This is a genomic window from Tabrizicola sp. (assembly GCF_051645465.1).
Classification (GTDB): Bacteria; Pseudomonadota; Alphaproteobacteria; order Rhodobacterales; family Rhodobacteraceae; genus Tabrizicola.
On the sequence record NZ_JBOFBI010000365.1, the window covers coordinates 1 to 41,665 of the forward strand.

The 41,665-nt window shown below is 64.3% G+C and carries 42 protein-coding genes and 2 tRNA genes; 22 read left to right on the forward strand and 22 right to left on the reverse strand.

Going from position 1 to position 41,665, the window contains the following annotated elements; all coding sequences use genetic code 11:
* Positions 1-72 precede the first annotated feature (72 nt).
* The 5 genes from lon to ACRCSW_RS22455 all read left to right on the forward strand — a co-directional run bounded on the left by lon (position 73) and on the right by ACRCSW_RS22455 (position 3,963).
* Positions 73-2,478 carry an endopeptidase La gene (lon, locus tag ACRCSW_RS22435; RefSeq protein ID WP_438707872.1) on the forward strand — a complete coding sequence of 802 codons (2,406 nt, stop codon included), beginning with the start codon at positions 73-75 and terminating at the stop codon, positions 2,476-2,478.
* Between the two features lie 148 nt (positions 2,479-2,626).
* Entirely contained in the window at positions 2,627-3,037 is a 411-nt protein-coding gene (locus tag ACRCSW_RS22440; protein ID WP_438707873.1) for an HU family DNA-binding protein, read from the forward strand.
* Positions 3,038-3,063: 26 nt separating this feature from the next.
* Positions 3,064-3,138: transfer RNA gene (locus tag ACRCSW_RS22445), tRNA-Val, on the forward strand.
* Positions 3,139-3,311: 173 nt separating this feature from the next.
* Positions 3,312-3,800, forward strand: a complete 489-nt coding sequence (locus ACRCSW_RS22450; RefSeq protein ID WP_438707874.1) for a hypothetical protein — start codon at positions 3,312-3,314, stop codon at positions 3,798-3,800.
* An 87-nt stretch (positions 3,801-3,887) separates the two neighbouring features.
* Positions 3,888-3,963 (forward strand) — tRNA-Val (locus tag ACRCSW_RS22455).
* Here ACRCSW_RS22455 and ACRCSW_RS22460 read toward each other — a convergent pair.
* On the reverse strand, positions 3,951-4,568 hold the full coding sequence (locus ACRCSW_RS22460) for a TetR/AcrR family transcriptional regulator (protein ID WP_438707875.1): 618 nt from the start codon (positions 4,566-4,568) through the stop codon (positions 3,951-3,953). The genes ACRCSW_RS22455 and ACRCSW_RS22460 overlap by 13 nt on opposite strands.
* A 100-nt stretch (positions 4,569-4,668) precedes the next feature.
* On the opposite strand from ACRCSW_RS22460, the gene ACRCSW_RS22465 reads away from it, so the two are divergent.
* Positions 4,669-5,346 carry a PspA/IM30 family protein gene (locus ACRCSW_RS22465; protein WP_438707876.1) on the forward strand — a complete coding sequence of 226 codons (678 nt, stop codon included), beginning with the start codon at positions 4,669-4,671 and terminating at the stop codon, positions 5,344-5,346.
* 38 nt (positions 5,347-5,384) lie between these two features.
* A complete protein-coding gene (locus ACRCSW_RS22470; protein ID WP_438707877.1) occupies positions 5,385-5,669 on the forward strand; it encodes a YiaA/YiaB family inner membrane protein in 285 nt (94 codons plus the stop codon).
* Positions 5,670-5,724: 55 nt separating this feature from the next.
* Here the strand turns inward: ACRCSW_RS22470 and ACRCSW_RS22475 are convergent, their stop codons facing one another.
* The 4 genes from ACRCSW_RS22475 to ACRCSW_RS22490 form a co-directional block, all read right to left on the reverse strand.
* On the reverse strand, positions 5,725-6,861 hold the full coding sequence (locus ACRCSW_RS22475; protein ID WP_438707878.1) for a serine/threonine-protein kinase: 1,137 nt from the start codon (positions 6,859-6,861) through the stop codon (positions 5,725-5,727).
* A gap of 486 nt (positions 6,862-7,347) precedes the next feature.
* Positions 7,348-8,907 (reverse strand): CRTAC1 family protein, encoded by a 1,560-nt coding sequence (locus ACRCSW_RS22480; RefSeq protein ID WP_438707879.1) that lies wholly within the window; start codon positions 8,905-8,907, stop codon positions 7,348-7,350.
* On the reverse strand, positions 8,904-10,223 hold the full coding sequence (locus ACRCSW_RS22485) for a vanadium-dependent haloperoxidase (protein ID WP_438707880.1): 1,320 nt from the start codon (positions 10,221-10,223) through the stop codon (positions 8,904-8,906). Before ACRCSW_RS22485 ends, ACRCSW_RS22480 begins: the two co-directional genes overlap by 4 nt.
* Before the next feature lie 69 nt (positions 10,224-10,292).
* Entirely contained in the window at positions 10,293-11,666 is a 1,374-nt protein-coding gene (locus ACRCSW_RS22490; protein WP_438707881.1) for an NAD(P)/FAD-dependent oxidoreductase, read from the reverse strand.
* 387 nt (positions 11,667-12,053) lie between these two features.
* Here ACRCSW_RS22490 and ACRCSW_RS22495 point away from each other — a divergent pair, with 387 nt between their 5' ends.
* The 7 genes from ACRCSW_RS22495 to ACRCSW_RS22525 all read left to right on the forward strand — a co-directional run bounded on the left by ACRCSW_RS22495 (position 12,054) and on the right by ACRCSW_RS22525 (position 17,614).
* Positions 12,054-13,631 carry a N,N-dimethylformamidase beta subunit family domain-containing protein gene (locus ACRCSW_RS22495; protein WP_438707882.1) on the forward strand — a complete coding sequence of 526 codons (1,578 nt, stop codon included), beginning with the start codon at positions 12,054-12,056 and terminating at the stop codon, positions 13,629-13,631.
* A 119-nt stretch (positions 13,632-13,750) separates the two neighbouring features.
* Positions 13,751-14,713 (forward strand): lysophospholipid acyltransferase family protein, encoded by a 963-nt coding sequence (locus tag ACRCSW_RS22500; RefSeq protein WP_438707883.1) that lies wholly within the window; start codon positions 13,751-13,753, stop codon positions 14,711-14,713.
* A gap of 77 nt (positions 14,714-14,790) precedes the next feature.
* Positions 14,791-15,408, forward strand: coding sequence for a heme ABC exporter ATP-binding protein CcmA (gene ccmA / locus ACRCSW_RS22505; RefSeq protein ID WP_438707884.1), 618 nt, complete (start codon positions 14,791-14,793; stop codon positions 15,406-15,408).
* A gap of 76 nt (positions 15,409-15,484) precedes the next feature.
* Positions 15,485-16,141, forward strand: coding sequence for a heme exporter protein CcmB (gene ccmB, locus ACRCSW_RS22510; protein WP_438707885.1), 657 nt, complete (start codon positions 15,485-15,487; stop codon positions 16,139-16,141).
* A gap of 54 nt (positions 16,142-16,195) precedes the next feature.
* A complete protein-coding gene (locus tag ACRCSW_RS22515; RefSeq protein ID WP_438707886.1) occupies positions 16,196-16,924 on the forward strand; it encodes a heme ABC transporter permease in 729 nt (242 codons plus the stop codon).
* Positions 16,924-17,082, forward strand: a complete 159-nt coding sequence (gene ccmD / locus ACRCSW_RS22520) for a heme exporter protein CcmD (RefSeq protein ID WP_438707887.1) — start codon at positions 16,924-16,926, stop codon at positions 17,080-17,082. The genes ACRCSW_RS22515 and ccmD overlap by 1 nt, the downstream gene beginning before the upstream one ends.
* Positions 17,075-17,614, forward strand: coding sequence for a DsbE family thiol:disulfide interchange protein (locus tag ACRCSW_RS22525; protein WP_438707888.1), 540 nt, complete (start codon positions 17,075-17,077; stop codon positions 17,612-17,614). Before ccmD ends, ACRCSW_RS22525 begins: the two co-directional genes overlap by 8 nt.
* Before the next feature lie 117 nt (positions 17,615-17,731).
* Here the strand turns inward: ACRCSW_RS22525 and ACRCSW_RS22530 are convergent, their stop codons facing one another.
* Both ACRCSW_RS22530 and acnA read right to left on the reverse strand, forming a co-directional pair.
* Positions 17,732-17,887 carry a hypothetical protein gene (locus tag ACRCSW_RS22530; protein ID WP_438707889.1) on the reverse strand — a complete coding sequence of 52 codons (156 nt, stop codon included), beginning with the start codon at positions 17,885-17,887 and terminating at the stop codon, positions 17,732-17,734.
* Between the two features lie 111 nt (positions 17,888-17,998).
* Complete coding sequence (gene acnA / locus ACRCSW_RS22535) at positions 17,999-20,746, reverse strand: aconitate hydratase AcnA (RefSeq protein WP_438707890.1); 2,748 nt, start codon at positions 20,744-20,746, stop codon at positions 17,999-18,001.
* A gap of 178 nt (positions 20,747-20,924) precedes the next feature.
* Between acnA and ACRCSW_RS22540 the strand changes: the two genes are divergently transcribed.
* The gene (locus ACRCSW_RS22540; RefSeq protein WP_438707891.1) at positions 20,925-21,620 is read left to right on the forward strand and encodes a DUF1223 domain-containing protein; all 696 of its coding nucleotides are present in this window, start codon (positions 20,925-20,927) and stop codon (positions 21,618-21,620) included.
* Between the two features lie 7 nt (positions 21,621-21,627).
* Here ACRCSW_RS22540 and ACRCSW_RS22545 read toward each other — a convergent pair whose 3' ends face one another.
* Complete coding sequence (locus ACRCSW_RS22545; RefSeq protein WP_438707892.1) at positions 21,628-22,509, reverse strand: lysophospholipid acyltransferase family protein; 882 nt, start codon at positions 22,507-22,509, stop codon at positions 21,628-21,630.
* Between the two features lie 21 nt (positions 22,510-22,530).
* Positions 22,531-23,406: a DMT family transporter gene (locus ACRCSW_RS22550; protein WP_438707893.1), complete on the reverse strand. Its 876-nt coding sequence runs from the start codon at positions 23,404-23,406 to the stop codon at positions 22,531-22,533.
* A 162-nt stretch (positions 23,407-23,568) separates the two neighbouring features.
* Between ACRCSW_RS22550 and ACRCSW_RS22555 the strand changes: the two genes are divergently transcribed.
* Entirely contained in the window at positions 23,569-24,144 is a 576-nt protein-coding gene (locus ACRCSW_RS22555; RefSeq protein ID WP_438707894.1) for an outer membrane protein, read from the forward strand.
* A 52-nt stretch (positions 24,145-24,196) separates the two neighbouring features.
* Here the strand turns inward: ACRCSW_RS22555 and ACRCSW_RS22560 are convergent, their stop codons facing one another.
* The 6 genes from ACRCSW_RS22560 to ACRCSW_RS22585 all read right to left on the reverse strand — a co-directional run bounded on the left by ACRCSW_RS22560 (position 24,197) and on the right by ACRCSW_RS22585 (position 28,502).
* Positions 24,197-25,279, reverse strand: a complete 1,083-nt coding sequence (locus ACRCSW_RS22560; RefSeq protein WP_438707895.1) for a FliG C-terminal domain-containing protein — start codon at positions 25,277-25,279, stop codon at positions 24,197-24,199.
* Between the two features lie 70 nt (positions 25,280-25,349).
* The gene (locus ACRCSW_RS22565) at positions 25,350-25,514 is read right to left on the reverse strand and encodes a hypothetical protein (protein ID WP_438707896.1); all 165 of its coding nucleotides are present in this window, start codon (positions 25,512-25,514) and stop codon (positions 25,350-25,352) included.
* A gap of 18 nt (positions 25,515-25,532) precedes the next feature.
* Positions 25,533-26,066: a tetratricopeptide repeat protein gene (locus ACRCSW_RS22570; protein WP_438707897.1), complete on the reverse strand. Its 534-nt coding sequence runs from the start codon at positions 26,064-26,066 to the stop codon at positions 25,533-25,535.
* Between the two features lie 235 nt (positions 26,067-26,301).
* Positions 26,302-26,592 (reverse strand): amphi-Trp domain-containing protein, encoded by a 291-nt coding sequence (locus tag ACRCSW_RS22575; protein WP_438707898.1) that lies wholly within the window; start codon positions 26,590-26,592, stop codon positions 26,302-26,304.
* A gap of 151 nt (positions 26,593-26,743) precedes the next feature.
* Positions 26,744-28,048, reverse strand: a complete 1,305-nt coding sequence (gene purB / locus ACRCSW_RS22580; RefSeq protein WP_438707899.1) for an adenylosuccinate lyase — start codon at positions 28,046-28,048, stop codon at positions 26,744-26,746.
* An 82-nt stretch (positions 28,049-28,130) separates the two neighbouring features.
* Positions 28,131-28,502 (reverse strand): hypothetical protein, encoded by a 372-nt coding sequence (locus ACRCSW_RS22585; RefSeq protein WP_438707900.1) that lies wholly within the window; start codon positions 28,500-28,502, stop codon positions 28,131-28,133.
* Between the two features lie 79 nt (positions 28,503-28,581).
* Between ACRCSW_RS22585 and ACRCSW_RS22590 the strand changes: the two genes are divergently transcribed.
* The 3 genes from ACRCSW_RS22590 (at position 28,582) to ACRCSW_RS22600 (ending at position 30,497) form a co-directional block, all read left to right on the forward strand.
* Positions 28,582-29,157 carry a TetR/AcrR family transcriptional regulator gene (locus ACRCSW_RS22590; RefSeq protein ID WP_438707901.1) on the forward strand — a complete coding sequence of 192 codons (576 nt, stop codon included), beginning with the start codon at positions 28,582-28,584 and terminating at the stop codon, positions 29,155-29,157.
* A gap of 39 nt (positions 29,158-29,196) precedes the next feature.
* Complete coding sequence (locus ACRCSW_RS22595) at positions 29,197-30,081, forward strand: endonuclease/exonuclease/phosphatase family protein (RefSeq protein WP_438707902.1); 885 nt, start codon at positions 29,197-29,199, stop codon at positions 30,079-30,081.
* 74 nt (positions 30,082-30,155) lie between these two features.
* Positions 30,156-30,497 carry a hypothetical protein gene (locus ACRCSW_RS22600; RefSeq protein WP_438707903.1) on the forward strand — a complete coding sequence of 114 codons (342 nt, stop codon included), beginning with the start codon at positions 30,156-30,158 and terminating at the stop codon, positions 30,495-30,497.
* 2 nt (positions 30,498-30,499) lie between these two features.
* Here the strand turns inward: ACRCSW_RS22600 and dddP are convergent, their stop codons facing one another.
* The 3 genes from dddP to ACRCSW_RS22615 form a co-directional block, all read right to left on the reverse strand.
* The gene (gene dddP, locus ACRCSW_RS22605; protein WP_438707904.1) at positions 30,500-31,843 is read right to left on the reverse strand and encodes a dimethylsulfonioproprionate lyase DddP; all 1,344 of its coding nucleotides are present in this window, start codon (positions 31,841-31,843) and stop codon (positions 30,500-30,502) included.
* 128 nt (positions 31,844-31,971) lie between these two features.
* The gene (locus tag ACRCSW_RS22610; protein WP_438707905.1) at positions 31,972-32,568 is read right to left on the reverse strand and encodes a GNAT family N-acetyltransferase; all 597 of its coding nucleotides are present in this window, start codon (positions 32,566-32,568) and stop codon (positions 31,972-31,974) included.
* A 101-nt stretch (positions 32,569-32,669) separates the two neighbouring features.
* On the reverse strand, positions 32,670-34,697 hold the full coding sequence (locus ACRCSW_RS22615) for an elongation factor G (RefSeq protein WP_438707906.1): 2,028 nt from the start codon (positions 34,695-34,697) through the stop codon (positions 32,670-32,672).
* A 221-nt stretch (positions 34,698-34,918) separates the two neighbouring features.
* Between ACRCSW_RS22615 and ACRCSW_RS22620 the strand changes: the two genes are divergently transcribed.
* Entirely contained in the window at positions 34,919-35,704 is a 786-nt protein-coding gene (locus tag ACRCSW_RS22620) for a heme-dependent oxidative N-demethylase family protein (RefSeq protein WP_438707907.1), read from the forward strand.
* A 167-nt stretch (positions 35,705-35,871) separates the two neighbouring features.
* Positions 35,872-36,747, forward strand: coding sequence for an alpha/beta fold hydrolase (locus tag ACRCSW_RS22625; RefSeq protein ID WP_438707908.1), 876 nt, complete (start codon positions 35,872-35,874; stop codon positions 36,745-36,747).
* A gap of 42 nt (positions 36,748-36,789) precedes the next feature.
* On the opposite strand, the gene ACRCSW_RS22630 is transcribed toward ACRCSW_RS22625, so the two are convergent.
* The 4 genes from ACRCSW_RS22630 to ACRCSW_RS22645 all read right to left on the reverse strand — a co-directional run bounded on the left by ACRCSW_RS22630 (position 36,790) and on the right by ACRCSW_RS22645 (position 40,235).
* Positions 36,790-37,302 carry an AAA family ATPase gene (locus ACRCSW_RS22630; RefSeq protein WP_438707909.1) on the reverse strand — a complete coding sequence of 171 codons (513 nt, stop codon included), beginning with the start codon at positions 37,300-37,302 and terminating at the stop codon, positions 36,790-36,792.
* An 86-nt stretch (positions 37,303-37,388) separates the two neighbouring features.
* Complete coding sequence (locus ACRCSW_RS22635) at positions 37,389-38,141, reverse strand: hypothetical protein (protein WP_438707910.1); 753 nt, start codon at positions 38,139-38,141, stop codon at positions 37,389-37,391.
* Positions 38,142-38,414: 273 nt separating this feature from the next.
* A complete protein-coding gene (gene glnA / locus ACRCSW_RS22640; protein WP_438707913.1) occupies positions 38,415-39,824 on the reverse strand; it encodes a type I glutamate--ammonia ligase in 1,410 nt (469 codons plus the stop codon).
* Between the two features lie 72 nt (positions 39,825-39,896).
* Complete coding sequence (locus tag ACRCSW_RS22645; RefSeq protein WP_438707911.1) at positions 39,897-40,235, reverse strand: P-II family nitrogen regulator; 339 nt, start codon at positions 40,233-40,235, stop codon at positions 39,897-39,899.
* A gap of 169 nt (positions 40,236-40,404) precedes the next feature.
* Here ACRCSW_RS22645 and ACRCSW_RS22650 point away from each other — a divergent pair.
* The coding region (locus tag ACRCSW_RS22650; protein WP_438707912.1) for an NAD(P)H-hydrate epimerase at positions 40,405-41,665 on the forward strand (1,261 nt) is incomplete at its 3' end.

Below are 41,665 nucleotides of genomic sequence, written 5' to 3' on the forward strand. Positions count from 1 at the left end.
ATCCAAAGGCGGAGCAGGCCGGGTTGCCGATGGTCGGGACCTTGTCGCGCTGCCGCGAGCGAAGGTACACATATGACAAATCTCAAGTCCCAAAGTTACGCTGTCCTGCCGTTGCGCGACATCGTGGTTTTTCCTCACATGATTGTGCCCCTCTTCGTCGGACGCGAAAAGTCGGTCCGCGCACTGGAAGAGGTGATGCAGGACGACAAGCAGATCCTTCTCTCCTCGCAGAAGGACCCAACCGCCGATGATCCCTCAGCCGATGGCATCTTCCGCACGGGTGTGCTGGCCAATGTGCTGCAGCTTCTGAAACTGCCCGATGGCACGGTGAAAGTGCTGGTCGAAGGCAAGGCCCGCGTGAAGATCACCGGTTTTGTCGAGAACCCGGCCTTCTTCGAGGCCACTGCCGATCTGTTGCCTGAAACAGAAGGCGATCCGGCCTCGGTCGAGGCGCTGGTCCGGGCCGTGGCCGAAGAGTTCGAGCGTTACTCCAAGGTCAAGAAGAACATCCCCGAGGAAGCGCTGGCGGCGGTCTCCGACACCCGCGAGCCCGCGCGTCTGGCAGACCTTGTCGCCGGGCATCTTGGCGTGGACGTCGGCCAGAAGCAGGCGATCCTTGAAACGCTGGACGTCGCGGAACGGCTGGAGAAGGTCTACGGCCACATGCAGGGCGAGCTTTCGGTCCTGCAGGTCGAGAAAAAGATCAAGTCCCGCGTCAAGACGCAGATGGAGAAGACGCAGCGCGAGTACTATCTGAATGAGCAGATGAAGGCCATTCAGAAGGAACTGGGCGACGGCGAGGACGGCCAGAACGAAGTGGCCGAACTGGAAGAGCGTATCCGCAAGACCGAGCTTTCAAAGGAAGCCCGCGAAAAGGCCGAGGCCGAGCTGAAGAAGCTGAAGTCGATGTCGCCGATGTCGGCCGAAGCCACGGTCGTGCGCAACTATCTCGACTGGCTTCTGGGCGTCCCGTGGGGCGTGAAGTCCCGCGTCAAGAAGGACCTCGCGGCCGCGCAGAAGGTGCTGGACGCGGATCACTATGGCCTCGAGAAGGTCAAAGAGCGGATCGTTGAATATCTGGCGGTGCAGGCGCGGTCGACCAAGCTGAAGGGCCCGATCCTCTGCCTCGTCGGCCCTCCGGGCGTCGGCAAGACCTCGCTTGGCCGCTCGGTCGCCAAGGCCACGGGGCGCGAGTTCATCCGCATCAGTCTTGGCGGCGTGCGGGACGAAAGCGAAATCCGCGGTCACCGGCGGACCTATATCGGCTCGATGCCGGGCAAGATCATCCAGAACCTGAAGAAGGCCAAGACGACCAACCCGCTGATCCTGCTCGATGAAATCGACAAGATGGGCCAGGACTTCCGCGGCGACCCGGCCTCGGCGCTCCTGGAGGTGCTTGACCCGGAACAGAACAACACCTTCGTCGACCACTACCTCGAGGTCGAATATGACCTCTCGAACGTGATGTTCATCACCACGGCGAACTCGTACAACATGCCGGGCCCGCTGATGGACCGGATGGAGATCATTCCGCTGGCCGGCTACACCGAGGACGAAAAGCGCGAAATCGCCAAGGGCCACCTGATCGAGAAGCAGATCAAGGGCCACGGGCTGAAGAAGGGTGAGCTGACGATCACCGATGAAGCGCTGCAGGAAATGATCCGCACCTATACCCGCGAAGCGGGCGTGCGGAACCTGGAACGCGAGATCGCCAAACTGGCCCGCAAGGCAGTAACCCAGATCGTCGGCCGGAAGGTCAAGACGGTCGAGGTCACGCCCGAAAACCTTGAGGGCTTCCTCGGGGTCAAGCGCCACCGCTATGGCCTGGCCGAACAGGAGGACCAGGTCGGCGTCGTGACGGGCCTCGCCTGGACCAGCGTTGGCGGCGATCTTCTGCAGATCGAGGCGCTGAAGCTGCCCGGCAAGGGCCGGATGAAGACCACCGGCAAGCTCGGCGATGTGATGAAGGAATCGATCGATGCGGCCGCCAGCTACGTCCGCTCGATCAGCCCGCAGATCGGGGTGAAGCCGCCAAAGTTCGAGACGATGGACATCCACGTCCACGTGCCGGACGGTGCGACGCCGAAAGACGGGCCCTCCGCGGGTCTGGCGATGGTCACCTCGATCGTGTCGGTCCTGACCGGGATTCCGGTCCGCAAGGATATCGCCATGACGGGCGAGGTCAGCTTGCGTGGCAATGCCATGCCGATCGGCGGCCTGAAAGAGAAGCTTCTGGCCGCGCTCAGGGGCGGGATCAAGACCGTGTTCATCCCCGAGGAAAACGCCAAGGACCTGGCGGAGATCCCCGACAACGTGAAGACCGGCCTGACGATCATCCCGGTGACCCACGTCCGTGACGTCCTGGCCCAGGCGCTGGTGCGCCAGCCCGAACCGGTGGTCTGGGACGAAGCCGCCGAAGAAGCCGCCGCCGCGGCGCGGGCGGCTGAATCCAAGGCGCCAGCGCCGACCGCGCATTAGGCCTGACCAAGTCTGAAGGAAGGGGCGCGTCCGGCAGGGCGCGCCCTTTCGCTTTTTTGGTTTGCATCTTGCGGAAATCGGCTGGTCCTGACCAGAAAGCCGCTCTATCGTCCACTGCGCAGAAATCCCAAGAAGCAAAGAAGGCAGTATGGCCCCCCGCACGCCCAAGGACCCCGCCGACAAACCCGCAAAAGTCGTGAAAGCCGAGAGGCCTGCGAAACCAGCGGCCAAGGCGAAACCCGCAGCTGAAAAGCCCGCGCTGAAAGTGGTCGAGGCCGCGGCACCCGAAGGGACGGGCGGGGTGATGAAGCTGAGGGATCTGATCGACAGCGTGGCCGAGGCCACAGGGGTGAAGAAGCCCGAGGCAAAGAAGGCGGTCGAGGCAACGCTCTCGGCGCTCGGCGAAGCGCTGGCAACCGGCCGGGCCCTGGCCATTCCCCCCTTGGGCAAGCTTCGCGTGGTCAAGAACAAAGGCCCGGCGCTGACGCTGAAACTCCGCCTCGCCGACGGGGCAAAGGCCGCCGGATTGGCCCTTGCGGACGACGGCGAGGATAGCTAAAAGCCGCGCCACCGAATTCAAGTTTCGGGCGATTAGCTCAGCGGTAGAGCGCTTCGTTCACATCGAAGATGTCAGCGGTTCAAATCCGTTATCGCCCACCATTTGTCAAAACGCCTCCCGGAACTCGGGAGGCGTTTTCGTTTGCTCGGTCATGTTGGATTTTCTTGAAAAACAATAGGATGCGCCACAGCGTTTCTCGGAATTGCCATGATGTCGCCTCAACTCCCCCTCTCCCTGCTGAAACTTGGATGAGTTGCAACTGATGGGGTCGAAGATGAAACAGTTCAGGCGTTTGATGCTGGCAATAATGATTGGGACGGGGCTGTCTGCATGCGTGAACGAGCCCCAACAGTACTCGGACGTCCACACCGGTGTGACTGCGGGCGTATCCAAACGTTACTCGGTATACGAAAACCTGCTCGTTTCTGTATTCGGTCAGGCCTTCGTCGCGACGAAGGGTGGTGAGGTTCGCCAGGGAATCTATGTTAATCAAATCGCTACGGGTATGGGCTGGTCATTCTTCCACTCTGCCTACTCGTTTGGAGTTCAGCTCCCGTATGAGCGCGGAAGCAGCAACGTGATGGGTTGCGGCGGAGGCTGCACTTTGCAAGAAGAGGGAGCAATTCTTCTTTCGGGCGAACAGTTTAGGTCGGCGGCCAAGACCGGAATGGAGATCAAGCTTGTTGGTTCGGGCAATAGCGTCATAATTCGCATTCCCCCCGCAGCTTTCCAGGAAGCGCTTGCTATGCGGCCAGGACAGTAGGGTTTTCTTGCCGTTAACTCTGGTCGATTTCGGCTTGGCATTGCGCTTGCAAAGGTGCCCCCGTTCAACTAATGCGAACCTGCCGTGGGGCGGTTAGCTCAGTTGGTAGAGCGTCTCGTTTACACCGAGAATGTCGGGGGTTCGAGTCCCTCACCGCCCACCAGGCCCCACCTGCCGCGCGCCGACGACAAGGGCGGTCACCAGGGCCGCCACCTCCTGCCGTAACGCCGCTTCCGGCAAGCCGACAAGCCGCCCTTGCAGCGCCAGATGCACGACGCCATGCACCGCGCCGAACAGCGTGCGGACCCGAAGGCGCAGGACATCGACCGGCAGATCAGGCCGAAGCGCTACCAGCGGAGCGCCTATCCGGGCGATCAGCACCTCATGCTCTTGCCGTTGCCAGTCGGGCATCTCGACACCTTCGGGCAGGCGATGTTCGAAAAGGGCCGACCAGAGCCGACGGTTCTCCAATGCGAAAACCGCATAGGCATCGGCCAGCGCCAGCGTCACCGCCTCCGGCGTTGCGGCCCCCGAAGTCGGCGCCAGGGCCGCGCCCAGCCGGGCAAGCGTGCGGGAATTGACGCGCAGGACCAGCTCGTCCAGATCGGCCACCGCATTGTAGAGCGCCCCCAGCGCGCAGCCCGCCCGCTGCGTCACATCCCGCGCCTTCAGCCCGGCCAGGCCTTTCTCGGCGATCTCGGCCTCGGCCGCGTCGATCAGCCGGGTCCGCAAGTCGGCTCTCCGGTCGGTTTGCACCTTGTCGTCCATCTGTGACCTCACGTCATTTGAACAGCGTTCAAAAAAGTACTTGAACAACGTTCACTGGGCTGGCATCGTGTGAACACTGTTCATAACGCAGGAGCACCCGATGTTCAACACCATCGTCACTTTGATCCGGGGCCGCAGTCACGAAGCTGCCCAGAAGCTGGAGGACGCCAATGCGCTGTCGATCCTCCGCCAGCAGCTCCGCGATGCGGCTTCAGGCGTCGAGGCCGCGCGCCGTGCAGTCGCGGTGGTCATGGCCTATGCCGACCGGGAACGGAAAGCTCTGCCACGGAGCAACACCCAGCTAAGCGACCTGGAGGGCAGGGCGCTTGCCGCCCTTGGCCAGGGGCGCGAGGATCTGGCCATCGAAGCCGCCGCGGCGATTGCCCACCTCGAGGCAGAGCGCAACACCACCGAAACCGCCCTTGCGACCTACGAGATCGAGACAGCGCGCCTTCGCGAGGAACTTGCTCAGGCCGAAGGCCGCCTGCGTGAGCTGAAGCGTGGCCTGCAGCTTGCCGACGCCGCCCAGAAATCCCAATCCGTTCGCGGGGTGGTCAGCCGCCCCGTCACCGCCTCGCTGGCCGAAGCCGAAGCCACTCTCAGCCGTCTCCAGTCCCGCCAGGCCCATGCCGAAGCCACGGCCGCCGCTGTGGTCGAGCTTTCGGCCGGACTGTCGGCCGACACCGTCGCGGCCCGCCTTGCCGCCGCCGGCTGCGGACCCGCGCTGAAGCCTGACGCTGCGGCAATCCTGGCCCGGCTGAAGGAAAAAGCCGTCTGACCTTTCACCAAACCCCAAACCACACCCCGGAGAACGACATGACCGACACGACCCAAGCCCCGATCCGCACGTCCTACGCCTTCACGATGTTCAGCTACGCGAACTTCGTCGTGGCAGCCGTGATGATGGCGGGTGGCATCTACTTTCTCGAAGCCAGTTTTTCGGCCAAGGGCTTCTATTCGATGGCCGCGCTGATGCTTGTCAGCTCGACCGTCGGCATCACCAAGGCCCTGCGCGACAAAGAGGAATCCGACCGCCTGCACAACAAGCTCGAGGAAGCCCGCACCGAGCGCCTTCTGGCCGAGGTTTCCCGCGAGCGTTGAGACAACATGACCAGGGCCGGGAACCAGACGACCCCGGCCTTTGGTCCACCGCCGTTCAGTTCATGTACGACCAGAGGCCCCCAAGGCCAGCCAGCGCCAGGACCACGCCCGCAACGATCAGATAGACCGAGCCGGTTGACAGAAGGTCCGCCGACGGAGGCGCCGCTGCCGTGACCGGCCTCGTGTGTACCTTCTGGGTTATCGGACGTTTCGTCTCATAGGGCAGCGCGCCCCCTGTCTCTCCCAGCCGGATCCATTCCAGCCAGTCGGACGCGGACTGGATCCGGTTCTTCGGCAGAACCTGCATCGCCGTGTCGACCGATTCCAGAAATCCGCGCGGGTATCCCTTGTAGCGCCCGGCCAGCGGTTCATAGGGATCGGCGTTGCCCTCGGCGACCCGGGCAAGGCGGCGCTGGCTTTCCGGCGGCGCTTTGCCGGTGATGACATGGAAGAAGGTCGCCCCCAGCGAATAAAGGTCGCTCGACGGGCTTTGCTGGGCCCCGGCCATGTAGAATTCCTGGGGCGAGTAGCCTTCCTTGATCACGCGCCGCCCGGTCAGCACACGCGCCGACCGCGCCTCTTCTTCGCTCGCAGCGCCGAAATCGATCAGGATCGGGTTGCCGCTTTTGTCGATCAGGATGTTGTCGGGCGAGATGTCGCGGTGAAGGATGCCGACCTGGTGAATGAACTCCACCGCGCCGAGCATCTTTTTCAGCAGAACAACCGTTTCAGCTGGGGTGAAGGGCTGGTCGGTTGATGCCAGAACGTCATGCAGGTCGCGCCCGTCGATGTAGTCAATGGCCATGTAGGCGGTGTCGTTATCCTCGAACACCTGATGGACGCCGACGATGTTGGGATGCACCAGCCGCGCCAGGCTTTTGGCTTCGTTGACGAAATTCTCGACAAAACTGCGGTACTCGGTCTGGTGCTTCCGAGAGCGGGCGCGCACGACGGCCTGGCTGCGACGGCAGAGCGCATTCGGGAAGCATTCCTTGATGACGACCGTACGGTCGACTGAATCCTTCGCAAGGTAGGTGATCCCGAAGCCGCCGCTGTTGAGAAACCCCAGGATCCTGTATTGCCCGCCAAGCAGTGTGGTGCCCGGCTTCAGGTCGTCGGCAAAATCATCCGGATCCGCACGGCGCGCTTCTGCGTCGAGCTGATTGCTGATCTGCGTTGGACCCTGTGTCACTTCGTCTTCCTACCGTCTCGCCCGCTCAACAAACTTTCCGCGACGACCGGGCCGGTGTCGCGGCAGTGCAGTCGAACTTGTTTTCGTCCGGATGAATCCCATCCGGCCTCAACTCCGGAAGGTTGCATTCGTCGGGAGGCATTCTACGCGCCGACTGTCTTCTGGCGCAAACCTCGATCGCCCGGTTGCGAAACGCTGCAAAGGTCACTGGCCGCCGATTGCCAGAAGATTCTTCGTCGAGGGCGGCGGAAATCCCGGTAAACAATTGATTAAAATGATGTTCTCGTCTGACGGCTTGGCGGGACAGGCGTTTTCAGCAAAATCGAACCTGTGACAAAATCGTCAACAATCCCAGTGGGATGCGCCACGATATTTCCACAGTTCCTGGCGCGAGCCGACCTTTCGGCCCGGTACCGGCCCCCGGAAACGCTCACCGGCTGCGACTCGGCCCCGATGTAGTGGCCAATTGCAAGCGATTCGCCCCTGTCAGCCCGGCGTCCAGCTTTCCGCCGGCGAACCTGGCCGCAAGACCTGGAAGGTTCCTGCGGGCAACGACATCCATGCGCCCTCGGTCCCATCCGGCCAGACCACCCGCATCTCGGCCTCGGTCGCCTCGCCAAGCCCGAAATGCAGCCACCCGACCGAGCCCGAGACCTGGCCGCCCCCCGCCGCGATCTCGTGCCGCTCGACCGCCTCGCCGCGCCTGATCTCGACGACCGCGCCGATGGCATCGCGGTTGGCGCCCTCCTGCTGCAGCCGCACCTGCACCCAGTTCCCCTCAAGCGCTCCGGTCGACCGCCAGATTTCCGCCGGGGTCCAGCGGTTCACCACCACAAGGTCAAGCTGGCCGTCCAGGTTGAAGTCCACCACTTGCGCGCCCCGCGCAACGCCCATGCTGGCCACACCCGCCCGGTCCCCCGCCTCGAGAAAGGTGCCATCCCCTTGCCCCAGCAACAGATTGTTCGGGTCGAGCTCAGCAAAATCCGGCATCTTGGCGACGTTGCCCTTGGCCACGAAAAGATCCAGCCAGCCGTCGTTGTTCACATCGGCGAACTGCGGGTGCCAGGCCGTCGACGGCTTGAAGTCCCCCCCGGTATAGGGCTTGTGCGCCGTGATCCCCGACTTCAGTGCGACATCGGCATAGTCAGGCTTGCCCGAAGCCGGGTCCTTCAGGACCTGCAGCTTGTTGTCGGCCATCGAGGTCAGATAGTAGTCCGGATAGCCGTCCAGGTTAACATCCGCGCTGGCGATCCCCATCCCCCAGATGCGGAGCCGCTTCCAGCCTTCCTTCTCGGTGTAAAGCGTCGGCGGCTGCCCCGGCTCCAGATGCCAAAGCTGCTCCTGCCCGCCCTTGTAGTACTCCCGGTCGTTGGACACCCGCAGGCTTGGGTGGCCCGAGCGGTTCCAGTCCGTAAAGATCATCGACAGCGCGCAGAACGACGGCGTCAGCGGGATCGGCGCGCCGAACCGGTCGCCCTCCGGCCGGTGCAGCCAGTTGTCCGTGCAAGACCCCCAGGGAAACGCCTCTTCCTTCCGGTCGATGTAGTTGCCGACGGCCAGCGTCGGCCAGCTCTGCCCCTTCTCCCAGATCGCCGCAAAAGCCGTCGACCAGGCATCGCCGCCGTCAAAGCCCCAGGAAGCACCCGCGTCCTCGAACCGGCAGTCGCCAAGCCCGCGGAGGAGCTTGTTCTCCCCCAGCCTCAGGACCACCAGGTCGATCACCCCATCGCTGTCGATGTCCAGGGGATAGGCCCCGAGCACCGCATCCAGCGCCACCGCATCGGTCTTCTCGAACGCCAACGCCCCGCCCAGGGTGCTCCGGTTCAGGTACAGCGCCGAAGGCCCAGCACCGCCGGACAGGAAAAGCTCCGGAAACCCGTCGCCCGAGCAGTCGAAGGTCGCGGCACCGCCACCGACCGTGTATTCCCACTCGCCTTCGAACACCGTGTCGATGCCCGAGCTTGCCGTTTCATCGGTGAAGGCAGGCACCACCGGTTCCGCCAGGGCAGGGGAGGCGGCAAGGGCCAGCAAAAGGAAACGGCTCATGCAAAGGTCCTCAGCTTGGCGGCGTATGCGCCAACACAGCGGCCCTGTTCAACACCGGCTTCGACGCCGAAGCGATAGTGGATGCCGCCATAAAGTCTTGAAATCGCAGCTTCTTCGGCAGCGGCCCAGAACGACGCGAAGCTCCGGCCCTTGATGCCGTCATCAGCATGCGTCGCATCCTCGAACGCGAAATCCTCGCCAAAGATCGCGGTCAGCACTTCCGCCGCCGCACCCGACTGGGTCGAATGCCCCGAGGGGTACTCCGGGAAGGGCGGGGTATTCAGCAACGACTCCCACTTCGGGTCGATCAGCCGCTTGATATACGTCACCGGCCGCAAGAGGTTGAACTCGTACTTCGAGGCCCAGCAGGCAATAAACCCATCCGCCACCGCCACGCCCAGCAGCGCCAGCGTCGAGGCAAGCTTCTCCACCGGCATCCCGTCCCGTTTCGCGATCTGCAGCACGATGGAAATCCAGTGCCCCGGCGGGGTTGGCGACAGCATCGGATCGTCCGACCAGAACCGCGCGACCGCCTTCTGCTCGTCGGTCAGGCCCTTGACCGTGTCGTAAACCTCTTTCGCCGCAAGGAAAAAGGCCGAGGCCGGGTCCTCGCTGTACTCGGGCGGCGCGGGGATGCCGCAAGCGGTGCCGGAGGGCATCGCGAGGGGCCGAACCGAGCCCCAGTAAGGCAGAAGCGGCGCCTGCTGCTGGCGGACCAGGCTCGTCGGCACCCAATCCTGCGGGTCGGTTCCGGCCGTGTACTCGCGCGGGAACCCCATGTTGTCGATCACCGCCCCGCCATCGACCTCGGCCCAGGCCAGGATATGCGCCGCAACCGCCTCACCCTGGGCCATGCTGCGCGCAACGACCTCATCCGCGATCCCTTCGGCGGCCTTTGCCCCCAGCTTGTCGGTCATCGCCCCCATCGCCCGCTGCCCGGTCGGGCCGGTGTTGGAGAAGAGCGCCTGCACAGTCTTCGCCAACGCCCCATGCAGCACGCAAGCCTCGTCATGCTCGCCGGTCGCGCGGGCAGGCGGCGGCGTCAGATCGGTCAGCTGCCCCGCCAGCGACACCAGCGCCGGGTTGCCCGAGGCCAGCGCCTCATGCGCCGCAACGCCGATATAGGCGAAGGCGCGGCTTGCCACCGGCGGCGTGTAGGTCGCGGTATGTCGGACCAGCTCCAGGATCAGACGATGCCAGTCGACCACCACATCGCGCGCAAGCTCGGCGCGGTCGGCGGCAAGGGCGGGTGAAACGGAAAGCGCAAAGGGTGCTGAAAGTGACAGGGCAATGAAATCGCGGCGGCGCAAATGCATGGGTCCTCCTCCCGAACTCGGCGCCGGTTATGTCAGGCGCCAACTGGGCTGGCAAGTACGGGAAGGCCTTCAGCCCCGCCCCGTCAGCCAGTTCCCAAGCTTCCCCAGTCGCGACGGTCCCGCCCCCTCCCGCGCCTCGCGCCGGTCCGCAGCGTTCAGTAGCGCATACATCCCGGTCACGCCCAACCAGCGCAGCGGCTCCGGCTCCCAGGCGCGAACGCGGCGGTTGACCCAGGGCAGGTGAACAAGGTCCGTATCATGGCCAAGGGCAAGGTCCGCCAGCGTCCGGCCCGCAAGGTTCGAGGTCGAAACCCCCACCCCCACATAACCCCCCGCCCAGCCAAGGCCGGTCGCCGGATCAAGCCCCACTGTCGCACACCAGTCGCGCGGCACGCCCAGCACCCCGCACCAGGCATGGTCGATCTTCGCCTGCGCCGCGGCCGGGAAATGCTGATGCAGGATCGCCGTCAGCCGCCGGATCGTTTCCGCGTCCGGCGCGCCGTTGGTATCAAGGCTCGAGCCAAAGCGGTACGGCACCCCGCGCGCGCCCACCGTGATCCGCCCCTCGCGCGTGCGCTGGCAGTAGCAATAGGCATTGGCGAAATCGCCGATCACCTCATGCCCCTCCCAGCCGATTTCGGCCCACACCTCCGCAGGCAGCGGCTCCGTCACGATCTGGGCCGAGTTCAGCGGCAGCCATTCCCGCTTCCGCCCCGGGAGACCCGCGGTGAACCCTTCAGTGCAGCGCAGGATCTTCGGCGCCAGAACCTGACCATGATCGGTGGTCACTGCCCCTTGCGCATAGCTTGTGACCGCCGTCCCCTCGACGATGCGAACCCCCATCCGCTCGACCACTGCCGCAAGGCCGCGCACCAGCTTCGCCGGCTGCACGCGCGCCACATTGGTCACCACCATCGCGCCAAGCGCCCCCGGAATGCGCACCCGCGCCGCCAGATCTTCGACATTCATCTCGAAGACCCGGTCCTCCTCGCCCCAGTGACGCCGGTGCTCGACTTCCGCCTGCATCCGCGTCATCTGCGCGGGCCTCGTCGCCACCATCAGCTCTTCCGTCCGGTGGATGTCCGCCTCGATCCCCTCGGCTTCCGCCACGCGGATCACCTCGTCCACCGTCCCACTCATCGCCTGGACCATGCTGCGCACGGCCTCTTCCGACGAGTCCTCAAGATACCGCCGATGGGTCCAGGCAAAACCGCCCGTCAGCCAGCCGCCGTTTCGCCCGGAGGCACCGAAGCCCGCAAAATCCTTCTCGATGACCAGCACATCCAACGCCGGGTTGGCCTGCTTCAGATAGTAAGCCGTCCAAAGCCCCGTATAGCCCGCCCCGATGATCACCACATCGGCAGTGCCATCCCCGGCCAGGGGCGCACGACGGTAGGGCAGCCCCATGTCGGCATACCAGAACGAAACATCGCCGATCCGCATAAGGCCCCCGAATGTCTTGCCAATGGGAAGGGAGGCACAGCCCCGACCGCTTTTCAAGGCAAAGATGGCCATCCGATCAAGGGGATCGCCCGAACTGTGGCCCAATTTCATCTGATTCGGTCAGGGTAGTTAACGGCACTTTCGTCTCCTGCGCGTGTAGACGGAAAGAAGATGAAAGGAAGATGGAAAGAAGACCATCAACCTGTTCGAAAGATGCAAGTTTAACGCAGCGTTCTCAAAAGTTTACGGGCCAGACTAACCTCGTCGCAATCCCCCCTCGTTTTTCGCGTTCACACTCCCTTAACCCCACCGCACGGCACCCCTCGACCCCGTTGCCTTTGCACCCTCCTCCGCCGATGCTCGGCGCAATGAACAGGAGGGCGACCCGTGCAAGGCTTCTTCGTCACCGGCCCCTATGACGACGGCGATCCGGTCACCGGCCACCACTACGAGATGGCCTCCGACGACCCCAACCGCCCCCAGGTCTGGGGCTACACCGGCGCCCTAAGCTACAAACCCGGCGACACCCTCCGCCTCCATGCGATGTCCAGCGCTGCAAAGGCGCAGATCACCATCGCCCGCGACGGGTTGACCCCGAAAATTGTCTTTGAAACCAAGGCCAAAACCCGCTTCGCCCCCACGCCCTCCGACTGCTCGGTGAAAGGTTGCGGCTGGCCCGTTGCGCTTGAAACCCGGATTCCGGACGACTGGCCGACCGGCGTCTACACCGTCACCCTCACGGTTCCCGGCCACCAATCGCAGGCGCTGTTCGTCCTTAGGCCCGCCAAACCATTGGCAAAGCTCGCCTTTGTCCTCGCGACCGGCACCTGGGCCGCCTACAACGACTGGGGCGGATCGAACCACTACCAGGGCCTTTGCGGCCCCACTGGAGGGGACTTCGCGGCGGAAGTCAGCCTCCTCCGCCCCTGGGCCACGGGCTTCGTCCGCTGGCCCGCCGACGCCCCCCGCATCCCCCCCGCCACCCCCCTCCTGACCCGCCCCCGCTACCCCCACATGGACTACGCTCGCGCGAACGGCATCTCGAAGAAATACGCCTCCTCCGGCTGGGCCGCCTTCGAACGCCCCTTCGCCCTTTGGTGCGAAACACAAGGCATTTCAATAGACTACCTCACCCAGCACGACCTCCACGCCGACCCCCACCTCCTCGACGCCTACCCCCGCGCCGTCATCGTCGGCCATGACGAATACTGGACCTGGGAGATGCGCGACCACCTCGACTCCTGGCTCGACAACGGCGGCCAGCTTGCCCGCTTCGGCGGGAATTTCTTCTGGCAAACAAGGCTTTCCGACGATCTCCTCACCCAGATCTGCCACAAGTACCGCGCCGCGGAAGAGGACCCGTTGGCCCAGACCGACCGCATCACCAGCTACTGGGACCACCCCCAGATCAAGCGCCCTGCGGTGGCCACCATGGGCCTGACCGGGTCAATGGGCGTCTACGCCGGTTGGAGCCGCTGCGTTTCGCACGGGGCAGGTGGCTTCACCCTGTACCGCCCCGACCACTGGGCGATGCTGGGCACCGGGCTTGGCTACGGCGATGTCCTTGGCGCCGCTTCGAAAATCTTCGGGTATGAGGTCGACGGCATCGACTACGAAATCCGCAAAGGCCTCCCTTTCGCGGCCCACGACACCGGCCTTGAGGGCGAACTCACCATCATCGGCCTCTCGCTCGCCACGACGCTGGCCCACCACACCGGCCGCCACGACGAAGACCACTTCATCGGCCACCTCGATGCCGAAGGCCTGGCACTCAGCCTCCATGGTGAGGTCACACCGGAAACCGTTGGCCTCGTCAGCCGCGGCAACGGTTGCCTGGCCGAGTACCGGCGGGGCAAGGGCGCGGTCCTGAACGCGGGGTCATGCGAGTGGGTTGCCGGCCTCATCGCCCGCGAACGCCCGGTCGAGGTGGTGACCCGCAACGTGCTCCTTGGCACCTGGGGTTGAACATAACGCATGGACACATCCCGCCCGTAGCACTTGTTGCACGCCTGTGCCGCAACCGTCATCTGGCTGTTGCTCCTCCTTGATAATGGCGGGGAAGTTACTCAGCCCCGGACCGCTCGATGACCCACCAGCCCCCCGCGCGCTTCTTCGCTTTCACAGCGGCGAACGATGTGTGCTCTTCTGAAATCCTGACGTTCGACCATGCCCCGATCTCCCCCGGGGTGAGCTTCACGTATTCCCATCCGGGTCAGTCGATCTTCCGCCGCGGTCTGATCCGCGCGGTTGAAACCATGACCGGCCAGCCGAAGCTGCGGCGTCTCTACGTTGACTGGGTGATCTGCGACAAGCGCCCTGGCGAGCCGGTCTTCGATGCAGCACTCCGCAAGCTTGCCATCACGCCAGTCATCCGGGCGGGCGCCGAGAACCTGGCCAAGGTACCTGAAACCGGCGGGCTTCTGATCGTCGCGAACCACCCGTTCGGGGTGGTGGACGGTCTGACGATCGGTCATCTGGGCATGCGCCTTCGGGGCAACGTGCGGGTCATGACCAACAGCCTCCTTTGCCGCGTGCCCGAGATCGATCCCCATCTCTTGCCCGTCGACTTCTCAGGCACGCCCGAGGCACGGCGGATCACGGGCGAAACGCGCCGCAAGGCGACCGAGCTTCTGGCGCAAGGCCAGGTCGTAGCGATCTTCCCGGCAGGCGGCGTCGCCACCGCGAACCGGCCGTTCCGCGGCCGCGCGGTTGACGCGCCCTGGCATCCGTTCGTGGGGCGTCTGGCAACGATCCCTGGAGTGACGACCCTGCCGATCCACTTTTCCGGCCAGAACTCGCGCCTTTTCCAGGTCGCAAGCCACACGTCCTACCCCTTGCGCATCGCGCTCATCTTCCACGAAACCCGTCGCCGGATGAACGACCGGGTCGAGGTGTCGGTCAGCGAACCCATCACCGCCGAAACCCTGCGGCGCCTCCCGCGCGACCGTGTTGCAGCCGAGCTTCGCCGCCGCACCATGGCCCTTGCCGCGCCCGCGCTGCCCGATCCCGACGAAGAGTACATCTGGCCGGCACACATCCGCTGGTAACCCCCGGCATCCGCTCGGCCCCGACCCCTGCCGTATGACCCTTTCCGCGGGCATCGGCATCGGTTAGGCCTTGCGGCATGCATCTGATGCTCAGCAAGCTTGCGGTCGCGCGGGGTGGGGTCACGGTCCTGCAGGACCTGAGCTTTGCTCTCCAGCCCGGTCAGGCGCTGATCCTGCGGGGGCCGAACGGCTCGGGCAAGACCACGCTTCTGCGCACGCTCGCGGGCCTGCAGCCGCCCGCCGGAGGCAGTTTCGATCTTCCACCCGACAGCGTCGCCTACTCCGCCCATGCCGACGGGTTGAAGTCCACCTTGACGGTGGCCGAGAACCTTGGCTTCTGGGCCGAGATCTACGGCGGTCCCGCCATTGACAATGCGCTGGAAGCGCTGGACATGACCGCGCTTACCCGCCGCCGCGCGGGCGAGCTTTCAGCCGGTCAGAAGCGCCGCCTGGGCCTCGCGCGGCTTCTGGTGACCGGCCGCCCGGTCTGGCTTCTGGACGAACCCACCGTCAGTCTTGATGTGGCATCGGTTGCGCTTTTCACAGGCGTCCTCCGCCAGCACCTTCAGGGTGGCGGCCTGGCGGTCATTGCGAGCCACGTCGACCTTGGCCTCCCCGAAGCCGAGGTGCTGGACCTGGAACCCCACCGCGCTCGGGTGATCGCCCGCGACGGTTTCGACGAGGCTTTTGCATGAAGCGCCGTGCCAGTCTGATCCGTCGGTGCCTCCGGCGGGAGTATTTTGGAAAAGAGCAACTGCTGGGGGGTGCAGCATGAAGGCGCTTCTCCTCCGCGATCTTCGGCTGGCCATCCGCACGGGCGGCGGCTTCGGGCTGGGGCTCGCCTTCTTCCTGCTGCTGGCGGTGCTCGTACCGCTTGGCGTCGGTCCCGAAGGCGGAACGCTTGGCCGCATCGCCCCCGGCATCCTCTGGGTCGGCGCGCTTCTCGCGTGCCTCCTGTCGCTCGACCGGATTTTCGCGCTCGACTTCGAGGATGGCTCGCTTGACCTTCTGGCCACCGCCCCGATCCCCTTGGAGGCCGTCGTCGCGGTCAAGGCCGTCGCGCATTGGCTCGTCACCGGGCTTCCCCTGACCCTGATCGCGCCGGGCCTCGCGGTCCTTTTGAACCTGCCGCCTGCCGGGTATCCGTGGCTGGTCATCAGCCTTCTTCTTGGCACGCCCGCCCTGTCGGTGATCGGTGCTTTCGGGGCCGCGATCACGGTGGGCCTGCGTCGGGGCGGGCTTCTCCTCAGCCTTCTGGTGCTGCCGCTCTATGTGCCCACCCTGATCTTCGGGGCCGAGGTGATCCGACGCGGGGCCGAGGGAATGGCGCTTGGCACTCCGCTCGCACTTCTTGCCGCGATCTCTCTTGGGGCCACGGCACTCCTCCCCTTCGCGGCCGCAAGCGCGATCCGCGTCAATTTGCGCTGAAGAGTCGCGCGACGGTGAGTTGAGCGGGCGACCGGGAAAGGATAGACGAACGCCATGTCGATCTGGGAATACGCGAACCCGAAGAAGTTCATGCAGACCTCGGCCTGGGCCATGCCCTGGTCCGTGGGTCTGACTGTCGCCTGTCTGACGGTTGGCCTGGTCTGGGGCTTCTTCTTCACGCCTGACGACTACAAGCAGGGCTCGACCGTCAAGATCATCTATATCCACGTCCCGTCCGCGATGATGGCGATCAACGCCTGGATCATGATGCTGGTGACTTCGCTGATCTGGATCATCCGCCGCCACCATGTCAGCGCGCTTGCTGCCAAGGCCGCAGCACCCGTGGGCCTGACCTTCACCCTGATCGCGCTGGTCACCGGCGCGCTTTGGGGTCAGCCGATGTGGGGGACCTGGTGGGCGTGGGACCCGCGGCTCACGTCCTTCCTGATCCTGACGCTCTTCTACTTCGGCTACATCGCGCTCTGGTCCGCCATCGAGAACCCCGATACCGCCGCTGACCTCACCTCGATCCTCTGCCTCGTCGGCTCGGTCTTCGCACTTCTCAGCCGCTATGCGGTGAACTTCTGGAACCAGGGGCTGCATCAGGGCGCGTCGCTCTCGCTCGACAGGGAAGAGAACGTGTCCGACGTCTTCTGGCTGCCGCTTCTGGTCTGCATAGCGGGCTTCGTGCTTCTCTTTCTCACCGTGGTCCTGATGCGGACCCGGACCGAGATCCGGGCCCGGCGGCTGAAGGCGCTTCTGGCGCGGGAAAGGGTGGCGTGATGCCTGAGCTTGGGAAATACGCCTTCGCTGTCCTTGGGTCCTACGCGGCGACGGCCCTTCTGATCGCGGCGCTGGTGGGCCTGTCGCTCTGGCAATCGGCCCGGATGAAGCGGGCCTTGGCCGAGGTCGAGGCACGGCAGGGGAAGTCGGATGGCTAGGTGGCTGATGATCCTGCCGCCGGTCCTCTTTGCAGGGCTCGCGGGGCTTTTCTATGCCGGCATGTACCGCGAGAACGCGGGCGAGCTGCAATCGGTCTTCATCAACCGCCCGGCTCCGGTGCTGCCCACGACCGGCTTGCCAGGGGTGCCGGTCCTCACCGACGCCGACCTTCGGACCGGCGAGGTGACGGTGGTCAACTTCTGGGCCACCTGGTGCCCGCCCTGCCGGGCCGAGCATCCGGTGCTGCTGGAGATGGCGGGGAAGGGCGTTCGGGTTGCGGGGGTCAACATCATGGATGACGATGCGAAGGCGGTGGCTTACCTCGCTGAAGATGGAAACCCCTTCATCGGGGTTGCGACCGATCCGAACGGGCGGAACCGGGTCGAATGGGGGGTAACGGCCCCGCCCGAGACCTTCATCATCGCGGGCGATGGAACGGTGCTTTTCCGCTTTGTCGGGCCCCTGGTCGGGACGGATTACGAGACCCGTTTCGTGCCCGCGCTGGAAAAGGCGCTGGCCGGGCCTGGGTAACGTAACTCCGAGTTACGCCCTTTTGTCACATTAGAATCAATATCTTACGGGGTTCCATTCAGAGCTTGTTAACGGAACGGATACCACCGCGAAGGCGTGAAGACATGCTTCGGTCGGTCAGGAGAGCCCAAGGAACAGCGCGAATGCCGCGAACAGGCTGACTTCCAGCGCCGGGAAGCTGCCAAGCACCACCGGCCATCGTGCCGCCACCGTCGCGGCAGGACGGGTTTGCACCGGTTTCGGCGGGCTTAGCAAGGGGAAGGGGTTGGGCATGGGGTGCGGCCTAGCAATTGGGGTGATCGGACGATGGTCGCAAGGCCTTGAAAAATGCTGAAGGCCCGGCATGACCGGGCCTTCGCATCTGGAAACAATCGGTTTCCGATATCAGGACGATGCCAGGTCCCGCAGCACATAGTGCAAAACACCGCCGTTCTCGACATATTCGATCTCGATCGCGGTATCGATCCGGCACTTGATCTGGATCGTCTTCCTCGTCCCGTCAGCATAGGTGATATGGCAGGGGACCATCGACAAAGGCTTCAGGTCACCCTCCAGCCCTTCGATCGAGATCACCTCGTCGCCCTTCAGGCCCAGGGTCTTGCGGTTTTCGCCCGGCAGGAACTCGAACGGGATCACGCCCATTCCGACGAGGTTCGAGCGGTGGATGCGCTCGAAACTTTCCGCGATCACCGCCTTCACACCCAGAAGCGCCGTCCCCTTGGCCGCCCAGTCCCGTGACGAACCCGCCCCGTATTCGATGCCGCCGATCACCACCAACGGAGTGCCTTGTGCCTGCCAGGCCATCGAGGCGTCGTAGATCGAGGTCTGCACCCCGTCCGGCCCTTTGGAATAGCCGCCCTCAACGCCATCCAGCATCTCGTTCTTGATCCGGATGTTAGCGAAGGTGCCGCGCATCATCACTTCATGGTTGCCGCGCCGGGCGCCGTAGGAGTTGAACTCCGACACCGGAACCTGCCGTTCTGTCAGATACTTACCAGCTGGAGTTGAAGCTTTGAACGAACCCGCCGGGCTGATGTGGTCGGTGGTGATCATGTCGCCCAGAAGTGCCAGAATGCGGGCGCCGGTGACGTTCTTGATCACCCCCGGTTCTTTCGACATGCCCTGGAAGTACGGCGGGTTCTGGATGTAGGTCGACGTCGGCGGCCAGTCGTAGGTCTCGCTGTCGGTGACCTCCACGCCCTGCCACTTCTCATCACCCTTGAAGACATCGGCATACTTCTTCTGGAAGGCCGCGCGGGTGACGGTCGCATGCACCAGATCGGCGATTTCCTTGTTCGTGGGCCAGATGTCCTTGAGGTAGACCGGCTTCCCGTCCTTCGACGTCCCCAAAGGCTCGGTCGTAAGGTCGATGTTCATGTCGCCAGCCAGCGCATAGGCCACGACCAGGGGCGGCGAGGCGAGGTAGTTGGCGCGGACATCAGGCGAGATGCGGCCCTCGAAGTTACGGTTGCCGGAAAGGACGGCGGCGGCCACGAGGTCGCCTTCGTTGATCGCGGCGGAGATTTCCGGCTGCAAGGGGCCAGAGTTGCCGATGCAGGTGGTGCAGCCGTAGCCGACGAGGTTGAAGCCGATGGCGTCGAGGTCCTCCTGCAGCCCTGCGGCGTTCAGGTATTCGCTGACGACCTGCGATCCGGGCGCTAGCGAGGTCTTGACCCAGGGCTTCCGGTTCAGCCCCAAAGCGCGGGCCTTCCGTGCCACCAGCCCCGCGCCGATCATCACATAGGGGTTGGACGTGTTGGTGCAGGACGTGATCGAGGCGATCACCACCGACCCGTCGCCGAGCGTGTAGTCCTGTCCCGCGACCTTGGCCGTCTTGATCGCCGAGCGGGGCGGGGCCATCACACCGCCTTCGGAGCCCATGTCCTTGGCCGCGTCGCTGGCGTCAAAACCACGGTAGTCGCAGACGACCTTGTAGAAGCCGCGGGCCGCATCAGTCAGCGGCGTGTGGTCCTGCGGGCGCTTCGGCCCCGAAATGGCGGGGACAACCGTACCCATGTCGAGGTGCAGGGTGCTGGTGTAGACCGGATCGTACCCGTCATCCCGCCACATGCCGTTGGCCTTTGCGTAAGCCTCCACCAGCGCGATGCGGCCCTCGTCGCGGCCGGTCATGTGGAGGTAGCGGAGCGTCTCGGCGTCAATCGGGAAGAAGCCGCAGGTGGCACCGTATTCGGGGGCCATGTTGGCGATGGTGGCGCGGTCGGCGAGGGGGAGGCGGTCAAGCCCGTCACCATAGAACTCGACGAATTTGTTCACCACGCCGTGCTTGCGGAGCATTTGAACCACTTTCAGGACGAGGTCGGTGGCGGTGGTGCCTTCCTTCATCGTGCCGGTCAGCTTGAAACCGACCACCTCGGGGATCAGCATGGAAACCGGCTGGCCGAGCATCGCCGCCTCGGCCTCGATCCCGCCGACGCCCCAGCCAAGGACTGCGAGGCCGTTGACCATGGTGGTGTGGCTGTCGGTGCCGACCAGCGTATCGGGGTAGGCGACAACGGCACCGTTCTGATCGGTATCGGTCCAGACGGTCTGCGCCAGGTATTCCAGGTTCACCTGATGGCAGATGCCGGTGCCGGGGGGCACCACGCGGAAATTGCGGAACGCCTTCTGGCCCCATTTCAGGAAGACGTAGCGCTCCATGTTGCGCTCGTATTCCCGGTCGACGTTCAGCTGGAACGCGCGGGGGTGGCCGAATTCGTCGATCATGACCGAGTGGTCGATGACCAGGTCCACCGGGGCCAGCGGGTTGATCTTCTGCGCGTCGCCCCCAAGCCCTTTGATCCCGTCGCGCATCGCCGCAAGGTCCACGACCGCGGGCACGCCGGTGAAATCCTGCATCAGCACGCGCGCCGGGCGGTACGCGATCTCGCGCGGGTTCTGGCCGCCCTGCTTGCCCCAGTCGGAGAAGGCCTTGATGTCATCGACGGTTACGGTCTTGCCATCCTCGAACCGCAGCATGTTCTCCAGCACCACCTTGAGCGCGGCGGGAAGCTTCGCGAACTCGCCCAGGCCCGCAGCTTCCGCCGCTGGGATGGAATAGTAGCTGACGGTCTGGCCCCCGGCGGTCAGGGTCTTGCGGGTGCGGGCTTGGTCATGTCCGACGGTGACGGTCATCGTGTGGCTCCTTCAAGGCGGTGGCTCAGGGCATTGTATGCAATTGTATGCCGAATATCCAGCCCTGGAATGTGGCTTTCTTGACGCATGTGTCAGGGCTCTCGCAAAACCTTGATTAGCACGTGTTGGATGGCGTCCCTATAACACGAAAGGGGATTACGGGATCAGGATACGCGATATGCGAAAGATCGTCAGCGCCGCCTGCGGCATATGGATGGCCGCGACGGCGGTTGCCGCGGCCGACCCGGTGGTGGTGGTCGAGCTTTACACCTCGCAGGGTTGCTCCTCATGCCCGCCGGCCGATGAATTCGTGGCGATGCTGGCGTCAAATCCCGAGATTCTGCCCCTGGCGCTGCATGTCGACTACTGGGATTACATTGGCTGGGCGGACAAGTTCGCGCAGTCCAAATTCACCGACCGCCAGAGGGCTTATGCCAAGGCGATCGGCAGCCGCACGATCTATACCCCGCAGCTGATCATCGGGGGCTCGGATCGGATCGAGGGCTTCGCGCCGGAGGAGACAGCGGCCCGGCTTCGGGCGCATCTCGAAGCAGGCTCGACCGTGAAGCTTACGGTCACCCGTGAAGGCGACAAGCTGGTGATCCGGGCCGAGGCTGATCCGCCGTTGACCGAACCCGCGCGTGTGCAGCTGGTGCGCTATGAACCCGAAGAGACGGTGACGATCGAGCGGGGCGAGAATGCCGGCAAGACGATCACCTACACGAATATCGTGACATCGTGGGAGCGGGTCGGCGATTGGGGCGGGCAGGCGCCGCTGGAGCTGACCGCGCCCTATACCGGCGATGAGCCGGGTGCGGTGATCGTGCAGACCGAGGGCCCGAAAGCGATTCTTGCGGCTGTACGCGTCGACTGATCCGGGCTTAGCTGTCCTTGCCCTTCCAGCGGCGGTGAATCCAGAACCACTGGTCGAGATGGCCGCGCACCAGCGCCTCCAGGCTGTCGTTCAAGGCCTGGGTCATGGCTTCCGGCGTATTGTGCGGAATGGGTGCTTCGACGATGATGTCGAAGGAAAGCCCGTCCGGCCCGCGGATCGCATAGGTCGGGACCAGAAGTGCGTTGTACTTCAACGCAAGCTCCGCCGCCGAAAGTGCTGTCAGTGCCTGTTCGCCGAAAAAGGTCAGCGGCTCGCCGTGGCCCATGTGCTGGTCGACGAGCAGGCCAAGCATCCCACCCGACTTGAGGTGCCGCACCATGTTGGCCATCCCGGCCCGGCCACGCGGGAAAAGCGGCGTGCCGATCCCGGAAATCGCCGCGACGTAGTGTTCGTTGAAATAGCGGTTCGCCATCGGCATATAAAGCGCCCCGACCCGGTAGCCCCTTGCGATCAGCGCCGCGCGGGAAGCGTCGTAGTTCCCGAAATGGCCGGTCACCAGGATCACCGGACGGCCGTCGCGGTGCGCCTCTTCCAGCGCCGCCACGCCGCCGCCGGTCAAGGGGTGGCTGACAGCATGGGCGATGAATTCGGGACCGGAGTAGATCTCGATCACCGTGCGGCCGACGTTGTCGGGGACGGCGCGGGCGATGCGCTCGACCTCGGCCGACGGCAGATCGGGCAGGACAAGCGCCAGGTTGTCGCGAACACGTTGCCGGTAGCCAGCCAAGGGCGCAACCAGCCGCGAAATGACCCAACCACACAGCGGCACCCGCACACGATAGGGCAAGCGCAGCAAGAGCCAGATCAACGCGCGCAGCGCGCGGTCCTGCAGCCAGTGGCGAAGGGTGAAGGGTGGAGTGTCGGCCATTCTCTCAGGCTTTAGGGGGTCTCAGGCTTTGCGGGCGGCTTGGTTTTCGCGGTGCCAGACATAGAGACCTGCGCCCACGATCACAAGCGCGCCAATCACTGTCCAGCGGTCGGGCCATTGGTCATAAAGGACAGCGCCCCAGAAGGTAGCGAACACGATGCCCAGATAGGCGAAAGGGGCCACGACCGAGGCTTCGGTGATCGAGAAGCTGCGGATGATGCAAAGCTGCGCCCCGGTGCCGAGACACCCGACCAGCGCAAAGAGCAACAGGTCAGCCCCCGAGATCGGGGTCCACACGAAGGGCAGCGCCAGCGCAGAGACGGCGGTACCGAAGATCGAGGCATGAAGAAGCGAGGTCCAGACCGGCTCCCTTGGGCCGATGTAACGGGTCAGAAGCGCATTGCCGGTATAGGCGACGGCTGCTCCAAGCGGCAAAAGCGCCCAGGGCGAGAAGACGCCAGAGCCGGGCCGGATGATGATCAGCGCGCCGATAAGGGCGACGACAACCCCGGCAAGGCGGCGGGGTCCAAGGCGTTCACCAAGGAAGAGGGCCGCGCCAAGGGTGATCAGAACGGGGTTTATGTCGGTCAGCGCGGTTGCTTCGGCCAGGCCGATATGGCCGAGCGAGAGGAAGAAGAGCCCCGTCGCCGCCAGCTGGCAGGCCGACCGGGAAAGGTGCAGCCAGGGGTAGTCCGTCCGCAGAACCATTGGCGCGCGGCGGTTCAACAGGACCAGGACCACCAGAAGCTGCCCCGCGAACCGCGCCCAGACCACCTGAGGCGCCGGATAGCGGCTGATCAGGCCCTTGGCGGTCGCGTCCATGGCCGTGAAGAAGAAAATCGCGAGGATCATCAGAAGGATGCCGCGCGTGACGGTGGGGGAGGGGGCGGGCTGCATTTCGTGGGACGCTAGTGCGGCCGGGCAGGTGCCGCAAGTGGCTAAGGGCTCCGGATGGGCCTGGGCGCACTCATCCCGGGGTAATGAGTGCCTTACTTAGCGGCAAGGGCTGCCAGTGCTATGCGGTTGCTCATTAGGCCATGAATTTGAAGGAGTAAGTAGATGAAGAACTGTGCAATGACGATTGTGCTCTGTGCTCTTGCCGGACCAGTGATCGCCGGTGGGCCTGTCATCGTAGATCCCGAACCGCCGGTTGTCGTCGCCACAGCGGCCCCGGACTTCGACTGGACCGGGTTCTATGCCGGTCTCAGCGTGACAAGCGGATCGGTGAGTGACGGAGACGACTTCGACACCTCGGGCTTCGGCGCGCAGGTCGGCTATCTGCGCGATTTCGGAACCTTCGTGGTTGGCGGTGAACTGGCCTTCTCCGCTGCCGATCTGGACGACGCGCCAACCTCGATCGACGCGACACGGCTGAAGCTGATCGGCGGATATGGTTCCGGACGGTTCATGCCTTATGCCTTCGTCGGTCTTTCGGACATCAAGATCAGCGGTGGCGGCGCGTCGATCTCTGACACGGCGACGAACTTCGGTCTTGGGGCGCGCTATGCCTTCGGCACGGATGGCCGGTTTGTCGCAGGCCTGGAATACATCGTCGAAGACAAGAACAACTTCGACAATTCTGGTTTTGACCTCGATCGTGACGAGTTTTCTTTGCGGTTCGACTATCGGTTCTGACCGCAGTCCAACCACAAACGGCGGCGCGGTCACCCTCACCGCGCCGCTTGTTTCACTCCTCCTCCGGCTGGATCAGCGTGATCTCCCGCGTCGTTTCCAGCGTCCGGATCGCGTTGATGATTGCGTTCATCGCCTCTTCGGCGTCCTTTTCCTTCACCTTGCCCCGCGCACCCATTTCCTCACGCAACCCTTGCGCCAGGCGCTGGGAGATATTGGCGAGGATGAACTCCGCCGCTTCCTCCAGCCCCGGTTTGCCCATCGCTGCGGCCAGTGCGGTGACAAGCTGCGGCTGTTCCACCAGACGGGTGATCTTTGGCGTATCGCGAGGGTTCAGACGGGCCGGGATATGGACGAAGGTGAAGATCGCCCGGCGCACCTCGGCGGCGAAGGCCGCATCCTCGGCCTCCAGCCCCTGCAGAACGTCGTCCCGTGTCAGCGCTGGTGAGACGTTCAGGATCGCCCCCACCCGTTCGACCGGACCCTGGTCGAAGGCCTTGGGGGGCTGGTTGTCAAGTTCGGCCAGAAGGGCTGCGCCGATGCGGCGGACGGTTTCGGGGTCGACATTCCCGGTCATCGACACCGCATAGGCCACGCGCCGGGCCCGTTCACCGGGAAGCTTGCCCAGAAGCTCTGCCGCGCGGCCCACGGGCAGTTTCGACAGCATCACCGCCCCGACCTCGACCGCTTCATTGGTCAGGATCGGCAAAAGACGGTCCGGCGGCAGCGCCATGATCCGCTCCCACGGGTCGATCTTGGACGAGGTCGAGGACATGCGGCGCAGGCGCTGGGCGGCAGATTGCGAGATGTGCCCGTCCATCATCGACAAGGCACCTTCGACCCCCCCAGGGAAGGCCAGACCGACGCATTCAAGTTCGGACAGGAATTCGGCCACCACCTCATCAAGCGTGGCACGGTCGATCAGCCGCATCTGACCCATCTGCTCGGCCAGGGCGGCCTGCATGTGCTCGGGCAATGTGGCGATCGGCAGCGAGCGACCTTCGGTCAGCAGATAGCGGACGATCACCGCCGCCTTCTGCCGGGGCGTCAGAACCTTGCGGGGAAGTGCGCCGGGCGCAAGCGCCACAGCGCGGCGGTCCGGCATGATCCGGGCAAAGGGCACCATATCCTGGGGCATCGGGTCCTCATCGATTCCTGATGAGGGAACCCTTGCAGCCCCAGGTTAACGCCAGCTTGACCGATCAGGCCTAGCTTGTGGGATTTTCGACGCAGGTGCCTTTTTCTGTATCCCAGGTCGTTCCCGCGATGCAGCTGGCGGCGGTTTCTTCCATTTTGTCGCCCTTGCAGCTGGCAAAGGCGAAGCTGGGCAGAAGCGTGATGGCGAGAACGGCAAGTGTTGCGGCTGTCTTCATCGGTCATTCTCCCTGGTTTCAGAAGGTGTAGGTCACTCCGGTCGTAATAGCATTCGAAAGCGATGTTTCAGCCCAGGTACCGGCGCCACCATGGGCACGGATTTCGGTCAGCTGGGCTTCGGCCAGTTCAAGTTCGTTCATCTGCACAAGCAGCTGACCATAGTAACTACGCGCGAGGATGTTCGCCGGATCAATCGCGATGGCACGTTCGTAGGCGGCGATCCCTTTTTCGACGTGGCCGGTCTGGCGCAGAAGGAAGCCCTGGTAGGTCATCACCCGGCTCGTCTCACCCTCGGTCATCGTCGCAAGGATATGCATCGCTTCGTCGTAGCGCCCGGCATATGCCAGTTCACGAACCGCGCCGAAGCGCTGGTCGTCGTTCAGGCTTTGCTCCTCGGCCTTGATGCAAAGCTGCGTTTTCTCGTCCCAAACCTCGCCCTCGGCGCACTCAGTCGTGGTTTCGGTCGGCTTCGGCGGCTCTTCGTCGTTGCTTCCGGCCGCGAGGCTCAGCTGCGGCACGAACGCCAGAAGGGTGGCAAGGATCAAGCGCATGGGAAGACCTCATCGAAGGAAGATTTCAGCAAGGGTAACATAAACCGGTCCGGTCGGGCTCCGACAAGTGGCCACAGGGCAATCACGCTTGCGTCATGCCACTGCGAGCTGCCTGCAAGTCTGCCCCGTCTCAGGCAGTATCGGACGGAACGCCCAAAAAATGGGCGTCAGGTCCGTCCTGGCTATTGCCTGGGCTGGTAGATGCAAGCTGTGCGTCGAAGGGCCGATGGCAGGCTCAGGCGGACTCGGTCTCTTTCTTGTCATCCGCGTCGTCCTCGTCCTCTTCCTCATCCTCGGCTTCTTCGTCTTCGAACGTCGACCAGCTCATCTGAAACTCAAGCTCGACCTCGCCGTCCTCACGTTCGTGCGCGACCGAAAACAGCGCCTCGGCCGGGACCGTGACATCCTCGCCGTCGACGTTGATCGTAAAGGTTTCGCCGCTTTCCAGCGCATCCGCCAGTCGGCGCAGTTCGGCGACGAAGCTTGAAACTTCGTGGATGACTTCGGTGTCGCGATCTTCGGTCATGGAACGCTCCTGGGGCTGGGGGGAAAGGTTCCAGCAGCACACCCGAAATGCGCGACGTTGCCGTGACGCATTTGTTGCGTCCGGGATTCAATCGGGCAACAGGCGGGGATTCGGGGTCAGGCGCGGACGCAATCCCGGCCCGTAAAGGATTCTAGCCGCCGAAGACGCGGGCGAAGATCGTGTCGACGTGCTTGGTATGGTACCCAAGGTCGAACTTCTCTTCGATCTCGGCGGGGCTTAGGGCTGCGGTGACCTCGGGGTCGGCCAGAAGCTCGGTCTTGAAGTCCGCGCCCTTCTCCCAGACCTTCATCGCGTTCCGCTGCACCAGGCGGTAGGCATCCTCACGGCTGACGCCTGCCTGGGTCAGTGCCAGAAGCACACGCTGGCTCATCACCAGGCCTTTGAACTTGTTCATGTTCTTCAGCATGTTCTCGGGGTAGACCACCAGCTTTTCCACCACCCCGGCCAGCCGGTGCAGCGCGAAATCGAGCGTAATGGTCGCATCCGGCCCGATCATCCGCTCGACCGAAGAATGCGAGATGTCGCGCTCATGCCAAAGCGCCACATTCTCCAGCGCCGGGACCACCGCCATCCGCACCAGCCGCGCCAGACCCGTCAGGTTCTCGGTCAGGACCGGGTTCCGCTTGTGCGGCATCGCGGACGAGCCCTTCTGGCCGGGAGAAAAGAACTCCTCGGCCTCCAGCACCTCGGTCCGCTGCATGTGGCGGATTTCGGTAGCGACGTTTTCGATACTTGAGGCAATCACACCCAGAGTCGCAAAGAACATCGCATGCCGGTCGCGGGGGATGACTTGGGTGCTGATCGGCTCGGGGGTCAGACCCAGCTGCGCACAGACATGCTCTTCCACACGGGGATCGATGTTGGCAAAGGTCCCGACCGCCCCGGATATCGCTCCCGTCGCCACTTCGGCCCGCGCAGCGACCAGCCGGGTCCGGTTCCGCGCCATTTCGGCGTAGAAGCGGGCGAAGGTCAGGCCCATGGTCGTCGGTTCGGCATGGATGCCATGGCTGCGGCCGATGCGGACCGTGTCCTTGTGCTCATGGGCGCGCGTCTTCAGGGCGGCCAGCACCCGGTCAAGGCCCTTCAGAAGCAGGTCCGAAGCGCGGGCCAGCTGGATGCTCAGCGTGGTGTCGAGCACGTCCGACGACGTCATCCCCTGATGCACGAACCGCGCTTCGTCGTTGCCGATGATTTCCGCCAGATGGGTCAGGAAGGCGATCACGTCATGCTTCGTCACCGCTTCGATCTCGTCGATCCGCGAGACGTCGAACTCCGCATCCTTCGCCCGCCAGACGGCCTCGGCATTGGCCTTCGGAATCACGCCCAAGGCCGCCTGTGCGTCACAGGCATGGGCCTCGATCTCGAACCAGATCTTGAAACGGGTTTCCGGGGACCAGATCGCCACCATCTCGGGGCGGGAATAGCGCGGGATCATCTTGGACCTTAGGGCAGGGGTTTCGCGCCCCCTTACGCCGCGAGGGGCGGGGGCGCAAGCGCGCCCTGCAGGCCGGGTGCTGTCATGCAATCAACCCGGCCACGCCAAGAAGAGTGATGACCGTGAAAGCAATCCAGTGCGGCAGGATGCGCAGCGTTCCAAGGCGAGAGAGGCTATAGACGACAAAGAGTACCGCGGTCGATGCGGAGAGGGCCAGCGGCAGGGCGGCAAGGGGAAGGGCAAGCTCTGGGCGAAAGGCCGCGGCGACAAGCGCAAGACCCCCGAACAGCATCATCGCGGTGGTGATGTGCCAGACGACCGACCAGATCGCCTTTGCGGGCTCTGGCCAATGCGAGGCCACCATCGGGCGATGGATTTCGCGGCCGCCAAGGAAGATGTGGACAAGGTTCAAAAGCAGCATCGCAGTGCCGGATGCCAGAAGCCAGGCGTTCATTTTGCGTCCTTTCCATACGGGTGCGTATGGGATAGCCGCGCGGCTGGACCTTGTCCATACGGGTGCGTATGTTTGTCGCATGAGCGGGACCGAACAGAAGCGCAAGCTGGCGCGCCAGGACTGGATTCTGGCCGGTCTGCGCGCGCTCGTGAAGGGCGGCATCGCAGCCGTGAAAGTCGAGCCTCTGGCCCGCGCCATTGGTGCCACGAAAGGCTCGTTCTACTGGCATTTCAACGATCTCGCCGATCTTCATCAGGCAATGCTTGAACTTTGGGAAGAGCTTGCGACCAAGGCCATCACTGCGGCCGTGAAGGGCTCGGGGCTCGATGGGCGGGGCCAGTTGATGCTTCTGATCGACACGATCTCGGTCCGCCCCGGTGACGTCTACGGCGGGGTCGAGGTCGAACCGGCGCTGCGCGACTGGGGCCGGACCGATCTGCGGGCGCGGGCTGTTGTGGAACGGGTGGACCGTCAACGGCTGCAGGACCTGCAGGATTTCCTGCGCGCGGCGGGCGTCACAGTTGCCGAACTGGAGACAAAGGCGCACCTCATTTATGCCGCAGTAATCGGCTTTGAAAACCTCCGATTGACGACGAATGCCGAAATGGGCCCGGTCTTGCGGACCCTGGTGGCGGAACTCGTAGACGGTAGGTAATAAGCGCGCCGGAAGGCGATGCTTGGCAGGACGGTGGCAATGGACGGCGAAGGCGCCAACTGGCAGAAACTGATCGGCGTGGCGCTCTTTCTGGCGATCATCTCGCTGATGGGCGGCTATCTCGGCTGGCTGCATCCCTTGGGCGATTCGCTGGCGGTCGGTCGCGGGATCGCCGCGGTGGCCGTGCTGATCCTCGCGGTCGCGGCCAGCTTTGCCGGGCTGCGGATGGCAGCTTTCGCAGCGCTTCTTCTGGCGATGCTCACGGGCGGGCAGGTGCTTCTGGCCTACGCCTGGCCAGGGCCGCCGGGCCAGTATCTCGTCTACCAGAAGAACATGCTTTTCCGGAACAATGACCTCGCAGCACTGGAAGCCGACATCCGCGCGGCGGATCCGGCCATCGTGACGCTGCAAGAGGTGTCCGAACCCAATCTCGCGCTGCTGGCAAATCTCAAGGACAGCTATCCCCAGCAACTCGTCTGCCCCGGTCGCACGGTCGGCGGCCCGGCGGTCCTGACCAACCTCTCGGTGGTCCCGGGGACCGAGTTCTGCGGCCCCGGGCTTGCCGCGCTGCAGGTCGCGGCTGGAAAAGACCGGTTCTGGGTGGTTTCGCTCCATCTCAGCTGGCCCTGGCCCTACAACCAGGCCAAGCAGGTCGAGCTTATCCTGCCGGTGCTCGACAAGCTGAAGGGTCCCGCGGTTTTGGCGGGCGATTTCAACATGGTCCGCTGGGCGACGTCGGTAAAGCGGCTATCGGACATTCTGGAGGTCCGCCCGACAGGCCCGACGCTTGGCACCTACGTCGGCTGGTCAGACTGGTTCCGCCTGCCCATCGACCATGTCTTTGCCACCCGCAGCGGCCGGGTCGTGCCGCGCGGGGCGCATGGGTCGGATCATCTGGGGCTTCTGGCCGAAGTGGCGCTTTAGGGCCATCGCGGGGCCTTGACTGGCGCGCCTCGCCGCTGCCACCTGGCCTTGCGATGTCCCGTCAGGTTCCGCCCATGCGCGCGCTTTTGCTGTCCCTCCTCCTGGCAACCCCAGCCCTCGCCGAGGACTGGCGGCTTCTCGACGACGCAGGGATCACCGCGGCCCTGACAGCACGCGTCCTTCGCTATGAAGACGGAGCCGAGCAGAACTTCTTCGACGACGGCCGGACCCTCTACCAGGCCGGAGCGGGCGAAAGCTGGGGAAAATGGTGGGTCGCAGACGGCAAGTACTGCGAAGCCTGGATACGCGCTGACAGTTTCGCGTGTTACGCGGTTGAGGCGAAGGGTCTCGACATCCTTTTCGTCGGCCCGGGCCTCTTGCTTGACAAGAGAGGCGGCCGCTACGTCGACCTCTAACGCTACCCCATCAGCCGTTCATCAAACGGATACGTCGTCAGGTTCTCGCACCCCGTCTCGGTGATCAGCACCTGATCCTCCAGCTTGATCGAGAACTCCCCGCCCTCCGGCGAAACCAGTGCCTCGACGCAGAGCACCATCCCTGGTTCCAGCGCCGCATCGAAGGCGCCGGGCATCCAGCCGTCCGGATAGTGCACGTAGGGCCACTCGTCACAAAGCCCCACGCCATGCATCTTGCAGCTGTACTTCTGCGCCCAATACTCCGGGGCCAGCTGGTGCCCGCCGAAGACCAGCTCCTCGACCGTCACCCCCGGTTTCAGGCGGGCCTGATGGTCGCGGATATGGTCAAGCGCGTGGTGAAACGCCGAAATCATCGCGTTCGAGGGCCGCGTCTCGCCCAGCCACCAGGTCCGGCTGATGTCGATGCAAAAGCCGTAACAACCGATCAGATCGGTATCGAAGGCCACGATCTCCTCCGGCTGCACCACCCTCGGCCCGCATTCCTGAAACCACGGGTTGGTCCTCGGCCCCGAGGACAAAAGCCGCGTCTCGATCCACTCGCCTCCGCGCCGGATGTTCGCCGCATGAAGCTCGGCCCAGATCGCATCCTCCGAGACGCCGCCCTTCGGCACCTCCGCCCGCGCGAAGGCCTCCATCTCGGCAATCCCCGCCTCGCAGGCATGATGGGCGCAGCGCATCGCCAGAATCTCATCCGGCGTCTTCACCGCGCGCACCCGCTCCGTCACCTCCTCGCCCTCTTCGACGATGAAGCCCACCGCCTCCAGCGCCCTAAGCCCGTGGACCATGATCTTGTCCACCGCCAGCCGCCGGTTCCGCCCGGCATGTTCGCGCATCACCTCATCGACCTGGGCCGCAAAGCCCGCCGCCGCCGCCGCCCCGCGATCACCTGTCGAGTTGTAGAAGAACGTCGCCCCCGAGCGCAGCTCCTTCACCAGCGGGTTGAAGGTCACGAGGAAAGGCGAGTTCTTGTACTCCCACATCACCATATGCCCGTCGGCGCACAGCAGGCAGGCCCGGAACGGGTTGTGCGTGTTCCAAAGCTGCATGTTGGTGGTGTCGGTCGCATAGCGGATGTTCAGCGGGTCGAACATCAGAAGCCCGCCGTAGTCCCGCGCCACAAGCCCCGCCACCAGCTTCCGCCAGCGATCCTCCCGCATCCGCCCAAGGTCCGGCAGCTGCAAGCCAGCGGCCTCCCACTCCCGGAACGACAGTTGCGTCGGCCCGATTTCCACCCGGTCGTTGTCATTGGGCGTGCCATCGCCCAGCCGATCTTCGCGCGTGGGGTCGATCTTTCGGCGGTCGCGGTGGTAAGCGGCGTCGGTCATCTCGGCGGGGTCCCCTGGTCCACTCGCCAAAGCTTGTCCGGGCAAGCGGGGAAGTCATGCGCGTGGGCGACCGACGGTGTCGCCTTCAGGCCGCAAAGCCGATGGGGCCGCAGGGACTTACCTGCCGTTTAGTTCGCCGCCTGCGCTGCCCAAAAGTCCTGCTCAAGAATGGCCATGATCCAATCGTCATGCCATTCATCACCAACACGCGCGGATTCGCGCTCAATACCCTCCCGGACAAAGCCGCAAGCTTCGTAGCAGCGTATCGCGCGAAGGTTGTATGCTAGAACCCGCAGATCGACGCGGTGCAATCCAAGGGGGCCGAAGGCGTGTTGAAGAACAAGCTTGATGGCCTCCCGACCAATTCCGCGACCGAGGTGGCGCTCGTTGAAAAGCCCTATGGCCAGGCGCGCCCGGCGGTCTGTTTCATTGATGTTATTCAGGCTTACCCCTCCGACGACCCCTTCTTCGGTTTCGATGACCCAAGCGCATGGATGGGCTTCCAATTGTTGCAGCCAGTGTTCTGCATCTGCGCGCGCCATCTCTCTTGGCGTATCACCGACATAGCCATACATACGGCGTATCTCAGCTGAGAAACCATGCGCTATCCGCGCATCTATATCCTCGGGCAATGGTGCGCGGAGTTTCACGGTTCCAGGTTGATCGACCAATCTACGTGCTTTCAGGTTATGAGGCTCGGTCTGAGTCCAACACTGCGTCGGCACGAGGATGATCGCAATGCACTCAAACCAACTTCTCGCCAGACCCGACCGGGACAGCTCCCAAGCGTCTCTGTCCCTATCCGGACCAAAAACGCACTCGCTCGTCAGCCCCTGTGCGCTGCCGCCCTCGACGCGACAAGCTGATCCGCCTCGCGGCCCGAGAGCGGCTCCAGATGGTCGAACCCGGCGGTGAAGAACCCCACACCCAGGGTTTGCGAGCGCAGCTCGGTGATCATCCCGTCCAGCTCTCCCGCCGGGATCAGCGCCTGCACTTCGTCCCAGCCTTTCCAGCCGGCCTTGGTGTCAAAGCCCAGAAGCTGACCCCGCCGCGAAGTCACGATGCGCTGCGCCTTCGGCGTGAAGTCGGATGGCACCGAGACGATCACTTCCATCACCGGCTCCAGCAGCACCGGGCCGCAGCCGGGCAGGGCCTCTTGCATCGCTTTCGCCCCCGCCTTCTGGAACGCGAAGTCGGAACTGTCGACGTTGTGGTAGCTGCCGTCGAACAGCACGACCGAGACATCGACGACCGGAAAGCCCAGCGGCCCCTTGGCCAGCGCCGTCTCGACCCCCTTTTGAACCGCCGGGATGTACTGCTTCGGCACCACTCCGCCCGTGATCCGGTCCGAGAAGTGGAAGCCCTCGCCCCTCCCGCGCGGCGCGATTTCGACATGGATGTCGGCGAACTCACCATGCCCGCCGGACTGTTTCTTGTGCCTTGAGTGGTGGGTCGTGCCTTTGCCGATCGTTTCGCAATAAGAAACGGTTGGTTTGGCGGTTTTCACCGACAGCCCGGCCTCCGACTTCAGCCGTGACAGCGCGATGGCCAGGTGAATCTCGCCCTGGCCTTGCAACAGCGTCTCGCCCGTCTCGGCCTGGAACGTGGTCGACAGGGCAGGGTCCTCGTCGGTCAGCCGCGAGAGTGCCACCGAAAGCTTGGCCTCTTCGCTTGGATGCTCCGCCCGGATCGCCAGCGCCGCAAGGGCCGCAGGCGCCTCCGGCCAGTCCGCCGGGCGCTGGCTGGTCTCGCCGATCAGGATGTCTCCCGCCTTCACCTGCGCCATCCGGCCCAGCACCACGACCTCGCCCGCTTGCGCCACACCTTTCGGGGTGAACTTGCGCCCCATCGGCGAGGAGACCGACCCAACCCGATCAGGCCCAAGCGTCATCCCGTCCTTCACCTCACCGCGCCAGACACGCGCCAGGGCTGACCGCCCCGCTTGCCCGGCCTGGAAGCACTTCACCACCTGCGCCATCGGACTGCCATCCGGCAAACCCAGACGCGCCAGCGTCACCTCGGGGCCGGGACAATCGTGCCGGAGCGCCTTCCAAAGCCGCCGCACGCCGTTCTCATGCTCGGCCGCGCCGAACAGGACCGGGACCACCAGATCCTCCTGCAGATCGCGGGCCAGCGACGCATAGACCTGCTCGGGCGCAGGCGTGATGTCCGACAGCACCTGCTCCAGGATTTCATCGTCAAAATCGGCCAGCGCCTCGACCATCGCAGCCCTTGCTGCCCCCTCGTCGTCGCGCGCGGCCTCGGGGAGCGGGATCAGATCGGCGGGCTTCGACGGGTTCCACTTCCACGCCCGCTCCGACACGAGGTCGATCAGCCCCGTCACCTGCCCCTTGTCGTCGCGCAACGGGATCTCGCGCAAGGCGAGCGGACGGTCCGACACCCCCTGCAGGGCGTGGAGCGTCGCCCGCACATGCGCCTCGGGCGCGTCCATCCGGTTCACGAAGACCAGATGCGGGATGCGCCGGTCATCGAGGAAGTGCAGCAAGGGCGACAAAGCCACGGCCCGGTCCGGAAAGGGATCGGCGACCACCACCGCCACATCCGCCACCATCAGCGCCGCGCGGGTGTCCGACAGAAGCTCGACCGAGCCGGGGCAGTCGATCAGCGTCCAGTCCTCGTCCATGAACCGGCACTGCGCCGCCGACAGTTCCGTCGAAATGCCGCGCGCTCGGGCCTCGGGCGCACTGTCGCCCACGGTTGTGCGGTCCTTCAGGGTGCCGCGCCGGTCGGTTGTTCCGGCGGCATGGAGCAAGGCTTCGAACAGGGTCGTCTTGCCGCTCCCATGCGCGCCGACCAGCGCGGCGCATCGGATGCCGTGGTGTGCTTGGCTCATGTGGTCCCTCCCGAGGTCAGGGGCGGCCACGGAAGGCTGAGCGGATCGCAAAGTGCGGCCCGCTCACCCGGCCGCCAGTGCGGGGGCGCCGTTCTTGCGCCCTCTGCTCTCACACTAGCGCGAAACGCGGCCCTGTCGCGCGGAAATTCCGCCGCCAGGAAGCGGCAAAGACCCGCCGACCTGCAGTTGCCTTCCCCACCAAGACAGCTAGGGTCCCGGCCATGCAAGACCACCCCATCCTTCAGTCCCGCTTGCCGCATCTCGCCTGGGTCGACCCCCGCACCCGGCGCCTGCCCGGTATCCTGCCGGTTGAGGGGCAGGACTGGCTCCGCGTGGACGAAGCCTATGCCCCGCAGATGGCGCTCCGCGACCGCCTGATCGCCGAGCGGCCCGAGGTCGTCCACGCCCTCCTCCCCGAAGCCCGCCCCGCCGCCGCCGAGCTTTACGCCGCCACGCTCGACTGGCTGCGGACAGCCCAAGGCTTCGATGTCGGCACCGATACCATCCGCCGCCCCGATGGCGTCACCGTCCCCCTTGACCCCGACCAGCCGCTTCTGACCCTCGGTCGCCTAGTCCAGGAAGATCTCTGCCTCATGGAAACCGCGGGCGAGGAATACCGCCTGACCGGCGCGATCCTCTGCTTCCCTGCCAGCTGGACCCTCGCCCAGAAGATTGGCCGCCCGCTGACCGGCATCCATGACCCCGTGCCGATCTACGACCAGGACATCGCCCGGCGGGTGAACCGGCTTTTCGACGCGATCCGGCCCGAACAGCCGCTCTGGCGGATGAACTACCTGACCTACGACGATTTCGTCCTGCACCAGCCCCGCCGCGAAGGCGAAAAGCGCCCACGCCCCACCGACCACGTCTATATCCGCTCCGAACGGCAATGCCTTCTCAGGCTTCCCGTCACGAAAGCGGTGGTCTTCACCATCCATACCTATGTCGTCGACGCGAGCACCGTGACCCCCGAAGAACTCGGCGCCCTGCGAGAGGCGGTGCATTAGCCCATGAACGGACCTCATCAAACCGCTCCTCGAGCACTTCGTGCACTCCTCGCTACCGTCCCCCCCGACGAGTGCACGAAGTGCTCGAGGAGGCCCCGCCGGAGAAATGCGCCAGGCCCCATGGCGACAGAGCTTCTGCCCGATACGTTCTTGCTCCAGGAGACACCATGCCCGGACTGATCCGCCGCACACTCCTCCTCTCCGGCCTCGCTGCCGCTGCCGGAGGCATCGCGCTTTGGCGCTGGCGCGGTCCCGGCGCAAGGGACGTGGCCTACGGAGACGGCCCGCTGCAGGTGCTCGACATCACCTACCCCCGCGGGGTCGATGCCGCTCCGGTCCTGGTGATGATCCACGGCGGCGCCTTCCGCGCGGGCGACAAGTCCGACCTCGCGGTATGGCCCGAGCTTCTGGACGCCGGGATCGCGGTCGTGCGGGTCAACTATCGCCTTTCCAGCACCGATCGCTGGCCCGCGCAGAGCGAGGATTGCCTCTCTGCCATCGTGCATCTGCAACGTGAGGCGCCGGGGCTGGGCCTCGACCCGTCGCGGCTCGTGCTTCTCGGGCAGTCGGCGGGCGCCTTCCTTGCGGTCTCGACGGCGCTGAGCCTGGTCGAAGTGGGCCTGAAGCCCCGCGGTGTGGTCAGCCTTTACGGGCCGATGGACTTCTCGACCATGGATGAGGACATGGCAGCTTTGGGCCGGACGCCCGCGATGGGTGCGACCGATGCGGCGGCCAGCCCAGAAAGCCAGCTTCTCGGCTATCCGGTTGGCGAAAACCGGGCGATGGCGCGGGCGCTTGGGCCGATTGGCCGCCTGGACCAGCTCCGCGAACCCCTGCCGCCGATCCTTATCCGGCACGGCGATGCCGATCCGATGATCGCCGACCTCCAGGCCAAGCGCCTGCGCGAGGCCTGGCTCGCCGCCGATCCGCAGGCAGAGGTGGACTACAAGCTGGTAGAAGGCGCAGGCCACGGCGGCGAGGCGTTCGAGACGGGCGACGTCCGCGCCGATGTGCTGGCGTTCGTGACGAAGGCGCTTGGCTGATAGGTCGGTGCGGTCGTGTTGCGCCCAGAGCGTCTTGCCTGTTCACCGCATCGAAAGCATGGTCTCAGTGATTTCTGCTGCGCATTCCGATATGGAAAACTTGCTAGTATCTACAATGATACGGTCTTCGTCCCATGGTTCATACTCTCGCGCCATGACCTCGTCCCAACTTGGAACGATCAGCCCGCGGATATCGCTGGCGCGTGACTCAACCCGCTCGCGATGTACGCGTATGTCTTCGCAGACGACCTCGACGTTGACAAGGACAGCCTGTGCCTCGATTGCAATCGTCGCCCACATTTTCCGTGTGATTTCAATTGGGTTCACGGTGTCTACGATCACATCCGACCCAAGCAGCAAGTTGTCTTTCGCCAATGCTGCGAGGGCGAGATAGCCCGCATCTTCTGCCGGATGAATCTTCAGTATGCTGTTTTTCAGTGCTGCCTCGACAGAGTCGACACGCAGGAAAACAGCTTTGGTCCGCCTTGCCAGCTCGCGCGCCAAGGTGGTTTTGCCGACACCGGGCAAACCTGACAAGGAAATCAGTTTGGACATTGCAGTGGGGTATCATGCTGGTGCTGCGGCGGTCAATTGAACAGCCGCTCCGTCCCGCAAAGCGGACGGACCAAAGCCTGCCCCGATCAGTCGTCCGTGCCGATCTTCCGCAGGTCCTGGTACTTGGAATAGTAAAGCCAAAGCGACCGGCCGAGGCCATAGGGCAGGGCGGCGATCGCCGTGCCCCAGCCGATCACGTAGCCGATCATCTGTATGGCCATGGTCGCAACCGGCCCGGGAGGGGCGGGCGGTCCGTCGGGAAGACCGGAGCTTGGGCTGGCCTTCCAGCGCGCGCGACCTTTCGGGGGCGGTGGCGCGTTGTCCAGGTCTTCGCGGATTGAAGCCAGGGGGTCGTCCTCCGGCTGCATCGGCTCGGCCAGGACCACCGGCTCCGCCTCGGTGGGCTCTGCCTCCGCGGGCGGTGTTTCAGAAGCGGCCGGTGCCGGACCCTCGACGTCCCAGAGATGCGGCTCGATCTCGGTCACCAGCGCATTTCCGCGCTTGATGTCCGTATCGGCAGTGGCGCTTGCATGCGACAGGGTGGCGGCCACGTTCTTGATCCAGGCCGCGACCCGCAGATGCGAGGGCACAAACCGCGCCGCGCGGCCCAGTTTCTCCTCGGGTATGCGACCGGCTCCGTTCTTGACGTTCACGGCGACCCGGCGGGCGGTGCGGGCGGCCCAGGCGTGCATCGGCGCAACCGCTTCCCGCGACAGATACAGCGAGGCCCGCCCGAGGGCCCCGAAGTGGAACGGCGGGCGCTGCGCTCCCGTCGCCCAGATCTTGGGCTTGGGCTTCTCGACAAGTTCGACTTTTCTGCGCAGGGGAGTATTCGCCATTACGGACCCATCAGCCACCAGCTTGCAGCGCGACGTTAGCCTAGCGCTCCGCAGCCCGCAACAATCACCGGTTGTCAGGGGATTCCATCAGCTCTTTGGATCGCCGATGACCGAAGATAACGGCGCAACTGCGCTTTCGGGCAATCGTAAAGATCAGGTTAAGGGGCGTGACTCTTGTCAAGTAATTTCAATAATTTACCCGATCTGGGCACCGTGCCCCTCCAAACGAAAAGGGCGCCCGAAGGCGCCCTTTGGTCTGCCGGGCCGAGGGCCTCAGCAGGAGTAGTACATCTGGTACTCGACCGGGTGGGGGGTATGCTCGTAGGCATAGACCTCCTCCCACTTCAGCGCCATGTAGGCCTCCAGCTGGTCGCGGTCGAAGACATCGCCCGCCAGAAGGAAGTCCATGTCCTTCTCCAGCTCCTCCAGCGCCTCGCGAAGCGAACCGCAGACGGTCGGGATTTCGGCCAGTTCCTCGGGCGGGAGGTCATAGAGGTCCTTGTCCGAAGCCGGACCCGGATCGATCTTGTTCTTGATCCCGTCAAGGCCCGCCATCAGCAGGGCCGAGAACGCGAGATACGGGTTCGCCGACGGATCGGGGAAGCGGGCTTCCACACGCTTGGCCTTCGGGCTCTCGGTCCACGGAATACGGACGCAGCCCGACCGGTTGCGGGCGGAGTACGCCCGCAGCACCGGAGCCTCGAACCCGGGGATCAGACGCTTGTAGCTGTTGGTCCCAGGGTTGGTCAGGGCGTTCAGCGCCTTGGCGTGCTTCAGGATGCCGCCGATGAAGTAAAGCGCCTCCTGCGACAGGTCCGCATACTTGTCGCCTGCGAAAAGCGGCTTCCCGCCCTTCCAGACCGACATGTTGACGTGCATGCCCGACCCGTTGTCGCCCTTCATGGGCTTCGGCATGAAGGTCACGGTCTTGCCATAGGCGTGGGCCACGTTGTGGATCACGTACTTGTACTTCTGGATGTTGTCGGCCTGCTCGACCAGCCCACCGAAGATCATCCCCAGCTCGTGCTGGCAGGTCGCAACCTCGTGGTGATGCTTGTCGACCCGCATGCCCATGCGTTTCATGGTCGAGAGCATCTCGCCCCGGATGTCCTGGGCCTCATCCACCGGGTTCACCGGGAAGTAGCCGCCCTTGTGGCCCGCGCGGTGGCCATAGTTGCCGCCTTCGGTCACGGTGTCGGTGTTCCAGGCCGCAGCTTCGGCGTCGATCTCGTAAGCCACCTTGCGCGGCGTCACAGAATAGCGGACGTCGTCGAAGATGAAGAATTCAGCCTCGGGGCCGAAGTAGGCCGCATCACCGACGCCCGAAGACTTCAGATAAGCCTCCGCCTTCAGTGCGGTCTGACGCGGGCAGCGGGAGTAAGCCTCGCCCGTGTCCGGCTCGACCACGTTGCAATGCACGCACATGGTCTTTTCGGCATAGAACGGGTCGATATAGACCGAGGCCGCATCCGGGATCAGCTTCATGTCGGACTGGTCGATCGACTTCCAGCCCGCGATCGACGAGCCGTCGAACATGAAGCCTTCCTCGAAGAAATCCTCATCCACCAGGTCGGAGACCAGCGTCACGTGCTGGAGCTTGCCCTTGGGGTCGGTGAAACGGATGTCGACGTACTCGACCTCCTCGTCCTTGATCAGTTTCAGAGCCTTTGCAACGGCGCTCATCATGCTGCCTTTCGGTTTTTCAGGTTTCGCTTTGGGTTTGTCTTTGGCCATTTGGAACTCGTGCTGGAAAGGTCAGATCGCGTCGTCGCCGGTTTCGCCCGTGCGAATGCGGATTGCCTGTTCGATGGGGTAGACGAAAATCTTGCCGTCGCCGATCTTGTCGGTGCGGGCGGCGGTGACGATAGCCTGGACGGCCGCGTCAACCATGTCGTCGGCGAGCACGACCTCGATCTTCACCTTGGGCAGGAAGTCGACGACGTACTCGGCACCGCGGTAAAGCTCGGTATGGCCTTTCTGCCGCCCGAAGCCCTTGACCTCAGTGACCGAAAGACCCTGGATACCGGCTTCCTGAAGCGCCTCCTTCACCTCATCAAGCTTGAACGGCTTGATGATTGCTTCGACTTTCTTCATTAGGCCGACTCCCCCGGTTCCGTCTCCGCCCCTCTCACCACTTCCCCGCACGGGGGACAATGTGACAGGGTTTTCCTGCGTGGCGTGGCAGGGGGATTCCTTGCGAGCCGCCTATTTTTTGTGCAAAGCGCCTTTCTGATGGGCGTTATGAAAACATGACGGTGAGAAAATGACCGAACTCCTGACCGCCGCACAGATGCGGGCCATCGAAGAGGCGGCAATCGCCTCGGGCGAAGTGACCGGCCTGGAGCTGATGGAGCGCGCCGGGCGGGGCGTGGTCGAGGCGATCTTCGAGGAATGGCCGGAGCTGCGGGCGACCTCGCACCGGGCGGTCGTCCTCTGCGGGCCGGGCAACAACGGCGGCGACGGGTTCGTGGTCGCGCGGCTTCTGAAGGAGTGGGGCTGGGAGGTGGAGGTCTTCCTCTACGGCGACCCCGAGAAGCTCCCGCCGGACGCGCGGGTGAATTATGAGCGGTGGCGGGAGATGGGGGAGGTGGAGAGTTTCACCTCTGAAAAATGCTCGGATGCGCTTTTCGAGAACGACCCGCCAAATCTCGTCATTGATGCATTATTTGGCACAGGCCTGACCCGCCCGCCGCCTAGTGAGATCATGGACTTCATGGATGCACTCCATAAAGCGCAACTGCATCGCGGGACTTCCTCACTACCATATTGCGTTTCGGTTGATTTGCCGTCCGGTATTTGTTCCGACAGCGGAAAGCCCCTTCTCGACGCGGTTACGGCAGATTTGACGACAACGTTTCATCGCGAAAAGATCGGGCACATGTTGAACGCAGGTCCGGCCTGTTCGGGTCGATTGAAGGTCTGTAACATCGGTCTGGATGTTCCCGAGAAGGAAGGATTTGAAAGCTACGCGGGCGCTGTGTTTTTTACCGATATCTCGCCATCCGACATTTCAAAATTGCATCGGTACGCCCGCGAACCCCACAAGTATTCCCACGGCCACGCCCTCATCCTCTCCGGCCCTCCTGGTCGAGGCGGCGCTGCCCGCCTTTCCGCCCGTGGAGCACTCCGCATCGGCGCAGGCCTGGTGACGGTCGGCTGTCCGCATGAGGCGCTGCCCGAGAACGCCGCGCGGCTGGATGCGGTGATGCTGGTGCCGGTTCACAACGGCAAGGAGTTGTCGGCAATCCTGTCGGATGCCCGGATCAACACGCTTTGCCTAGGGCCGGGGATGGGCACCGGAGCGCGGGAGGCGGGGTTGGTGGCGGTGGCTTTGAGCCTTCCCGCCCGAAGCGGCCCCCCACCCCCATCCCCTCCCCACAGGGGGGAGGGGGGCCGCTTGGATCACGGCGCAGCGCAGGACGATGCAGCGCTTCCCCTCCCCCCTGTGGGGAGGGGAGAGGGGAGGGGGGCTGTCCGAAGGCTCGTCCTCGACGCCGACGCGCTGACGATCCTCTCCCAAACCC

Bases quoted from the DNA above. Each gene is read 5' to 3' on its own strand.
- ACRCSW_RS22540 (WP_438707891.1), top strand. From the start codon at position 20,925: ATGCGAAAGATCGTCAGCGCCGCCTGCGGCATATGGATGGCCGCGACG.
- ACRCSW_RS22550 (WP_438707893.1), bottom strand. From the start codon at position 23,406: ATGCAGCCCGCCCCCTCCCCCACCGTCACGCGCGGCATCCTTCTGATG.
- ACRCSW_RS22480 (WP_438707879.1), bottom strand. From the start codon at position 8,907: ATGAGCCGTTTCCTTTTGCTGGCCCTTGCCGCCTCCCCTGCCCTGGCG.
- ACRCSW_RS22595 (WP_438707902.1), top strand. From the start codon at position 29,197: ATGGACGGCGAAGGCGCCAACTGGCAGAAACTGATCGGCGTGGCGCTC.
- ACRCSW_RS22490 (WP_438707881.1), bottom strand. From the start codon at position 11,666: ATGCGGATCGGCGATGTTTCGTTCTGGTATGCCGACATGGGGCTGCCC.
- acnA (WP_438707890.1), bottom strand. From the start codon at position 20,746: ATGACCGTCACCGTCGGACATGACCAAGCCCGCACCCGCAAGACCCTG.
- ACRCSW_RS22530 (WP_438707889.1), bottom strand. From the start codon at position 17,887: ATGCCCAACCCCTTCCCCTTGCTAAGCCCGCCGAAACCGGTGCAAACC.
- ACRCSW_RS22560 (WP_438707895.1), bottom strand. From the start codon at position 25,279: ATGCCCCAGGATATGGTGCCCTTTGCCCGGATCATGCCGGACCGCCGC.
- ACRCSW_RS22625 (WP_438707908.1), top strand. From the start codon at position 35,872: ATGCCCGGACTGATCCGCCGCACACTCCTCCTCTCCGGCCTCGCTGCC.
- lon (WP_438707872.1), top strand. From the start codon at position 73: ATGACAAATCTCAAGTCCCAAAGTTACGCTGTCCTGCCGTTGCGCGAC.
- ACRCSW_RS22575 (WP_438707898.1), bottom strand. From the start codon at position 26,592: ATGACCGAAGATCGCGACACCGAAGTCATCCACGAAGTTTCAAGCTTC.
- ccmB (WP_438707885.1), top strand. From the start codon at position 15,485: ATGAAGGCGCTTCTCCTCCGCGATCTTCGGCTGGCCATCCGCACGGGC.
- ACRCSW_RS22440 (WP_438707873.1), top strand. From the start codon at position 2,627: ATGGCCCCCCGCACGCCCAAGGACCCCGCCGACAAACCCGCAAAAGTC.
- ACRCSW_RS22515 (WP_438707886.1), top strand. From the start codon at position 16,196: ATGTCGATCTGGGAATACGCGAACCCGAAGAAGTTCATGCAGACCTCG.
- ACRCSW_RS22485 (WP_438707880.1), bottom strand. From the start codon at position 10,223: ATGCATTTGCGCCGCCGCGATTTCATTGCCCTGTCACTTTCAGCACCC.
- ACRCSW_RS22600 (WP_438707903.1), top strand. From the start codon at position 30,156: ATGCGCGCGCTTTTGCTGTCCCTCCTCCTGGCAACCCCAGCCCTCGCC.
- ACRCSW_RS22555 (WP_438707894.1), top strand. From the start codon at position 23,569: ATGAAGAACTGTGCAATGACGATTGTGCTCTGTGCTCTTGCCGGACCA.
- purB (WP_438707899.1), bottom strand. From the start codon at position 28,048: ATGATCCCGCGCTATTCCCGCCCCGAGATGGTGGCGATCTGGTCCCCG.
- ccmA (WP_438707884.1), top strand. From the start codon at position 14,791: ATGCATCTGATGCTCAGCAAGCTTGCGGTCGCGCGGGGTGGGGTCACG.
- ACRCSW_RS22545 (WP_438707892.1), bottom strand. From the start codon at position 22,509: ATGGCCGACACTCCACCCTTCACCCTTCGCCACTGGCTGCAGGACCGC.
- ACRCSW_RS22450 (WP_438707874.1), top strand. From the start codon at position 3,312: ATGAAACAGTTCAGGCGTTTGATGCTGGCAATAATGATTGGGACGGGG.
- ACRCSW_RS22565 (WP_438707896.1), bottom strand. From the start codon at position 25,514: ATGAAGACAGCCGCAACACTTGCCGTTCTCGCCATCACGCTTCTGCCC.
- ACRCSW_RS22460 (WP_438707875.1), bottom strand. From the start codon at position 4,568: ATGGACGACAAGGTGCAAACCGACCGGAGAGCCGACTTGCGGACCCGG.
- ACRCSW_RS22525 (WP_438707888.1), top strand. From the start codon at position 17,075: ATGGCTAGGTGGCTGATGATCCTGCCGCCGGTCCTCTTTGCAGGGCTC.
- ACRCSW_RS22570 (WP_438707897.1), bottom strand. From the start codon at position 26,066: ATGCGCTTGATCCTTGCCACCCTTCTGGCGTTCGTGCCGCAGCTGAGC.
- ACRCSW_RS22630 (WP_438707909.1), bottom strand. From the start codon at position 37,302: ATGTCCAAACTGATTTCCTTGTCAGGTTTGCCCGGTGTCGGCAAAACC.
- dddP (WP_438707904.1), bottom strand. From the start codon at position 31,843: ATGACCGACGCCGCTTACCACCGCGACCGCCGAAAGATCGACCCCACG.
- ACRCSW_RS22620 (WP_438707907.1), top strand. From the start codon at position 34,919: ATGCAAGACCACCCCATCCTTCAGTCCCGCTTGCCGCATCTCGCCTGG.
- ACRCSW_RS22635 (WP_438707910.1), bottom strand. From the start codon at position 38,141: ATGGCGAATACTCCCCTGCGCAGAAAAGTCGAACTTGTCGAGAAGCCC.
- ACRCSW_RS22500 (WP_438707883.1), top strand. From the start codon at position 13,751: ATGACCCACCAGCCCCCCGCGCGCTTCTTCGCTTTCACAGCGGCGAAC.
- ACRCSW_RS22590 (WP_438707901.1), top strand. From the start codon at position 28,582: ATGAGCGGGACCGAACAGAAGCGCAAGCTGGCGCGCCAGGACTGGATT.
- glnA (WP_438707913.1), bottom strand. From the start codon at position 39,824: ATGAGCGCCGTTGCAAAGGCTCTGAAACTGATCAAGGACGAGGAGGTC.
- ACRCSW_RS22615 (WP_438707906.1), bottom strand. From the start codon at position 34,697: ATGAGCCAAGCACACCACGGCATCCGATGCGCCGCGCTGGTCGGCGCG.
- ACRCSW_RS22470 (WP_438707877.1), top strand. From the start codon at position 5,385: ATGACCGACACGACCCAAGCCCCGATCCGCACGTCCTACGCCTTCACG.
- ACRCSW_RS22585 (WP_438707900.1), bottom strand. From the start codon at position 28,502: ATGAACGCCTGGCTTCTGGCATCCGGCACTGCGATGCTGCTTTTGAAC.
- ccmD (WP_438707887.1), top strand. From the start codon at position 16,924: ATGCCTGAGCTTGGGAAATACGCCTTCGCTGTCCTTGGGTCCTACGCG.
- ACRCSW_RS22645 (WP_438707911.1), bottom strand. From the start codon at position 40,235: ATGAAGAAAGTCGAAGCAATCATCAAGCCGTTCAAGCTTGATGAGGTG.
- ACRCSW_RS22465 (WP_438707876.1), top strand. From the start codon at position 4,669: ATGTTCAACACCATCGTCACTTTGATCCGGGGCCGCAGTCACGAAGCT.